General features: G+C 49.6%; 36 protein-coding genes, 1 tRNA gene, 2 pseudogenes, 1 CRISPR repeat array and 1 other annotated feature. Of the genes and pseudogenes, 29 read left to right on the plus strand and 10 right to left on the minus strand.

The window, feature by feature from the left end; all coding sequences use genetic code 11:
* Window positions 1–263: 263 nt before the first annotated feature.
* Together F3H12_RS05015 and F3H12_RS05020 are read left to right on the plus strand one after the other, a co-directional pair.
* Window positions 264–761 carry a DNA-deoxyinosine glycosylase gene (locus F3H12_RS05015; protein ID WP_149678269.1) on the plus strand — a complete coding sequence of 166 codons (498 nt, stop codon included), beginning with the start codon at window positions 264–266 and terminating at the stop codon, window positions 759–761.
* Between the two features lie 219 nt (window positions 762–980).
* Complete coding sequence (locus F3H12_RS05020; RefSeq protein WP_149678270.1) at window positions 981–2,384, plus strand: methyl-accepting chemotaxis protein; 1,404 nt, start codon at window positions 981–983, stop codon at window positions 2,382–2,384.
* 43 nt (window positions 2,385–2,427) lie between these two features.
* On the opposite strand, the gene amrS is transcribed toward F3H12_RS05020, so the two are convergent.
* Both amrS and amrA read right to left on the minus strand, forming a co-directional pair.
* Complete coding sequence (gene amrS, locus F3H12_RS05025) at window positions 2,428–3,339, minus strand: AmmeMemoRadiSam system radical SAM enzyme (protein ID WP_149678271.1); 912 nt, start codon at window positions 3,337–3,339, stop codon at window positions 2,428–2,430.
* Window positions 3,340–3,365: 26 nt separating this feature from the next.
* Window positions 3,366–4,754 carry an AmmeMemoRadiSam system protein A gene (amrA, locus tag F3H12_RS05030; RefSeq protein WP_149678272.1) on the minus strand — a complete coding sequence of 463 codons (1,389 nt, stop codon included), beginning with the start codon at window positions 4,752–4,754 and terminating at the stop codon, window positions 3,366–3,368.
* 211 nt (window positions 4,755–4,965) lie between these two features.
* Here amrA and F3H12_RS05035 point away from each other — a divergent pair, with 211 nt between their 5' ends.
* The 4 genes from F3H12_RS05035 to F3H12_RS05050 all read left to right on the plus strand — a co-directional run bounded on the left by F3H12_RS05035 (window position 4,966) and on the right by F3H12_RS05050 (window position 7,753).
* Complete coding sequence (locus F3H12_RS05035) at window positions 4,966–5,952, plus strand: N-acetylmuramoyl-L-alanine amidase family protein (protein WP_188118388.1); 987 nt, start codon at window positions 4,966–4,968, stop codon at window positions 5,950–5,952.
* Window positions 5,953–6,048: 96 nt separating this feature from the next.
* Window positions 6,049–6,540 (plus strand): hypothetical protein, encoded by a 492-nt coding sequence (locus tag F3H12_RS05040; protein WP_149678274.1) that lies wholly within the window; start codon window positions 6,049–6,051, stop codon window positions 6,538–6,540.
* Between the two features lie 78 nt (window positions 6,541–6,618).
* A complete protein-coding gene (locus tag F3H12_RS05045) occupies window positions 6,619–6,867 on the plus strand; it encodes an ACT domain-containing protein (protein WP_149678275.1) in 249 nt (82 codons plus the stop codon).
* A gap of 121 nt (window positions 6,868–6,988) precedes the next feature.
* Complete coding sequence (locus F3H12_RS05050) at window positions 6,989–7,753, plus strand: protein-glutamine gamma-glutamyltransferase (protein ID WP_149678276.1); 765 nt, start codon at window positions 6,989–6,991, stop codon at window positions 7,751–7,753.
* 146 nt (window positions 7,754–7,899) lie between these two features.
* Here F3H12_RS05050 and F3H12_RS05055 read toward each other — a convergent pair whose 3' ends face one another.
* The gene (locus tag F3H12_RS05055) at window positions 7,900–8,802 is read right to left on the minus strand and encodes a DUF2935 domain-containing protein (RefSeq protein ID WP_149678277.1); all 903 of its coding nucleotides are present in this window, start codon (window positions 8,800–8,802) and stop codon (window positions 7,900–7,902) included.
* Window positions 8,803–8,925: 123 nt separating this feature from the next.
* A complete protein-coding gene (locus F3H12_RS05060) occupies window positions 8,926–9,990 on the minus strand; it encodes a M23 family metallopeptidase (RefSeq protein WP_243133198.1) in 1,065 nt (354 codons plus the stop codon).
* 176 nt (window positions 9,991–10,166) lie between these two features.
* On the opposite strand from F3H12_RS05060, the gene F3H12_RS05065 reads away from it, so the two are divergent.
* Window positions 10,167–10,766 carry a sugar phosphate isomerase/epimerase gene (locus tag F3H12_RS05065; RefSeq protein WP_149678279.1) on the plus strand — a complete coding sequence of 200 codons (600 nt, stop codon included), beginning with the start codon at window positions 10,167–10,169 and terminating at the stop codon, window positions 10,764–10,766.
* Window positions 10,767–10,865: 99 nt separating this feature from the next.
* Here F3H12_RS05065 and F3H12_RS05070 read toward each other — a convergent pair whose 3' ends face one another.
* The 4 genes and pseudogenes from F3H12_RS05070 to F3H12_RS05080 form a co-directional block, all read right to left on the minus strand.
* Window positions 10,866–13,829, minus strand: a complete 2,964-nt coding sequence (locus F3H12_RS05070) for a GH36-type glycosyl hydrolase domain-containing protein (RefSeq protein ID WP_188118389.1) — start codon at window positions 13,827–13,829, stop codon at window positions 10,866–10,868.
* A 514-nt stretch (window positions 13,830–14,343) separates the two neighbouring features.
* Entirely contained in the window at window positions 14,344–14,889 is a 546-nt protein-coding gene (locus tag F3H12_RS13455; protein WP_243133199.1) for a prephenate dehydratase domain-containing protein, read from the minus strand.
* A gap of 15 nt (window positions 14,890–14,904) precedes the next feature.
* A pseudogene (gene aroF, locus F3H12_RS13460) lies at window positions 14,905–15,915 on the minus strand (3-deoxy-7-phosphoheptulonate synthase); the annotation flags it as partial.
* A gap of 97 nt (window positions 15,916–16,012) precedes the next feature.
* Window positions 16,013–16,284 (minus strand) — a binding site (T-box leader).
* A 44-nt stretch (window positions 16,285–16,328) separates the two neighbouring features.
* Complete coding sequence (locus F3H12_RS05080; protein WP_149678281.1) at window positions 16,329–17,384, minus strand: YkvI family membrane protein; 1,056 nt, start codon at window positions 17,382–17,384, stop codon at window positions 16,329–16,331.
* 338 nt (window positions 17,385–17,722) lie between these two features.
* On the opposite strand from F3H12_RS05080, the gene F3H12_RS05085 reads away from it, so the two are divergent.
* The 8 genes from F3H12_RS05085 (at window position 17,723) to F3H12_RS05120 (ending at window position 28,254) form a co-directional block, all read left to right on the plus strand.
* Window positions 17,723–19,003: an MFS transporter gene (locus F3H12_RS05085; RefSeq protein WP_149678282.1), complete on the plus strand. Its 1,281-nt coding sequence runs from the start codon at window positions 17,723–17,725 to the stop codon at window positions 19,001–19,003.
* A 127-nt stretch (window positions 19,004–19,130) separates the two neighbouring features.
* The gene (locus F3H12_RS05090; protein ID WP_149678283.1) at window positions 19,131–22,124 is read left to right on the plus strand and encodes a DEAD/DEAH box helicase family protein; all 2,994 of its coding nucleotides are present in this window, start codon (window positions 19,131–19,133) and stop codon (window positions 22,122–22,124) included.
* Between the two features lie 164 nt (window positions 22,125–22,288).
* A complete protein-coding gene (locus F3H12_RS05095; protein WP_149678284.1) occupies window positions 22,289–23,485 on the plus strand; it encodes a phosphoglycerate kinase in 1,197 nt (398 codons plus the stop codon).
* A 24-nt stretch (window positions 23,486–23,509) separates the two neighbouring features.
* A complete protein-coding gene (gene tpiA / locus F3H12_RS05100; protein WP_149678285.1) occupies window positions 23,510–24,265 on the plus strand; it encodes a triose-phosphate isomerase in 756 nt (251 codons plus the stop codon).
* Window positions 24,266–24,543: 278 nt separating this feature from the next.
* Window positions 24,544–26,178 carry a 2,3-bisphosphoglycerate-independent phosphoglycerate mutase gene (gene gpmI / locus F3H12_RS05105; protein ID WP_149678286.1) on the plus strand — a complete coding sequence of 545 codons (1,635 nt, stop codon included), beginning with the start codon at window positions 24,544–24,546 and terminating at the stop codon, window positions 26,176–26,178.
* A gap of 171 nt (window positions 26,179–26,349) precedes the next feature.
* Window positions 26,350–26,769 carry a Holliday junction resolvase RuvX gene (gene ruvX / locus F3H12_RS05110; protein ID WP_149678287.1) on the plus strand — a complete coding sequence of 140 codons (420 nt, stop codon included), beginning with the start codon at window positions 26,350–26,352 and terminating at the stop codon, window positions 26,767–26,769.
* A gap of 46 nt (window positions 26,770–26,815) precedes the next feature.
* Complete coding sequence (locus tag F3H12_RS05115) at window positions 26,816–27,133, plus strand: DUF1292 domain-containing protein (protein ID WP_149678288.1); 318 nt, start codon at window positions 26,816–26,818, stop codon at window positions 27,131–27,133.
* 53 nt (window positions 27,134–27,186) lie between these two features.
* Window positions 27,187–28,254, plus strand: coding sequence for a DUF3048 domain-containing protein (locus tag F3H12_RS05120; protein WP_149678289.1), 1,068 nt, complete (start codon window positions 27,187–27,189; stop codon window positions 28,252–28,254).
* A 126-nt stretch (window positions 28,255–28,380) separates the two neighbouring features.
* Here F3H12_RS05120 and F3H12_RS05125 read toward each other — a convergent pair whose 3' ends face one another.
* A complete protein-coding gene (locus F3H12_RS05125; protein ID WP_149678290.1) occupies window positions 28,381–28,674 on the minus strand; it encodes a hypothetical protein in 294 nt (97 codons plus the stop codon).
* A gap of 459 nt (window positions 28,675–29,133) precedes the next feature.
* Between F3H12_RS05125 and F3H12_RS05130 the strand changes: the two genes are divergently transcribed.
* The 14 genes from F3H12_RS05130 to F3H12_RS05195 all read left to right on the plus strand — a co-directional run bounded on the left by F3H12_RS05130 (window position 29,134) and on the right by F3H12_RS05195 (window position 53,032).
* Window positions 29,134–29,376: a tautomerase family protein gene (locus F3H12_RS05130; RefSeq protein WP_149678291.1), complete on the plus strand. Its 243-nt coding sequence runs from the start codon at window positions 29,134–29,136 to the stop codon at window positions 29,374–29,376.
* A 273-nt stretch (window positions 29,377–29,649) separates the two neighbouring features.
* On the plus strand, window positions 29,650–30,576 hold the full coding sequence (locus tag F3H12_RS05135) for an aspartate carbamoyltransferase catalytic subunit (protein WP_149678292.1): 927 nt from the start codon (window positions 29,650–29,652) through the stop codon (window positions 30,574–30,576).
* A complete protein-coding gene (locus F3H12_RS05140; protein ID WP_149678293.1) occupies window positions 30,573–31,847 on the plus strand; it encodes a dihydroorotase in 1,275 nt (424 codons plus the stop codon). The genes F3H12_RS05135 and F3H12_RS05140 overlap by 4 nt, the downstream gene beginning before the upstream one ends.
* Before the next feature lie 92 nt (window positions 31,848–31,939).
* The gene (gene pyrF / locus F3H12_RS05145; protein ID WP_149678294.1) at window positions 31,940–32,872 is read left to right on the plus strand and encodes an orotidine-5'-phosphate decarboxylase; all 933 of its coding nucleotides are present in this window, start codon (window positions 31,940–31,942) and stop codon (window positions 32,870–32,872) included.
* A 141-nt stretch (window positions 32,873–33,013) separates the two neighbouring features.
* Window positions 33,014–34,093 (plus strand): carbamoyl phosphate synthase small subunit, encoded by a 1,080-nt coding sequence (locus F3H12_RS05150; protein ID WP_149678295.1) that lies wholly within the window; start codon window positions 33,014–33,016, stop codon window positions 34,091–34,093.
* Window positions 34,094–37,321 carry a carbamoyl-phosphate synthase large subunit gene (carB, locus tag F3H12_RS05155; RefSeq protein WP_149678296.1) on the plus strand — a complete coding sequence of 1,076 codons (3,228 nt, stop codon included), beginning with the start codon at window positions 34,094–34,096 and terminating at the stop codon, window positions 37,319–37,321.
* 569 nt (window positions 37,322–37,890) lie between these two features.
* Window positions 37,891–40,299, plus strand: a complete 2,409-nt coding sequence (gene cas3, locus F3H12_RS05160) for a CRISPR-associated helicase Cas3' (protein ID WP_149678297.1) — start codon at window positions 37,891–37,893, stop codon at window positions 40,297–40,299.
* A 196-nt stretch (window positions 40,300–40,495) separates the two neighbouring features.
* Window positions 40,496–41,224 carry a type I-C CRISPR-associated protein Cas5c gene (gene cas5c, locus F3H12_RS05165; RefSeq protein ID WP_149678298.1) on the plus strand — a complete coding sequence of 243 codons (729 nt, stop codon included), beginning with the start codon at window positions 40,496–40,498 and terminating at the stop codon, window positions 41,222–41,224.
* Window positions 41,225–41,227: 3 nt separating this feature from the next.
* Entirely contained in the window at window positions 41,228–43,123 is a 1,896-nt protein-coding gene (cas8c, locus tag F3H12_RS05170) for a type I-C CRISPR-associated protein Cas8c/Csd1 (protein WP_149678299.1), read from the plus strand.
* Complete coding sequence (gene cas7c, locus F3H12_RS05175; RefSeq protein ID WP_149678300.1) at window positions 43,120–44,004, plus strand: type I-C CRISPR-associated protein Cas7/Csd2; 885 nt, start codon at window positions 43,120–43,122, stop codon at window positions 44,002–44,004. The genes cas8c and cas7c overlap by 4 nt, the downstream gene beginning before the upstream one ends.
* A complete protein-coding gene (gene cas4 / locus F3H12_RS05180; protein ID WP_149678301.1) occupies window positions 43,991–44,653 on the plus strand; it encodes a CRISPR-associated protein Cas4 in 663 nt (220 codons plus the stop codon). Before cas7c ends, cas4 begins: the two co-directional genes overlap by 14 nt.
* A 2-nt stretch (window positions 44,654–44,655) precedes the next feature.
* Window positions 44,656–45,687, plus strand: coding sequence for a type I-C CRISPR-associated endonuclease Cas1c (gene cas1c / locus F3H12_RS05185; RefSeq protein WP_149678302.1), 1,032 nt, complete (start codon window positions 44,656–44,658; stop codon window positions 45,685–45,687).
* A gap of 8 nt (window positions 45,688–45,695) precedes the next feature.
* Complete coding sequence (gene cas2, locus F3H12_RS05190) at window positions 45,696–45,986, plus strand: CRISPR-associated endonuclease Cas2 (RefSeq protein WP_149678303.1); 291 nt, start codon at window positions 45,696–45,698, stop codon at window positions 45,984–45,986.
* A 173-nt stretch (window positions 45,987–46,159) separates the two neighbouring features.
* Window positions 46,160–52,723: a CRISPR direct-repeat array (repeat unit 33 nt; unit sequence GTCGCTCCCCGTATGGGGAGCGTGGATTGAAAT).
* A 226-nt stretch (window positions 52,724–52,949) separates the two neighbouring features.
* Window positions 52,950–53,032, plus strand: a tRNA-Leu gene (locus F3H12_RS05195).
* Between the two features lie 214 nt (window positions 53,033–53,246).
* Here F3H12_RS05195 and F3H12_RS05200 read toward each other — a convergent pair.
* Window positions 53,247–53,399, minus strand: a pseudogene (locus F3H12_RS05200) (IS200/IS605 family transposase); the annotation flags it as partial.

Below are 53,399 nucleotides of genomic sequence, written 5' to 3' on the forward strand. Positions count from 1 at the left end.
ATGTCATCAATATTCGCGGAAACAGCTACCGCTTGAAAGATAAACTAAAAACCGGAATCTATTCGACACAAGGCACAAAGGTGGGTCAATTTTTTTCTGGCTCTGGTGGGTCAAATTAATTCCGGCGTTGACAAAAACGATGTCTTTCCTTTGAAGCGTGACCATGTGCTGATTGCTTTGGTATAATAGAGAACCGATAGTGTATAGGAATGCATGAAACGAAAGATCTTATACAACAGCATATGGCTTCATAAGGAGGACTCATGCCGAAGGAAGAATTACTGGTTCATCCCTTTCCGCCCATTTTCGATAAAAACTCAAGGATCCTCATACTGGGCACCATACCCTCTGTGGCATCACGGCAGAACCAATTCTATTACGGGCATCCGCAGAACCGGTTCTGGAAGGTACTTTCAGCTGTTCTCGAAACCCGTCTGCCGGAGACCATCCAGGAGAAAAAGGAACTCCTTTTGAGCCATGGCATCGCCCTGTGGGATGTCCTGGCAAGCTGCCGGATTGAACTCTCAAAAGACAGTTCCATCAGGGAACCTGTGGCCAATGATTTCAGCCCGATTCTGGAAAACGCCCGGATATGTGCCGTCTACGCAAACGGCAAGACGGCGGGCAACCTCTACCGGAAGCTGGCGTATCCCCGAACCGGCATTCCCTGTACCATCCTTCCTTCCACCAGCCCGGCCAATGCCAGTTATCATCTGGATAAACTGACAGAGGCTTGGATGGTTATCAGAGAAAACCTGTAACCGATTGAAAGAACCGGAGAAAAAATTGTTTAAGAGTGCGAGAATATGGTAAATGGTGATTATAGTTAATTGATTTGGGTGTTGCAGGGGGAGTTGAAATGAAGCAAAACGGGATGCTTGTCCGGAATGAAATCGAGGCCAACCGGTTCGCTGCAAAGGTCATGCTTGCCTCGGTCATTTTTGTTATTCTGTTTCTCTTGTTAAATAAAGCTGTTCGGCATGTTTGTTATTTCCCTGGAGACCATGGTTCTGGCCCTTGGCCTTTCAACACTTTTTCTGCTGATACCTTGGTTCATTGTTCTCATTCTCAAAAGGCAGGACGGTTGGGTCAAGTATGCCATTGTTACATCAGCCGTTATGGCGGTATTTATGGTTTTCAGCATACTGTCCCATAATGTAATCCTTTTATACAGCTATCCTGTGGCAATTGCCAGTCTGTATTTCTCAAAGCGCCTTTGTTCCTATACCGTTGCATTGACTCTTATCCTCCTGTCAATCGGTCAGATATTGAGCTTTTACATTGGTGTTCCGGACGGCAACTTTCCCACAATCAGCAGGCTGATCGTTTCGGGGATCATTCCGAGAACCATCGAATTTCTGATCATTTCTCTGATTTTTGTTTTCCTGGCCACACGGACCTTCAAAATGCTTGAAAATGTTATGGGTGCAGAAGAACAGGCTGAGCTTCTGAGGAAAACTCTCGACATGACCCAAAAAGCAAAGGACGTGTCCAACTCCCTGGTGGAGTCGGTCGAACAGTTGTCGGTTGTCATTGAGAATACCACACAGGCCAATGAGCAGATAGCCGGGAATACGCAGAGAATCTCCTCAGCCTCAAAAAGCACTGTCCAGTATATGAACGATGCTATCGAAATGGTTTCGCGGATATCCCGGAACATCAGCCGTATTGCCGACGAAGGGAATGAAATAGCCGCCATATCCCAGGAAGTCAGGACCTACAATGAAAAAAGCGGCGCTGTGCTGCGTCAGGTGATGCAGGAAATGGATTCAATCGCAAAGGCGACAAAGGAGAGCCAGGAAACGATTGCCCGGCTGGTGGAGAAATCAGAAGAGATCAGCCGGTTTGTCCAGACCATTACCGGCATTTCACAGCAAACCAATTTGCTTGCGCTGAACGCTTCCATTGAATCGGCCCGTGCCGGAGAGCAAGGTAAGGGATTTGCGGTGGTTGCCGCCGAGATTCGAACACTGGCGGAGCAGTCCCAGAAAGCGGCCAAGGATATCGCGGTTCTGATTGATCAGATCACGGGAGATACGGAAAAGGCTTCAGGCGTTATGGAAGTCTGCTCGGAACTGGTACAGAACGGATTATCCCTGATTCGTGATGCGGGGAGCACATTCGGTATGTTATCCGAGTCGGGCAAAAAAATGCATTTCAAGATTCAGGAAGTCGGACAGGCCACCAGGGATGCGGCCTCAGACAGCAGTAAGGTGGTAAGTATCGTGGAAGGCGTAAGGGATCTCAGCAATAAGAACCTTGACGAACTGCAGGAAATAGCGGCTGCTACCGAAGAGCAGCTGGCTTCCATGCAGCAGGTCGCTTCATCGGTGGGCTGCATCGAAAACATGTCCAGGGTTCTTATGGAGTCAGTGGCACAATAACCTGAGCTTTGCCAAAGAACCCGGTATGACCGGCTCATAAAGATTAGAGATTCCCCGTATAGACATATTTCAGATGTTCCCTGGCGATATCGACCAGGGAATATATTTTTTCAGGCGGTGTGGGCGGCCTGTCCAGCATTTTGAACCTTGGGAAAAAGCGTGACAGGTGGAGGGGGATATCGGGGCTCACCGAGGCCAGCCAGGAAGCAAGCTCTTCCATCTCATCCTCGCTGTCGTTGAGGCCCGGTATGATGAGCGTTGTCACCTCCACATGGCAGCATGAGGCCGCCATTTCAATCGTATGTTTTACATGCCCGGACAGACCTCCGCATAACTTTCTGTAAAACGCGTCGCGGAAGCTCTTCAGATCGATGTTGAAGGCATCGATGAAGGGAAGAAGTTCCTGCAGAGGCTCCCGGCAGATGTATCCGTTGGTCACCACGACGTTTTTCAGGCCTTTTTCATGGGCCAGCCTGCTGCAGTCATAAACATATTCATAGCCGATCAGGGGCTCGTTGTAGGTGTATGCAATACCGATATTGCCTTCAGGAACAAGCTCCAGGGCTTTGTCCACCAGAACTTCCGGCAAAACATGGATCGATTCTGGCCACCGGTCATGGAAAGCTTCCCGGTCATCGTCCACCGCGCTTCCCATGGAAATGGTATGATTCTGGCAAAAACGGCACCGGAAATTGCAGCCGTAGCTTCCCGCCGAAAGAATATATGAGCCGGGATGGAACCTGGCCAGAGGTTTTTTCTCGATGGGATCGAGCGCCAGGGCCGTGATTTGGCCGTAGCTTGACGCGATAAGGGTTCCACCATCGTTTTGCCTGACGCCGCAGATCCCGGTATGCCCGGGCCGGATCTCGCAGCCATGTGGGCACAGGCGGCAGCGAACCATGGCATTATCAAGCTTTTCATAATATAGTGCGGGATGGCTTGTTCCGACTGCCATAGGGCCTCCGTGAGGTTGAGGGAAGTTTATTTATGCCGGACCACTTCAAAGCGTTCGAGGGTATAGGGTTCCCCTTTCCGGATACCGGCCTTTTGCATGGCGATCTCAACCTGCTGCTCAACGGTATCCACGCCTTCCAGGTTGGGAAGGAGCAATCCGCGCCTGAAGCCGGAAGTGACGATAACGCCGTAACGGATCACATCCAATTCGCTTGTATCCTTGATGGGTTCAGGTTTTCCGAGGACATCCACGCTGTAAACCATATCGTCCAGTTCGCTTTCCCGGACCGGCATGAACCTGGGATCCTCGGTTCCGGCACTGATGGCGTTCTGGATGATTTCCTCTGCAACACAGGAACAGGTGGGCGCTATGGTTCCGATGCAGCCCCTGAGCTGCCCGTGTTTTTTCAGGGAAACGAAAACGCCTGCCCGTTCTTCCAGCATTTCGCGGGGCAGTCCGCCCGGCACAGAGATGCGTTTGCCTGTGCGGATGTAGGTTTCCAGGGTAAGCCTGGCCAGCGCCACATAGGGGTCTTCATTATCCCTGATTTCCTTCAGCTTCAGGGAACGGGCGTGCTCATAACTTCCGATAAGATCCCGTTCAGGGTTGGGCTGTCCGATGTTCACCTCGGCTACCATATATCCGACACCGAAGGGACCTTCATAGGAATGCACGGTTGTGGAAATGCCCAGGCCGTTGAGGGCTCCTGCCATCATGATGAAGGATCTGAGGCCGCATTCACCGGCCCGGCTGCAGAGCTTCTCATCCATGTTCAGGAGTTTCTCAAAGTCGGCTTGCCGGACGGTTTCCACCAGAAGCCTGTCGAATTCGGGGCCGTGGGGATCATAACCATACGGGCCGTCGTCCTTCAGTCTGTGGGACAGGTCACCGCTGGCGACGAAGACGACGCGCCGGTCCGACTCAGCAACAGCATCAGCAATGCATTGGCCGAATTTATACAGATCCAGGGCCGGTAAATCGGCAATGGAGATCCGGATGAGCTTAAACCGCTGATATTCGCTGGCAATGAAATAGAGGGGGACAAGGGCGCCATGATCCAGGAAGGATTCGGTCTGACCCAGGGTGCCCGCCTCGATCCCGGCTGCCTCTGCCTTCCGGATGATTTTCTCCAATAACTGGATATCATTTTGAAAGGATAGTTTAACGCCCGATGCGCCGAAGGCCCTGAAATCTCCCTTCAAGACCGAATCAGGCGAGATATGGATATAGTCCGCATAAACCGTGCCATGGGGAGTGGTCATGATAATGAGGTCGGGAGCCAGATCCCGGATCTGCCTGGCGATGTTCCTGTAAGCGTTTATGGTGGCACTTGCGGGCGTTTCCTGCCCTTTTCCCACCTCAGGGACAATGATAGGCGGATGCGGTACCATATAGGCTTTGATGATTTCGCCCATAACAACACCCCGGCTTTCCAAAACTATACCTATTTATATAGGATGAATCCATCCTTTATTATATCAGTTCGCTCCGGGATGATACAAATCATGCCGGTCTGCATCAAAAGCTTCTCATAAACCCCGGTTCCTTCGGAGAGAATACGTTTGGGCCGAATGAAGACTGTGCGGCCAATTCTCAACCTGTGTGACAGAAAAGGCAGGAATGGGTTTGAAAAAAGCAGGCGCCATCCTTTTTCTTGTGTTCATGATGATGCTGGGATCCGTGCTTCCCAACCCGTTGGCCGGAAGCGGAAAGGATCCGGAAGGAGAAACCGGCAGCCCGTATGGGCTTGCAACGCCGGAAGCTATTCCGACACCGCTCAGGGTTAAAGCTGCCAAGGACTCCCCCGTACCCAATGAACCAAGGGAGACAAGGACAACCCCCGTTGATGAGCATACAGTCGACAGGGGGGAGGCTTTAAAAGACGACGGGTCCACTGACACCGGCAAGATCCTTGCCGCAGAGAAAGCCGATGACAAGGGGAAGACTGACAAGCCTTTGTCCGGTAAGGTCATCTGCGTCGATCCCGGTCACCAGTCAGTCATGATTATCAAAAAGGTGCCTGTCGCGCCGGGAGAATCCAGAACCGTCTGGGATTATTCCATCGGTACAAGGGGCGTGGAAACCGGCGTTTATGAATACGCGGTGGCGCTCAGGGTTTCAAAAAAGCTGCGCACGGCCCTGGAGGAACTGGGAGCCCGTGTCATCCTGACCCGTGAAAGGGACGATGAGCCGGTAGGCAACATCGAGCGGGCTGAAATCGCCAATGCAGCCAAAGCGGATGCCTTTATCCGCATCCATTGCGATGGATCGGATATTCCGGAGGCCAGGGGGATATCGGTACTTTATCCCGGCAGCCGGTATATCGATGACAACGACATGCTTGAAAAAAGCCTGACTTTGTCTGAATTTCTGCTGGAAGAGGTGGTTAAGGCCACCGGGGCCAAAAACAGGGGACTATACGAGCGGAATGACCAGGCGTCCTTCAACTACTGCAAGGTTCCCTGTACCCTGATCGAAATGGGATTTATGACCAATCCGGAGGAGGACAGGCTTCTCAACTCCGAAAGCTACCAGGACAAACTGGTCCTGGGCATGGTTAACGGGATATTGAGATATTTCAATGCGACGGGAACAGGAAATAATAGCGGTTAACAATAATGCGTGGAGGACATGGGGCATACAATGATAGGGGTGACAGCCTTTGGGCAATGACCTGCTCCACTGAAGCGTTTTATTGAGGTGGTCGGAATGAATGATATGGCAGCAAAAACGGTTTCTGAACCGGGGACGCCTGAAGAAAAGGTGATATGCTGCGAGATGAGGATTCTTCCCAATGGTACATATGAAGTGTATAAGGCACCATCGGCTGTTTTGGCTAAAGAATTTCTCAGCAAAAAAAGTCTTTCCGGTTCAGATGCCCATATCATTGTTGAAACGCCTGAGGGCAACTGGTGCGTGGATTCCGAAGGGATTTACCTGGAAAGGCTTCTCCCTTTTCAACGCTCCCTTGAGCTGGCACAATGCCGGGGACAGATCAAGACGCCTCCTTCTCCGCTGGGATTGAAAATGGCTGCAATGGGGTTTTCGGATAATTTTACAGCCCATGTGAAATGCGGCAAATGCGGGCACATCTGGCTGGATGGCTTGCGATACAGGAACAGGACCCTGGTCAAGTGCCCGCAATGCCAGGCATTGAACGTGGTGGACAGCAGGCGTTTCAGTTACACAGCCCGCATTTAGAAGTCCTTAGGGCATCCCTCCGCCATCATAACGGGCTGCAGCGCTGCAAAGGGATTGAAACGGGCAGTTGGTTGCAGTATGATAGGAAAAGCATGGCCTTGCGAAAGCCATTTTCGTGCTATCGGTGTGGAAGGAACCCTGGATTTTTCCCTGATAGGGATTCTGGCAGAAATCAGCTCTTTGCTGGCCCAAAACGGCATCAGTCTCTTTGCCATATCCACCTATGATACAGACTATATCCTGGTCAGAAGCCGGGATCTTAAGCAGGCAGTTCTCGCGCTCAGACAGGCGGGACATACCGTCTCGTGGGATGAAGGTTCGGAATGATACAGCCGGAGCCTGCCTGTATCAAGGCGTATGGCCATAGCCAAATGAGACAACCATGAACCCGACGCCTGTCCGAATCATATCATGAACTAAGATTCGACACCGAAAGGGAGGGAGGTTCATGATACGGATAGGCGGCGTGCGGATTCCGGATACGTCCGATATCGGGCGGTACAGGCCTGGGGGTGTAAAACAACAGGTACTTGACACTTTGTTCAACAGCAGGCATACATACGATTACTCATCGGTTAAGGAACTGGAGTTCGAACTTGAGCTGAGGGAAAAGATTGTGCGGGCGGCAGAGCGGCTAAATGCCACCCGGTTTGGTTTCGAGGTATTCAAGGAATCAAGGTGCAACCCGGATTATTGGACAAGAACGAACGAAGGCGGCTTTTTGGTCCGATCGGATGTCAGTCCCTATGCGGCCATCAGGGACTTTTATACCAACAGCCATCTCTATGGTACCGAGTGCTCCACGGCCATCGTTATCGTATTCTACCTGGCATTAACCGAAGTACTGCCTGAAAGACTTTTCAACAGGCTCTTTTCTGATATCTATCTGATGAACTGGAAGTATCTTGACAAGGATCTGGGAATGCGTTCCTTCGAAAGCCTTCCCGACTATCTTCCCGGTGATTGCCGCTATGTCAAAAACCCTGATGTGAATCCCGAGACCATGGAATGGCAGGGGGAAAACACCATTCAACTTCTCAACGGCTATCATTGGGGACATGGCATAGGCATACGGACCATTCCGGCGATCATCAGCATATTGAACAGGCACAGAAAACCCGGAGCGACCCGATCGGCCTACCTGATGGATCTGGCCATCAGGCCGGGTTATAAATCCCTGTATCGGGCACTCCAGCAGTTCCAGGGAAGATAAGGCAGCCATCAGGCGGAAAAACGATCAAAAGGCTCCCGGCTATTTCAGAATAACCGGGAGTTTCATGTAAGGCCTGTAAAAAAAGACCTTCGCCGAAAGCGATGCTTCGGGAAGTCTTCCAACTGAACCCAGGGAAAGGGACGGCTTTAAGACTGCTTCAGACTGTCCAGCAACTGCAGGTAATAGTTTGACTCACGCCAGACATGATCGGCCAACAGGGGAGGGATGACGGACCGAATCCTGCATTGCAGCAATCCTTCTGTGGCAGCTTTTTTAAATGCGCTGATTCCTTCGGTGGCTGTGATGCTGTTCTGGAGGATTTGCCTTGCCGTTGCAGCAGTGCATCCCTTACTCAGCCGGTCGAATGTGTTTGCAGTTGCCCGGGCGGTTTCCTTCAGTTTTTCTTCCGTGGGGTCCAGCATACCGTCAATGAACTGGGCATGCTCTTCCATGATGTGGTTCCAAAGGTTGAGCTCATCGCACAGGTTTTTCCCGGGAAGCTTTCGTTGCATCAGGGATTCAAGTATCTTCATGTAGTATTCGGCTTCATGATCCACGTGATGCAGCAGTGCCGAATACACGAACATGAAGCTCCTGCATTCCAGCCTCAGTTCAAAAAGCTTTTTCTGGAAAGCGATGACCTCTTTCAGCAGGTTATAGGATCTTCGGTTGATCTCATCCATGATATTTTCCGGCCATTCCGGTTGATAGGATCTGGCTGTATTGCCCAGGCTATACTCGGCCTTGGTAATTTCGGTGCTGAGGCTTGCGCCGGTCAGCATCACGCTCATCTCTTCTGCCCGCAGGGTGTAGGGGGTGACCAAGATGTTGGACTTGACGGCCTGTTCCGACACAATACCGGTGGCATAGTAGACCGAATGTCCCAGAAGCTGTTCAAAACCCCTTTTCAGCGCGTTGGCCTCCTGGATGAGAAGGCTTTCAACCGGTGGCAGGCTGATCTCGAAAAAGAAGAGATGTTCTTTCATGATCCTCTGGAAGAACAGGTTGGTTTCCAGGGAAACTCTGACAAACTCTTGACCTGACAGCAAAGCAATTCCCTCTTGTTCCTCATAATGCCTGATAACATCATATTTCGGCAGAGGGAAAAGGTGACGGATGCGGAAAAGCCCGGAGGGGAATTTGATATGGACCTTCGGGCCCTCATGCTGCGCTCAGTCCGGAACCACGGGATCGATCATTTTGTATACCCTGAAGTAATCATTGAGCTCCGGATCCTTCCTCACCGCGGAGCGGTTAGAATGAAGAAGCTTCACGATATTGTAGACGTCAATCCAAATCTGGTTAACGCCGTCCTTCTGGCTTTCATCGAAGATAAGCTGCATGCCGAAATGGAGATGCGGCGTTTTGATATTGTTGACGTTTTCTTTCCTGCTGTATCCGGTCATACCCATGTAGCCGATCACATCGCCTGCGGTGACGATATCGCCCTCTGCCAGGCTGTTGTTGAAGGGGTGGTTTTTCCTCAGGTGAGCGTAATAATAATACCTTTTGCCGTCGAGGCTCCTGATCCCGATGCGCCAGCCGCCGTACTGATTCCAGCCCATCACCTCGATCCTGCCCGTTTCCACGGCGATAATGGGCGTGCCCACGGACCCCAGCAAATCGTTGCCAAGATGCTTTCTCTTGTAGCCGTAGGAGCGGCTGTCACCAAAATCATCATAATGACCGTAGCTATACCCCTTCGCAATTGGGGAAAAGGCTTTTAGGCCATACTTTTTAACGAATTTCTTCTGGCCGGGATTATCAGGATCATCCACCTCGATCTCGAACTCGCCGACAAAGCCGCCTAAGACGGCGGTATAGGCTTCCAGGTAGTAGTCGTAATATTTCATGTTCCCCGCTATCTGTTCCATGGTCTGGCCTTCGTTCAGTTTCTTGACCACATTCTCCAAATCGGACTTCTTGTACCGCTTGAAATTGCCGCCATATTTTGCGGCCAGGTAGGCCAGGAGTTCAATCCAGTTCAGTTTGACCTCTTTTCCATAGGACTTGATATCCAGGTTCAGGGTTTCCTTGAGCACAGAGTAGGGGACGGTGAAATCCACCCATTTGATATAGCGCTTCTCAGTCTCTTCGTTGAATGCATAGAGTGAAGCCGGGCCCGTTGTGAGGTTGATCACGATGACGGTGACCAGGACGAGCGCAAGTACAGCGGCGGTATATCGAAGAAGTGTTCTTTTCCTGACAACGACCAGCAAAATATCACCTTCGTACAAACCCTTCCTTTTCATATAAATGATATTTGCCCGAACGCCAATTATGTCACCGAATCGGACGATCAAGCCAAGGCTTATCCGACTGATGAAGGATGCCAGGATTAAAACGGTAGTTTATCTTTAAAAGTCTTTCAAGAATACCAAAAATATGGTACAAGAAAAGCAAGGGTGATTGCATGATTCGTTTTGGGTGCCTTGCAAGGTATTTCAATGACTATAAGCATGAAGTCCAGTTTGCCAAAGATAACGGCTTCAGCTTTATGCAGATATGGTACGACAACAGGGGGTTAAACCAAAAGCCGATAGAGGAACTGCTCCCGGTGATTGTGGATGAAGGGTTTCCGGCGATAATCCATGCTTTGTTGGATATCAATGAAATACCGAATCACATCATGATATTGAAGGAACTTTTAAATAAACTTGGACATGATCAGCTGATTATCCACCCAATATGCAGAAGTGAACCTATCACCGATAAGAGCATCTATAAACTGGCGGATATCATGCAGAAAGTTGTGAGGGAGCTTAAACCTTGCGGCATAACAGTGTTTGTTGAAAATAACAGCAGGCTCGATCCGATATTCACTTCACCAGAGGAATTGAGAATCATGTTTTCTTGTGTCCCTGAGCTCGAGCTTCTGCTTGATGTTGCTCATATGGACAACATAGAGCATCTGAAGGAACTTGCTTCGCGCGCAAAGGGATTGGCAGCAGGATTCTTGATGTCGTGGAAGATTTGGCCTCAAAGTTTAGCAAAACGATCACCCTTGCAGTAGGTCTGCATACAGGTTATGGTTCAAGAACGTTTGGAAAAAATAAATAAAATGGACAAAAAAAGGGGCAAGGAGTGGAGACTTCCTGCCCCTTAGTTGTTGTTACAGGATAATGGAAACGGTATGATCCTTTCCGTCTGTCATGAGCGGAACCATGTTGGACGGAAGCTTCTGACCGTCAAACTCTATGACGGAAGAACCGGAAATCCGCTTGAACCCCGTGCCCTTCCTGATGGCCACATGGTAGCGTGCCCTTCCCGTGTTCAGGGTATAGCGCAGCTCTTCCTCCTCAGGCCTCAGAATGGGTTCAAACAGGATGCCCTGGCTGGTGTATTCAATACCGAAGGCGCTCATCAGGGTCAGGATGAGCCAGGTTGAGGTACCGCTGAGCATGGGACCGATGTTCTCACCGGTCTCGCTGTTGTTGTACTGGGTGCAGAACCTGGGATTGCCGCAGATTTCAAAGGGACTCTTCATGGTCCTGAAGGGAACGGTGATGTCGATCATCCACCAGGCTTCCTCGGCAAGCCTTTGGGCCAGTGCGGGGTCCTTAACCCGCTTTGCGGCTTTGAACATGGCGCTGGTGGCCATCATGCAGGCATGCTTGAACACGCCGCCGTTCTCCCGGTCTCCGGGGAAGTAATGGTCGGTGGCGCTGATGTTGGTGATGGGACCCAGGTCGGAGGGGGAGACCAGCTTCAGACCATAGGGCGTTTTGAGGGTCTTGTCCACCACATCCAGCATGAGGCCTATCTGTTCATCGGTGGCCGTATCGCTGAGTATGGACCAGCTGAAAGAGTTCAGGAAGTACACGCCGTCAATGTTGGGATCGATGGAGAAGCCATCACCCTTGGCTCCCAGATACGTGTATTTCCCGTCGGGGTAACGGTTGATCAATACGCGGGCGAAATAGTTCTCCTTCCAGGCATGGGTCTGGATCTTGCCGGCGAGTTCCTGGCTGGAGTTCTCAAAATAGGACTTGGTCTCTGCATCGCCCTTAACCCCGGCAAGAATGGCTGCCTCGTCCAGGGCCAGCTTCAAAAGGAATGCGTTCATGACGCTTTCCGAGAAGTCGCTCTTGAAAGGTTCGTCGGGATTGCCGCTCTTTGCGATCTGCTCCTTATAGAGCTTTTCCTTGGTAATGCCGTCGATGGCGTCGGGATCCACCTGGAGTGTGTCGTTCCAGTCGGCCCGGTCAATGAGCGGAAGCCCGTGCTTACCGATGGATATACGCAGGGAATAATGGATGATGGCCTTGATGGTCTCGTAGATGGGCCGCACTTTACCATCGGTGCCCGCGATAGTGCAGGTCTCATCCAGGAAACCAATGTCACCCGTCAGATTGATATAGCGGTAGACCGCCTGGATGAACCAGAGGGCGTCATCGGACCATTTGCCCGGCTCCTTGCCCACCCAGAAGAAGTTATGGTAGGCATAGCCGAACTCGAAGACCATGCTGCACCATTCTTTCAGGAGCTGCTTCACAAAGTCCGAGAGGCCCATGGCTACAAAGTAGTACATGGAGGCGAAGATATCCTGGATCTCCCGGAACCCGATTTCCCTGTATCCCTTCTGGGTCTGGCAGAAGGAGCGGGAAACAAAGGTCTGGTACAGCACCTGGAAGGGAAGATTCTTGTTGAAATAGGTGTTCATCAACTCATTGGAGGATTGAAGCTGGATGAAGCTGCTGTATTCATCCAGGAACTTCATGTTCTTATCAAAGGCTTCTTCCAGGGCGCCGGGTGCTGAGAAGGTATCGCACAGCGCTTTGATCTCGCTGACATAGGTATCATGGTAATTGTATTCCGGATTGGTCTTGTCGGATACCATGCCGGTGAAGTTGTCGACCACCCGGGTTTCACCCTTGCCCAGGGATACGGTAGCTGCCACGGCAAAGAAACCGGGACCTTTGCGATGCAGCCTGTTGGAGAGGCGCATCAGGCCCTGGGGATCATTCAGGCTTCCGACGCCTACAAACTCGTTGTAGTCGGTGCAGAACTCCGTGGGATAGGATATGGAGTTGCCGTTACGGACCATCATCACATGGTAACGCTGATCCGAATGGGTATAGGGCGGGTAATAATCCGGGCCGATTGCTATGATGGAGCCGTCCTCGTTCCGGAGTACCCTTCCCTGCATGATGACATTGGTGTAGAGCACGTCCTCCCATTGTCCCATGGGGTTGAAGTTGCCGAACATGCCCGTATACACCAGGCGGAGATTTCTGTCCCTGCCCGAATGGTTGACGATTTCTATCCTCTGGACCTCGGTTGCCAGGGGAAGCCCATTGTACTGGGGAAGGATGAAGATGAGACGGCGGATCTCAAGGCCGCATTTGGTTTTATAAATAATCCTGGTATGGTTTCGGGAATGGATGCACTTTGCCTCAAGGATATTGGGATGGGCTGGTTCGGCCGAATAGAAGATCTTCTGGTTGTTCTCCGCCAGGTAGAATTGCCTGTTGGCGGGGAAACCGTTTTCTTCCTGGCGCATATCCCAACGGGTGGCAAGAACCTGGGAAGCGGCATGGGACCTGAAGCTGCCGCCGCCAAACCGGTCTACCACGCTCTTGGGGGTTGTCTGAAGGGCACTGGGAAAGCCGACACGGTTGCCCATCAGGAGATTCACATAGAAATGCGGGCCCGGTGCGGGAGAGCGCAGATCGATCACATGCTCGCCCTCTTCATTCAGGTAACCGGCCCATTTGTCCGCATCTTTCAGGGTTTCATACAGCGTCTGCTGCAGGTTCTGGGGCAAAACGGCTTCCGAGATCTCATTCCCCATGGCCTGATAAAGGCTTATGCCATCGGGTTTCAATTGAATCAGCACCGAATATCCCTTCTCAACCAGTTGATTGAGATACTCAGCAGCATCCTGTTTTTTAAGAATTTCAATGACAGCAGGGGCCTTGAATTTTAAACCTGAAACCGCAATTACCCCCTTATAGGAACTGTCACTGAATACGGCATCAATTACATCTTGCGACGAAACCTGATTTGGAAACAGGCTCTTCGTCAGATCCGCAGGAGTGATTGCTACCTTTCTGGACACAATCTCCTTCACCATGGGGAGCACCTCCGATTGTTATGTAAGTCTTAGATAGAGCGAGAGAAACCGCGTTTACAAAGCCATCATACCATAGACAATTACCAGATTCAAGAAACAGGATAACCTGTATCAAAAAGTTGTCCGGCTGCATAAAGATAAAGTAGGGGCATGTCCCCGGCATCAAGGTAATAAAATAAAAGCCTTGTCACTCCTGTTCATGATATGTTTGCATCTGACAAACGGCATTCGACAAGGAACATTGAGGAGAGACACAGGAATACCCGCCAGCGGAAAGTTATATGTGCGTGCCGCGGTCCTTCATAGCCTTCACATCAATACTCTCCCTGATGCTCCAGGCCCGGTCAGACCGATTGCCTCTGCGAAAGCAGAGGCCTTTTTCAATTGTCTATGTCGGACTGGCTCCACCATAAACATAAACCCCGGCGCATTTGTGACGCCGGGGTTACTCTATGGTTGCGTTATGATCGGGAAAGTCGTTCATGCCATGGGGGTCAGAACAATGATGCGGAGCTCATTTCCCGTTGTTCTTTGCCTTGACCACAACAAACTCAGTGTAGTTTTCGTCGCAGTCCTGGATATCGGCAACCAGGATCTCCAGCCTGTTGAGCCGTGCGGCGGTAGTGCTGGCAATGGCGGCCGAGCATTTGTCGTCCAGGGCCCGCACAGCCTGGGCGGCAGCCGACGTGGTGGAGCATTGGATGATGCGGCATTCCGGAAGGGTTTTCAGGAATTCCTTGCACTGCTCCAGCGCCTTGTCCTTGGAATAGATCTTCCTGATGCTCTTCAGTTCGGTGCCTTTTGGTGCCACCAGGTTCTGCCGGACTTTCAGCTTCAGACGATCGGTAACTTCCAGATTGAACTGTTCAATCAGTTCCAGAACCTCTGTGACCTTCCCGGCCAACGTGTTTTCAACAGGCAGGACGCCTGCGTCCGCTTTCCGGAGGGCTACGGCCTCACAGACATCCTCAAAGCGCTCGAGGCCCACCATGGCGGAGGTAGGGAAGAGCTTTTCGGCAGCTTCGAAGGAAAAGGAGCCAGGGGTACCGGCATAGGCCACCGTATGGCCCAGCGGGATGTCCCTGCCTTCAAGGCGGGCATACTCCCTGAGCTTGGGCATGATATAGGCGAATTCGTCGGGCGTGATGGACTGAGGACCGTCCGAAAGCGCCGCCATGGGATTGTTGTGCACTTCGATGACGAGTCCGTCGGCACCCACCGCCACGGCCGCCTTGGACAAGGGCTCAACCATCCAGGACAGGCCACAACCGTGGCTGGGATCCACCAGGACGGGCAGATGGCTCATCCGCTTGAGAGCGGGAACCGCGCTTAGGTCCAGCGTGTTCCTGGTATAGGTTTCAAAAGTCCGGATGCCACGTTCACAGAGGATTACGTTCTGGTTACCCTCGCTCATGATATACTCGCAGGCCATGAGCATCTCTTCAAGAGTGTTTGAGAACCCACGCTTGAGCAGGATGGGCTTTTTCAGACGCCCCAGTTCCTTGAGCAGTTCGAAGTTCTGCATGTTCCTTGCACCAACCTGGATCAGGTCCACATACTGCTCAAAAAGCTCGATGTAGTTGGGATTGGTGATCTCCGAAACGATGGGAAGACCTGCCGCTTCGCCTGCCCGTTTCAGCAGCACGAGCCCTTCAGCCCGAAGACCCTGGAAGGAATAGGGGGAGGTTCTGGGCTTGAAAGCGCCGCCCCTGAGCATGGATGCGCCGGCCTTCTTGACCTGCAGGGCAACCTGAATGATCTGGTCCTCGCTTTCCACCGAGCAGGGACCTGCGATGACCACCAGGTCCTTACCGCCGACCAGGACATTGCCTACCTTGATGACGGTGTTTTCGGGGTGGAACTTGCGGTTGGCCTTCTTGAAAGGTTCCTGGACCTTCAGGACTTTCTCCACAACCTCATGCATGGACAGCTCATCAGCCGATAGACCCGAGGTGTCTCCGACAAGACCCAGTACGGTCTTTTCGCTGCCGTAGATGGGAGAGACCACGAGACCCTGATTCTCGATCCATTTTTTCAGCGCATCAACTTTTGCTTCATCTGCACCTTGTTTCAATACGATGATCATAACAACCCTCCTGTTTTGGTCCTGCGCAAGTCCGGGCGGACAGGGCTTTTCCGTTTCCGGGCGGTTTTTGACGAAATCAAAAAGCCTTCGCCCCAACGTATGGGACGAAGGCTATAGCTTTCGCGGTACCACCCAAATTCACCACGCTAAAACGTGATGCACTCATTGCCGGATACGGGATTGATTCATCCGATATCCTGCCCTTGTAACGGTGAGCTTTCCGCACTTGCCTACTAATCCTGCCGGACATTCAGCGCGTGTGCTCAAGGGAGAACTTCAGCGGTTATGATACTTGAAACCACTCTCAGTCCATGATGGTTTCTCCCTGTAAGTCATAAGTCGCCTACTTTTCCCTCTCATCGCATCCCGATATGATGAGTTTAATGTATAGTATGCAGAAAAAAATGACTTTGTCAATACCCTTTTGGATTCTTTCTGTTGAGAACAAGACTTGTCAGGATGATGATTCCCGCGTATCCCACAGCGGGATAGAAGTATTTGACCAGGTTTGAGAAGCCCAGGAGGCTGAACAGGAAAGCGCACAGGGCGCTGGTGATGATGACAAACCGTGAATCCGAGCATCCGGATTGGGCCAGGCGTGCTGAAAAGCTATAGAGATTGCCCACGGCGGTGGTGTATATCTCGGCCAGGAGCACGATGCCATAGAGGATTTGGGCAAACGGGGACACCTTCCCGGCGATATGGAGCATGGGTACTTCCAGGAAGGCACTGGCGGCAAAATGGTGCCTGAGCGCCAAAAAAAGCGCGCAGGCGCCGAGCCCGAGACCCAGCCCACCCAGGACAGCGCCGGTGACAATGGCCTTCCGATCCTTTGCCCGTGCTCCGAGCGGTCCGAGTATGCCATAGGAAGTGACGGTGTTATAGGATGTATAGAGGATGGCCGACCATAGCCAGTTTCTGAGAAAGCCAATATTGGGCGCCGCATTTTTTACTGGTGTTTTGTCCGGTGCCATGGACAGGGAGACAATGCTGATGCCCAAAGCTGCCAGGAGGAGAAAGGGTACCACCAGGCTGATGGCGTTGACAATGCCGTTGAATCCCGAAAGGACCGTCAGAATGGTCAATCCTGCCATCAGGAAACCTCCCAGAAGGGGATGGAGGCCGAACTGCTGTGACATGAGGGCACTGGAGCCGGCAAACATGGCCGATAGCGTGCCAAACAGGAAAAAGGAGATGAGCAGGTCTGAAAAGGTTCCAAGCAGCTTTCCCGATGAAGCCCGGACGATATCCAGATGGGATTGTGCCTGGATGTGCCTTCCCAGATCCATGATCATATAGCCAATAAGGATGAAGAGGGCGGTCACCACGACGAGCCCGGACAAACCGGCATTCCCAAAAAAGACAAAGAATTGGAGAACCTCCTGGCCCGAGGCAAATCCTGCTCCCACAATCGTGCCGATATAGGTTCCTGCAATCCTCAGTGCGGAGACTTTGTGCTTCTGTGCCATTGCTTCTCCTGCCACAGGCATCCAATAAAGCATATCCACGGTCGGTGCGGATTAGCACAAAAGAAAAATCCATTTTCAGACATTTTCTACACGGATGTGTATGTTACAGATAGAAAAGTTTAAGCATTACCGGCATGCAATAAATCGCCGGAAAACATGTTATATTATATCAATGGCTGTCATAAGAAGCCTCCCGGACCACAGGTTGAAATATGCGACCCGTTGTAATAGAATATCAGTCATGTTTGCCATAAACTGACCCAAGCGCATGAAAAGGCGGAAGATGCTGCAGAATGTGACATCGGAGCAAATATTTTATTGGAACGCGAGGTTAAGAAATGACACAAAAGCCAAATGCAAGAAAACTCTGGAACCGGGATTTTACGCTGTTGTGGCAGGGACAGCTGGTTTCCGATCTTGGACAGGCCGCATTCACCGTGATTCTCGGATTCTGGGTGCTGGATATAACCAATTCAACGGCCATCATGGGCATTATCCTGGCATGCTTTACGCTGCCCAGGGTATTGTTCGGACCCTTCGCAGGCGCTTTTGCCGACAGATCGAACAAGCGGCTGCTGATTGTTTTTTCGGATCTTCTGAGAGGAATCCTTTTTGTGGGTATGGGAGCCTTGATCCTGACGAAGAAATTCCCGTTCTGGCTCATCTATCCCTTTGCCCTGCTTATCAGCTTTTTCGGGGCCTTTTTCACCCCGGCCATCAATGCATCCGTACCCGAGATCGTCCACAAGGACAATCTGTCGCGGGCCAATTCTGCAAGGGGTATATCCCAGACCGCCTCATCCCTGGTGGGAAATGCGTTCGGCGGCGTCCTCTACGCCATCGTTTCAGGTCCGGTATTCTTTGTCATTAACGGCATATGCTTTATCTATTCGGCCATATCGGAGGTTTTTATCCGAATACCTCATGTGAAGCGTGAGACGACAATCAGGAACATCCTGCACGATATGACTGACGGTTTTAAGTACGCATGGAGCATCCAGGGAATCAAGATTCTCCTGGGAACCGGCATGTTCATCAACTTTTTTGTGACCATGGGGGTCACGCTGCTCCAGCCCCTGTTCAAGTATACCGAAGGTTTTGGCGTGGAACGGTATGGTTACACCATGGCATCGCTGATGCTGGGCGCCATATTGGGGATGTTGATCCTGTCCTTTTACAGGATAAAGCCTGCAAAGCGCTTTTCATTCTATAAGCTTGCCACTTACGGGCTGATTGTGTGCATGCTCATCGCCGGCTTCACGAAAAGTTTTGGGGTTATCATGGTCCTGGGCTTCTTTGCCGGGATATGCAACAGTTTCATCAGCGTTATCACCCAGACCGTCATGCAAATCACTGTTTCCAAGGAAAACCGCGGTAAGGTATTCGGTATCCAGGCCACCATTTATGAAGGACTTTCTCCGCTGGCCATGGCACTCAGCGGAATCGTGGCCCATTTCGCCGGTGTCCGGCCTACCATTATCGGCTCCTTCATGCTGGCAGCCCTTGTGGTCCTGCCCACCCTGTTCAACAAAACCTTCGGCCGATTCATGAACAGCGACGGAAGCGCAAACCAGCCCAAACAGGTCATGGCGGGTTCGGCTCCTGTCAATGATGGCTGAGCACCTTAAAGCCATATTCTTCTTGCCCCAAAATCCCGTAAGCCGTATAATGTTGTTGTTCCATATTGTGACATTAAGCCCTCTGGCTTACATCCATGCGACTATAAAGGATTAGGGGATGGGGAAGATGGCAGGTACAGCGGCATACGAGCCTTTTCTGAAATTCAGATATCCCTTCAGGACTCATCAGAAGATGATTCTGGACAGGTTCGAACAGGAAATCCGGAAGAAGGAACCGGGGCAGCCCTTAAGGCTCCATGTGGTCGCTCCGCCCGGCTCAGGAAAGACCATCATCGGGATTGAGCTGGCCGTACGGCTTAAGAAACCTTCTCTGATCGTCTGTCCCAACACGGCCATACAGGGTCAGTGGGTAAAAAAGGTGGAGCTTTTCATCCCTGAGAACAGCGGAGTTCATCCGGGAGAGATCGTGACTTCCCAGTCGGACCAGCCCAGGTTTATCAATGTATTGACCTACCAGATCCTGAGTATTTCTGAAGATGCGGCCGAGACCATCATCGATCTGGCGGAAGGATTCTGGGCCAACGATATCAGCCAGGCCCAGCACATAGAGCAGGAAGAGGCCAGGGCCAGGATTGCCGCCATGAAAACCTCCAACCCTGCCCAATATAAAAAAGAACTGTCCAAATATACCAAGGGAATCCGTAACGGTAAGCTCCTGGACAGCCAGGCTGCGCGTTCCGGTGACAAGGACAGCCTCATCAGCGTGCTACATCCCAGAACCAGGGAGCTTCTGACAAAGCTTCGGAATTACGGGGTCAAGACCGTTATCTTTGACGAGTGCCACCATCTTCAGACCTATTGGGCGGTGGTCATGAAAAACATCCTTGAATGGATGGGGATTGAAAACATCATCGGCCTTACGGCGACCCCGCCCGTGGACGAAAGGACTGAAATCCTCCAGAATTATACCAATCTGCTTGGTCCCATAGATTTTGAAATACCCACCCCGGCTGTTGTCAAGGACGGGATGCTGGCGCCTTACCAGGACATGACCTATTTCTGCATCCCCGGACAGCAGGAAATGGCGTACTTGAGCAACTGTCACCAGAAATTCCACAGCCTCGTCGAGCAGTTCAAATCTCCGGACAGCGATTTTTGCCAATGGATGAAGTCCCGGATTATCGAACGCAGACTGGCGGACGGAACGCAAAGGGAATGGCGCAAGCTGTTTGCAGCCCGTCCGGATTTTTCAACGGCCGGCGTCAAGTACCTGATAAAAGCCGGTGTCAGGATCCCTGCCGACATCACCCTGACCAGTGAGATGGCAGGGGATCTGACCATTGAGGAGTGGGCCATGCTCATCGAGGACTATGCCCTCAACCGCCTGAAGATCAGCGGAGAGGAAGCACACCAGGCCCTGTACGATACCATCCGCGATGCCCTGTATACCCTGGGTTTCATTCTCACCGAAAAAGGTATTCGTACATATATTTCGCCCATCGACCGTGTCTTGTCCTACAGCAGGAGCAAGCTTCAGGCCGTGAAGGACATCCTCCGGCACGAAATGCGGTTAATGGGGGACAGGCTCAGGGTAGCCGTGGTCACCGATTTCGAATACTCCAACGCCCTTTCCCTTGCAAAGCTGGATAACGTGCTGGATGAGGAATGCGGCGGTGCCATCAGCGTCATCAAGGAACTGGTAACCGACGAGGAACTGGATACGCTGAATCCTGTGATGGTGACCGGCAAGAGCCTTCTGTGCGATGATGACATCGCTGAAACCTATCTGGCGCATTTTAAGGAATGGGCCAATGAACACGGCTATGACATCAACCTGACCATGAAACCGGTATACGGCGGAAGGCTCTATGAGATTGAGGGCAGCGGCAGGGACTGGAACACCAAGTCGGCCATACTGTTCACCACAAGCCTTCTGGAGAAGGGCATCACCAGGTGCATCGTGGGGACCAGAGGGCTTCTGGGAGAAGGCTGGGATGCGATCAGCCTCAACACCCTGATCGACCTGTGCTGCGCGTCAACCTATGCCTCGGTCAACCAGCTCCGCGGAAGAAGTATCCGCAAGGATGAGAACTATCCCAGAAAGCTTGCCAACAACTGGGATGTGGTGGCCTATGCACCCGGGCTGGAGAAGGGTATCAACGATTTGAAAAGGCTCCATAAAAAGCATCGGCAGTTTTACAGCATCTGCGAGGACGGACGCATCCAGAAGGGGGTGGCCCATATCGATCCGTCCCTGGCCTTCATGACGGACATGAACCTTGATGCCATCAACCGGTTCAATGAAAAGATGATGGCCCGGGCCGCGGAGCGGGAAAGCCAGTATGACAAGTGGCGGATCGGTGAAAAGTTTGCCAATATCGAACAGGACAGCGTGGAGTTTTCCATGGAGCGATCCGCTGTGCCCTGTGATACCGGGGTGTTCACCCTCCATACGGCGAACCTCAGGGGAAAAGCCGCGGCCAACAAGTTCAAGGGAGGAGCCGGTGCGCTGGCCTTGCTGGCTGCCATAGCCGCGGCCGGAGTGAGCATACCGGTTGCCATTGGCCTGGGAGCGGCTTCCGCCCTGTTCATACGCTCGTCGATCAAGGGTATGAACAAAGCTGCGGAATACAGCCGAAAGCATGTCCTGTGCATGGACAGCCTGGAACTAGCCAGACGGTTCGGTCTCTGCCTGTTCCATGCCTTGAAGGATGCGGGTTTGATTAACAGGATGCTCCTGGAAAAGCACCTGAACATCTCCGGACGGGAAGACGGTTCCGTACGCGTTTTCCTGGATGCGTCTTCCGAGGAATCGGCCCTGTTTGCCAAATCCTTCGATGAACTGTTAAGCCCCATCATGAACCAGCGCTATGCGGTTCCCAGGTATGAAACGGCGGTACCCGACAGCCGCGGAGATCTGGCGGCCATCAACGCCGGCCTTAAGCCCGGGCAGGCCCTGGTTGCCGCATGGCATCCTGTGCCCGATGTTTTGGGCGTGAACAAGGAAAAGGCAGAAATCTTCAAAAAGCACTGGAACCGCTGGGTCAGCAGGGGCGAGCTGGTGTACCTCAAGAGTGCGGAAGGGGAAAGGATCATCGAGCAGTACGGCATGAACAATGTTCTGGGAATCAAAAAGCAGGTAGCCAGCTTCTGGAGATGATTTTCATGGCCCAAAACGGCCTTGATCAGCCAAGAGAAATATTGTGTTTTTTTTAACAATAATTTATGGATTTATATTGAAAAATATTCACAGAATAAGGTAGAATAATTAAGGCCGTATGCCAAAGTGTACACAGTATTCTAACTTCAAAAGGAGTTGTTTGTATGAGTATGATGAATAAGATGACAGTAGCCGATATTGACCTGAAAGGCAAAAAAGTAATCGCTCGCGTAGACTTCAACGTTCCCCTGGATGCGGAAGGAAATATCACCGACGATAAGCGCATCAGGGCTGCGCTTCCCACCATCCGCCACATCATCGATCAGGGTGCGAGCCTGATCCTGGTATCCCACCTGGGAAGACCCAAGGAAGGTCCCGAACCCAAGTACAGCATGAAGCCGGCTGCCAAGCGTTTGGGCGAGCTTCTGGGCAAGGAAGTTATTCTTGCAGCCGATGTCATCGGTGAAGATGCCAAGGCCAAGGCAGCTGCCCTGAAGCCGGGCGAAATCCTCATGCTGGAAAATGTCCGCTTCCACAAGGAAGAAACCAAGAACGATCCGGCCTTTGCGAAGGAACTGGCTTCCATGGCCGATATCTATGTGAACGACGCGTTCGGTACCGCCCACAGGGCTCATGCGTCCACGGCTGGCCTGGCTGATTACCTGCCTGCCGTAAGCGGTTTCCTGATCAAGAAGGAACTTGAGATCATGGGCAAGGCCCTTGAGAATCCGGACAGGCCCTTTGTCGCCATCCTGGGCGGTGCGAAGGTTTCCGACAAGATCGGTGTTATCGAGAGCCTCCTGGAAAAAGTGGATACCCTCATCATCGGCGGAAGCATGGCCTACACCTTCTTCAAGGCCAAGGGCTACTCTGTCGGCAACTCCAAGTATGAAGAGGATAAGGTGGAACTGGCTGCCAACCTTCTGGACAAGGCAGAAAAGAAGGGTGTCAAGCTGCTGCTGCCCATAGACAATGTTGTCGGTAAGGAATTCGATCCCAACACCGAAACCCAGATTGTCGAATCCGACAAGATACCCGATGGCTGGATGGGTCTGGATATCGGTCCCAAGTCCGTCGAACTGTTCTCCGAGGCCATCAAGAGCGCCAAGACCGTTGTATGGAACGGCCCCGTTGGCGTTTTCGAAATGGAGAAGTTTGCCGTTGGTACCAGGAAGATCGCCGAAGCCCTGGCTGCATCCAGCGCTGTGACCATCGTTGGCGGCGGTGACTCTGCTGCAGCCGTTGAGCAGATGGGCTTTGCCGACAAGATCACCCACATCTCCACCGGTGGCGGCGCTTCCCTCGAATTCCTTGAAGGCAAGGAGCTTCCCGGCATTGCCGTACTGAACGAGAAAAAGTAAAACGCATGAAAGGATGAAATACAGATGGCAGAACGTAGAATTATGGCAGCAGGCAACTGGAAAATGAACAAGACCCCCTCCGAGGCCAAGGCTTTTGTTGAGGGTCTGAAGGGTCTGGTTGCCGATGCCAAGTCCGAGGTTGTTGTAGGTGTCCCCTTTGTTTGCATTCCCGCTGTGGTCGAGGCCGCAAAGGGCTCAAACATCAAGGTGGCCGCACAGAATGTGCACTGGGAGGCAAACGGCGCCTATACCGGCGAAGTTTCCTGCGCCATGCTGAAGGAACTCAATGTGGACTATGTCATCATCGGCCATTCCGAGCGGCGCGAATATTTCGGTGAAACCGACGAGATGGTCAACAAGAAGGCAAGGGCCATCCTGGACGCTGGTATGATCCCCATCATATGCTGCGGCGAGTCCCTTACCCAGAGAGAGCAGGGCGTAACCGCCGAGCATGTCAGGTATCAGATCAAGATTGCCCTCCTTGGCCTGTCCGCCGAGGAAGTTTCCAGGCTGGTTATCGCCTATGAACCCATCTGGGCCATCGGAACCGGTAAGACAGCCACCAATGAGCAGGCCGAAGAGGTATGCGCCATCATCCGCCAGCTCATCGCAGAGCTTTACGGCAATGATGTGGCCGAGAAGACCCGCATCCTTTACGGCGGAAGCGTGAAGGCTTCCAATGCGGCTGAACTGTTTGCCATGCCCAATATCGACGGCGGCCTGGTTGGCGGCGCAAGCCTGAAGCTGGACGAGTTTGAGAAAATCGTTAAGGCAGGCTGATGGCTGAAAACAGAGCAGACAACGGGGACGGTTCCCGCAAGGAACCGTCCTCGTTATTACACCTGCAATCCATACGTCGTTGTTTAAAAAACAGCATTATGCCGGGCACAAAATTCCTGTTCGGGATTGTGCCGGACATCATGATATGATATAAAAAGACCGATACTAGAGATATCCGGGGATGAACGGCCGGAATGAATCAGCCGGCATGTTCATCCGGGATCATCGATAGATGGAAAATAATTACCCAAACTAGAGGAAGGACAGGTAATGAAGATATGCTCAAAAAGAACGGTTATGAGAAAAGCAAGGGACCTTTGCTGATCGTTGTGATGGATGGAATCGGCATCACCAATGTGACCGAAGGCAACGCGGTTGCAGCCGGTTATACGCCCAACCTGGACAAACTGCTCAGGACATGCCCGCATACATTGCTCAAAGCTCACGGTACCGCAGTGGGACTTCCCAGCGATGCGGACATGGGTAATTCCGAGGTCGGCCATAACGCGATCGGTGCAGGCCAGGTCTTTTCCCAGGGCGCAAAACTGGTTACCGAGGCCATTGAAAGCGGGAACATGTTCCAGGGCAAGGGTTGGATCGAGATCCGCGACAACTGCCTGAAGAACAACTCCACGCTCCATTTCATCGGCCTGTTCAGCGACGGTAACGTCCATTCCCACATTGACCACCTGAAGGCCATGATCAAGCGGGCGGCCCAGGAAGGCGTCAGGAGGGTGCGCGTGCACATCCTTCTGGATGGCCGCGACGTGGGCGAAACCTCCGCGCTGGAATACGTGATTCCCTTCGAGGAATTCTTAAGCAGCCTGAGAAGCGATTCCTTCGATGTGCGCATCGCCAGCGGCGGCGGTCGCATGTTCATCACCATGGATCGTTACGAAGCCAACTGGGACATGGTGGAGCGCGGTTGGAAGACCCATGTGCTGGGCGAAGGCAGGTACTTCTCCAGCGCCCAGGAAGCCATTGAAACCCTCCGCAAGGAGACGGGCGCTATCGACCAGGATCTGCCGGCCTTTGTCATTGCCGAGGACGGAAAACCGGTTGGCACCATTGAAGACGGGGACAGCGTGATCTTCTTCAACTTCCGCGGCGACAGGGCCATTGAGATCAGCCGCGCCTTTGAGGAAGAAAACTTCGACAAGTTTGACCGTGTGCGCTATCCCAGGGTGACCTATGCCGGCATGTTGGAATATGACGGAGACCTCCACATTCCCAGACGATTCCTGGTCAATCCGCCTGCCATCAAGAACACCATGGGCGAATACCTGGCAAAAACGGGCGTGACCCAGCTGGCCATCTCCGAAACCCAGAAGTTCGGCCATGTGACCTATTTCTGGAACGGAAACAACAGCGGCAAGTTCAGCGAGGAACTGGAAACCTATATCGAGATTCCTTCCGATATCGTGCCCTTCGAGCAGAGGCCCTGGATGAAGGCGGCCGAGATTACCGACAGGCTGATCGAAGAGTTGGAAACAGGCAAATACACCTTTGCCAGATGCAATTTCGCCAATGGCGATATGGTTGGCCATACCGGAAGTTTCCATGCCGCAAAGATTGCCGTGGAAACGGTGGATCTCTGCCTGGGCAGGATCCTGCCGGTTATTGAGAAGCTTGAAGGCGTGGCCATCATCACGGCCGACCACGGCAATGCGGACGAGATGTATGAGCTGGATAAGTCCGGAAAGCCCAAGGTGGACAAGGACGGCAGGGTTAAGGCCAAGACCAGCCATACCCTGAACAAGGTACCCTTTATCATCTTCGATCCGAAGAACCAGGGGAAATACAGGCTGAAGGAAGGCGAGTTCGGACTGGCCAATATCGCCGCCACAGCCGTTAACCTCCTCGGTTATGAAGCGCCTGAGATGTGGGAAGACAGCATGATAGAATTTCTGTGATGCGAAAGTCATTGCATTTTGACAGGCTATGGTTTATGATCGAGGAAAGTATCCCTTCCATTCTTTTCCGGGCTGATTTCCGAAAGGAGATCATGCCTGGAAAAGCGATGCGTTGAGTACCTGTTTCGGTTCGGCCCATGTTGCACATTAAAAACATAAATGGAGTCAATTATGCGCATATTATGTATCGACTATGGTGATGCCAGAATCGGCGTCGCTGTGAGTGACCCAATGGGGTGGACCGCTCAGATGCTTGAAACCATTCAATGGCGGGGTGATGTACAAAAGCCGCTTGACAGGATCTGCGAACTGGCCGGGCAATATCAGTGCCCCCTGATTGTGGTTGGTTTGCCGAAAAACATGGATGGTTCTTCGGGATTTCGTGAGGAGAGAACAAGAGAATTTATGGAACGCCTCAGGGAACGGTTACCCGAAGTGGAGATCAAGCCATGGGATGAGCGGCTCACAACCGTGATGGCCCAGCGTGCCATGCGCGACATGGGTATCAATACAAAAAAGCAGAAGGGGCGGATTGATCAGATGGCAGCTGCCTTCATTCTGCAAAGTTATCTGGATTCAATACAAAAATAACGGAATACGCTGTATTCCAGACATTAAACCGAAGGGAGAATTTACTATGGATTACGAAAACGAAATCATCGAACTGACAGGTGAAGACGGGGATACCATAAAGGCCGAATACCTGGATACAGTCCTGGTAGACGACAATGAATATGTGGTTCTGCTTCCCGTTGACGAACACGAATGCGAGGAATGCGATGACTGCGAAGCCGAGGTCATCATCATGAAAATCGAAAAGGACGGCGACGAGGAATACCTGGTTCCGGTAGAGGATGACGATGAGCTGGAACGGGCCTTCGAAGCCTTCCAGGAGCAGATTGAGGAATACGAAGACGACGATTACGAGGATGAAGAGGACGAGGATAACGAGTAATCCTCAGTGATTCCTGGATTTCTACAAAAGAAGAAAATGAGGTGTACCAGGTTATGCTGGGAAAACGTGCGCTGCTGGCCGTAATGATGCTGGCGCTTCTTTTCCTGTATTCATGCGGAGACCGTCAGGCTCAAGTCGGCGCTGAAGAAACGCCGGCAGCCGAAACACCGGATATCGTTGTGGTGGAGCCGTCTCCAACGCCTGAGCCGACGGAGACGCCTCCGCCGGACGATAATTCTGGCTTTGTGGTTCCGGATCCCAACGTGCGGCCGGTGGCGGTCATGATAGACAACCAGGGTGACAAGGTGCTTCCCCAGGGAGGTATTTCCCAGGCTCAGATTGTCTATGAAATCCTAACCGAAGGCGGGATCACCCGCTTTATGGCCATCTTCTGGGATACCATGCCCGACATGATCGGGCCGGTGAGGAGTTCGCGACACTACTTCCTGGATTTTGCCATGGAGTATGATGCCATCTATACCCATTTTGGCGGAAGCGACTACGCCAAGGCCGATATCAAAAAGCTGGGCATCAACAACATCGATGGACTGGTCCATGGAAACGCCTTCTGGGACATCACCAACGACCCGAAGAACTGGCAGGACTCCTACACGTCCAGGGAACGGGTGCTGAAGGAAGCAGAACGGCTCAAGTATGCCACAACGCCCAAGAAGATATTCCCTTTCAAATACCATGATCAAATGACCATTCCGGAGGGCGGGCAGACTGCCGAAGAGATCAGCATCAAATTCGCATCTTCCGGCAGCAACTGCGGCTATAGCTATGATCCGGTGACAAAGCTGTACAAGCGGATTCGTATGGGCAAACCCCATATGGAGCGCAATACTGGTGAGCAGGTGAGCGTGCGCAACATCATCATTCTCAAGATGGCATCGCCGCCCATCCCCAATGACAAGTACGGCCGGATCAACCTGAATGATATCGGAACGGGGGAAGGATGGTACATAACAGGCGGAAAAGCCGTGAAGCTCACCTGGTCCAAGAAAGCGCGGGATGCCCAGACGGTGCTGACCCTTGAATCCGGGGAGCCGCTGGTTCTTAACAAGGGACAGACCTGGATCGAGATCGTTCCCAATTTAAACAACGTTGAGATCAAATAAAAAAAGGACGGTGCGGACCATCCTGGAGAGAGGTCGTACCGTCCTTTGCATTATGTTGTTAAGCCGCCGGTGGGTGTCGGCCGATCGTGGGGTCCATTGAGACAGAACCGGGAGCAGAAGCGCAGTTTATGAATCCTGGCCACCTTTCAGATAGTCCAGGATCAAGGCGCCGCAGACTAACAGACCCCATACCCTGAAAATATAAATGATGACCCATTCCACCATCTGCAGCTGGTTCTCAAAAAGCTTTAACCCGGCCTGAGTAGAGACCAGAAGAAATGCGGCAAACAGGATTCCCGCCAGCAGCGCGATGGAAGCAATCCTCAGGAGGGTTTTGCTTCCCTTGTTCATGGAAGTGAGCCTATTATTGATGCTATTGATGTATGACTGAAACTTCTTTGATTTTCTTTGTTCGTTCATTTTGGACCCCACATTCTAAACCCATGATATTATATTTATGGATATATTCATTGTACAGGGAAACTTCAGCCCTATCAATCGCAATACTTGCCAATCCCCGTAGGCCTTACGCCTTAAGCCTTTGCGGATACCCTATTTTGTCATTGCGGGCGCAGCGTTGAGGGTGCAGTTCGCAGTATCATCATACCCTCACCGCCACACCCCTGTCATTGCGAGCGGAACGGAGTGAAGCGCGGCAATCCCGACAACCCACAACGCCACAGCATAACTGTCATTGCGCGCACCTCGAAAGCGATGCGCGGCAATCAGCTTATGGTTCGCAAGCCGCCATGAAAGTGATTGGGATTGCTTCGTCGCTGTGCTCCTCGCAATGACACGATGGGCTGCCAACAAACTACGCTTGATCCAGGCCCGGTTATTGGTATATGCTTATGAAAAATAAAAAGGAGGTTATGTGCCATGCCCCATGTGGTGATCAAGATGTTCCCGGGAAGAACCCCGGAGCAGAAGGATAAGCTTTCCAGAATGATTACACAGGCTGTCATGGAATCCATCGGTGTTGCGGAAACGTCCATCTCCATCGCAGTGGAAGAGGTACCGCGGGAAGAATGGGTCGAGCGCGTCTTCAAACCAGAGATCGAGGGAAAGGCCGATACCCTGCTGAAAAAGCCAGCATATGGCATAGAGGTGTTTGAGAAATAAAAAATTGGATTTTTTTGTAGACAATCCGTAATATCTGTGTTATCATATTTGAGACATTTGGAGCGAAGGAGAAAAGGTATGGTGTATATTGGGTGCAGTAAACTGATTGGACCATATATGCCCGCGCAGGAAAGCGGGGGAGGTATCTTTTCTCTTTCGGGATTGTTATTTAAAAAAATAAGGCTTTGTTAACAATAGTAAGACCACGGTCTTACTATTTTTTTACACATACGGCTATTAGCGTACAAACAGGAAGGAAAGGCGGAAAGAACTATGAAGCTTCGCTCAAAGGATCTTCTGGGTCTTGAGCACCTGGAGCCGGATGAGATTAACCTCATCCTGGATATGGCCAAAGACATGAAGAAAATCGTTCAAAGCAATATGAAACGCGTCAACTACCTTCAGGGTCGGAGCGTGATAACACTTTTCTACGAAAACAGCACGCGGACCCGTGTTTCCTTTGAGTTGGCAGCCAAATACATGGGCGCCCATGCGGTAAATGTTTCGGTATCCACCAGCAGCGTAGCCAAGGGTGAAACCCTCATCGACACCGGTAAAACCCTGGACGTGATGGGGAGCGATATCGTGGTGATTCGCCATTCCCAGCCGGGAGCTCCGCATCTTCTGGCAAAGCATATAAACGCTTCGGTGATCAACGCCGGAGACGGGATGCACGAGCATCCCACGCAGGCCTTGCTGGACATGTTTACCATGCAGGAGGCAAAAGGCGGGCTCGAAGGGCTGACGGTGGCCATTATCGGGGACATCATGCACAGCCGGGTAGCCAGGAGCAATATCATCGGACTGGGCAAGATGGGAGCAAAGGTGCGCGTTTTCGCACCGGCAACGCTTCTGCCCATAGGAATAGAGAACATGGGATGCCAGATCTGCTCAAGCCTGGAGGAGGCCATTTCTGATGCGGATGTGATCATGGGACTTCGCATACAGAAGGAGAGGCTGAAGAAAGCTCTGATACCTTCCACTGAAGAATATGCCCGTTTCTTTGGGCTGGATGTGCATCACCTCGCTGCCGCGAAAAAGGATGTCCTGGTGATGCACCCGGGGCCCGTCAACCGGGGTGTGGAGATGACCTCCCTCCTCATCGATTCGGACCAGTCCAAAATCAATGAACAGGTCACCAACGGCGTGGCCGTGCGCATGGCGCTGCTGTATCTTTTGGCGGGGAGGGAAGAGCATTGAAAATCTTGATAAAGCATGGAACCATCATCACCAGGGATAAAACCGAAACCAACAGGGACATCCTGATAGAGAACGGAAGGATCAGCCGGATTGGGGAAGGCATTAACGAAGCGGCCGATCTGGTGATTGATGCAACCGGTCTTGCTGTGCTTCCAGGACTGGTGGATGCCCACTGCCATTTACGGGATCCGGGCTATGAATACAAGGAAGATATCCGGACCGGCTCCATGAGTGCCGCCAAGGGAGGTTTCACCTCCATTGCCTGCATGCCCAACACCAATCCGGTTATCGATAACGAAAGCATCGTAAGGACCATTATGGATAAAGCCAGCCGCGAGGGTGTGGTCAATATCTATCCCATCGGGGCCATCACCAAGGGCCTTGAAGGGAATGAGCTTTCCGAGATGGGCAGCATGAAGGAGGCCGGTATCGTTGCCGTGTCCGATGACGGAAGGCCCGTCATGCAGGCCTCGGTCATGAAAAAGGCCCTGATTTATGCCAACGGGTTTGGCCTTACCGTCATCTCCCACTGCGAGGATCTCAACCTTGCCGAAGGCGGGAGCATGAACGAGGGGGAAACCTGTACTAGGCTTGGTCTTCACGGAATACCATCGGCTGCCGAGGATGTGATGGTTTCCAGGGAGATCATCCTGTCCGAGTACACGGGAATGCCCGTGCACATCGCCCATGTCTCCACCAGGGGATCCGTGGAGATGATCCGCCAGGCCAAAAAGAGGGGCGTCCGCGTGACCGCCGAAACATGTCCCCATTACTTCACGCTCACCGAAAAGGCCTGCGAGGGCTATAACACAAACGCCAAGATGAATCCGCCCTTAAGAACCCAGGAGGACGTTGACGCGGTGATCGAGGGGTTGAGGGATGGCACCATCGACATCATCGCCACCGATCATGCGCCCCACCATTTTGACGAGAAAAACGTGGAGTTTGAGCTTGCGCCAAATGGTATCGTCGGTTTTGAAACGGCGCTGCCCCTTGCGCTGACCTACCTGGTGAAACCGGGTATCCTGACAATGAATCAACTGGTTGACAAGATGTCTGCAAAACCTGCAGAGATCCTGAAGATAAACAAGGGAGATATCCGGACAGGTGCCGATGCGGATTTGGTCTTGGTAAATCTTAACGAGGAATATATAATAGATCCTGATGAATTTTTATGCAAGAGCAAAAATACGCCATTCGGCGGCTTCAGGGTTTGTGGAAGAGTAAAATATACTTTCGTTGGCGGAAAGATAGTGTATAATGATAAATAGAAGTGTATAAAGATGAATAACTTTGAACATATCCGTTTGACTAAACGCAGGAAGGTCTGAAGAACAAACGCAGAAGGAGAGAGACGGGAGGCATGAACTTTTCAGACAGGCTGGGAAAGGCCATTAAGGAGAAGAACAACCCATCAGTGCTGGGGCTTGACCCCAAGCTGGAATACATTCCGGAATCCATTAAGGAAAAATGCAGGCAGCAGGTGGATAACGCCTTCCAGGCTGCCGCAAGGAGCATTCTGGAGTTCAATAAAAGGCTCATCGACGCTACCTGCGATATCATTCCGGCTATCAAACCCCAGGTGGCCTATTATGAGATGTATGGCATAGAAGGCTTGTGGGCCCTTGAGGAGACCATTGCCTACGGCCGCCAGAAGGGGCTCATCGTGATCGCCGACGGCAAGCGCAACGATATCGGGCCTACGGCTGAGGCCTATTCCATGGCCTTCCTGGGCAAGACCGATATCTTCGGAAAAGCCTGCCGGGCGTTCAATGCCGATGCCCTCACGGTTAACGCTTACCTGGGTATAGACGGCATCAAACCCTTCATCGGGGATTGCATGAATGAAAACAAGGGCATCTTCGTCCTGGTAAAGACCTCCAATCCGTCCTCGGGCCAGCTCCAGGACATGAAGCTGGAGGATGGGCGAAGGGTTTACGAAATGATGGCCGACCTGGTGCGGGAATGGGGTGAACCCCTCATCGGCGAGAATGGCTATTCGTCGATTGGCGCCGTGGTGGGAGCCACCTATCCCGAGCAACTGAAGGAACTGAGGAAGAGGATGCCGAACGCATGGATACTGGTTCCCGGTTACGGGGCCCAGGGCGGTACGGCGCAGGATGTGGCGCACGCCTTCGACAAGAACGGCCTTGGCGCCATCGTGAATGCTTCACGGAGCCTCATGTGCGCATACAAGCTGGAACGCTGGAAAGGCCAGTTTACCCATGAGGAATTTGCGGAAGCGGCACGCGCGGAGGCCATACGCATGCGGGATGACATCCTCTCGGCGCTGTAAGCATCCCCATATGCTCAAAAATAGTGACGGTCGATTGACGAATAAGGATAAGGTTTATCCCGGCGCGGTGGAAGCGGGAAGGAATCCCTGTGTGCGTCGGATGACGATAAATCAATAAAATTTAAGGGAAAGAAGGTCAGTATGAAAGCGTTTTTGCTGCTTGATGACGGAACACTGTTCGAGGGAAAGGCCATCGGAGCGACGGGCTCCAGCGTGGGCGAGATTGTATTCAATACCGGTATGACCGGTTATCAGGAAATTCTGACCGATCCGTCCTATGCGGGGCAAATCGTGACCATGACCTACCCTCTCATCGGAAATTACGGAATCAATGACGATGATAATGAGTCCAGGAAGCCCTGGGTCAAGGGCTTTATCGTCCGGGAGCTTTGTGACGAGCCCAGCAACTGGCGCTCAAAACGGACTCTCAATGATTTCCTGGTGGAGCATAACATCGTCGGGCTGCAGGGCATTGACACACGGGCCCTCACCAGGATCCTGCGTGAGAAAGGAACCATGAACAGTGTCATATCCACCGATCCGAACTTTAACCCGGATGACTGGAAGGCCGCCATCCATGAGTATACCATCGTAAAACCCGTTGATGAGGTGACCATCAAGGAACCCATACATATTGAGGGTACCGGGTTGAAGGTGGCCCTGATGGATTATGGCACCAAGGCCAACATCGTTCACTCCCTGATTGAACGGAACTGTGATGTGACCATCTTCCCGGCAACGGCCACGGCCGAAGAGGTTCTGTCCGTCAATCCCGACGGCATCGTGCTGTCCAACGGACCGGGAGATCCCAAGGACTGCGAGTTCCAGATCCAGGTGATCAAACAACTTCTGGGGAAGAAGCCCATATTCGGCGTTTGCCTGGGGCACCAGCTGACGGCGCTGGCCCATGGCGGCGAGACCACCAAGCTGAAGTACGGGCACAGGGGATGCAACCATCCGGTAAAAGATCTGAAGCAGGGCAGAACCTATATCACATCCCAGAACCATGGCTATGTGGTTGTGGCTGAGAGCCTGGATCCATCAATAGCCGAGATCAGCCATATCAACATGAACGACGGAACGGTTGAGGGCATCCGTTACCTGGACACGCCCACCTTCACGGTCCAGTTCCATCCGGAGGCATCGCCGGGTCCCGAAGATAACCGCTATCTGTTCGACAATTTCATAAAAACCATGGAAGCACACAAGGGAGGTTCATAAATGCCTAGAAGACAAGATGTAAAACGCGTACTTGTTATCGGGTCGGGGCCCATTATCATCGGCCAGGCGGCGGAGTTCGACTATGCGGGAACCCAGGCCTGCCGGGCCCTTAAGGAGGAAGGGATAGAGACCATCCTGGTCAACAGCAACCCGGCCACCATCATGACCGATACGGAAATCGCCAGCAAGGTATATATAGAACCTCTCACGGTGGATGTTGTTAAGAACATAATCCGCAAGGAGAGACCTGACAGCATCCTGCCCACGCTGGGCGGTCAGACGGGCCTGAACCTGGCCATGGAGCTGGCGGAGTCCGGATTCCTGGACGAAATGGGCGTCAAGCTCCTTGGCACAGCCGTTGAAGCCATCAAGATGGCCGAGGACAGGGAAGAGTTCAAGAACACCATGCTGCGCATCGGCGAGCCCTGCATACCGAGTAAGATCGTCTACAACCTCGAGGATGCCCTGGCGTTTGCTGAAAGCATCGGCTATCCCGTTGTGGTACGCCCGGCCTATACCCTGGGCGGAACCGGCGGCGGCATAGCCCACGATCCGGAAGAACTGAAGGAGATCGGCGCCAACGGTCTGCGCCTTTCCAGGGTGCACCAGGTGCTCATCGAGAAGTGCGTTGCGGGCTGGAAGGAAATCGAGTATGAAGTGATCCGTGACGGCAAGGGCAATGTCATCACGGTTTGTAACATGGAGAACATCGATCCGGTTGGCGTACATACGGGCGACAGCATCGTGGTGGCGCCTTCCCAGACCCTGTCCCAGAGGGAGTATCAGATGCTCCGCTCGGCATCCCTGAAGATCATATCTGCGCTGGGTATTGAGGGTGGCTGCAACATCCAGTTTGCGCTCCATCCGGACAGTTACGAGTATGCCGTCATCGAGGTCAACCCACGCGTCAGCCGCTCGTCTGCTTTGGCTTCCAAGGCAACAGGCTATCCGATAGCCAAGGTAGCTACCAAGATTGCCATCGGATACAGCCTGGACGAGATCAAGAATGCGGTGACGGGCAAGACCTACGCCTGCTTTGAGCCCACGCTGGACTATGTGGTGGTGAAGATTCCCAAGTGGCCCTTCGACAAGTTCGTGAAGGCCAAGAGGACCCTGGGTACCCAGATGAAGGCCACCGGCGAGGTCATGGCCATCAGCAACTCCTTCGAGGCGGCGCTGATGAAGGCCATCCGCTCCCTGGAGCTGGGCATCCGCACGCTGGAGACACCCCTGTGCAAGGATATGGATGACGACGCTTTGCGCGAAAAGCTTAAGAATGTGGATGACAACCGCCTGCTGGTGGTTGCCGAATGCCTCAGGAGAGGGTTCAGCCTGGACGAGATCTTTGAAGTTACCAAGATCGACAGATGGTTCCTGAGCAAGTTCAGGAATATCGTGGCCATGGAAGAGAAGCTGAAGACGCTTACCATGGATACCCTGACCGACGAGGTGCTCCTGGATGCCAAGAAGATGGGCTTCCCCGATGACGTCATCGCCAAATACGTGAAGGCCACTAGCAAGGACATCCGGAAGAGAAGGCATAAGGCCGGCATCAGGCCTGCCTTCAAGATGGTGGATACCTGCGCGGCCGAGTTTGAAGCCCAGACGCCTTACTACTATTCCACCTACGACAAGATCACCGAATCGATTCCTACCAGGAACAAGAAGGTCGTAGTGCTGGGCTCTGGTCCCATAAGAATCGGGCAGGGTATCGAATTTGACTACTGTTCGGTTCATTCGGTATGGGGCCTGAAGGAACTGGGCTATGAAACCATCATCATCAACAACAACCCGGAAACCGTCAGCACCGACTTCGATACATCGGATAGGCTCTATTTCGAGCCTCTGACACCTGAAGACGTTATGGAGATCATCGACCATGAGCAGCCCGACGGCGTTATCGCCCAGTTTGGCGGGCAGACGGCCATCAAGCTCACCAATCCCCTTGCCAACGAAGGCGTCCATATCTTCGGCACCAAGGCGGAGGATGTGGATGCGGCCGAGGACAGGGAGCGCTTTGATGAACTCCTTGAAAGACTTGGTATTCCAAGGCCGAAGGGCTTCACGGTCTTCACACTTGAAGAAGCGCTGGAGGCTGCCAACAAGCTGGGCTATCCCGTGCTGGTCCGTCCTTCCTACGTCCTTGGCGGAAAGGGCATGGAGATTGCCTACAACGACAATGACGTGACCGAGTTCATGGAGATCATCTGCCGCGAGGAGCAGGAACATCCCATCCTGATCGACAAGTACATGATGGGCAAGGAAATCGAGGTGGATGCCATCTGCGACGGCAAGGATATCCTGATTCCGGGTATCATGGAACACCTGGAGCGGGCAGGCGTCCATTCCGGCGACTCCATATCCATGTATCCGCCCCAGAGCCTGTCCTTCAAGACCAGGAACACCATCATCGAATACACCGAAAAGCTGGCCAGGGCGCTCAATGTGGTGGGCATGGTCAATATCCAGTTCGTGTTGTTCAACGACCAGGTCTATGTCATAGAGGTTAACCCCAGGTCCAGCCGTACCGTGCCTTACATCAGCAAGGTGACGGGTATCCCCATGGTCAGGATGGCCACACAGATCATGATGGGCAAGAAGCTGTCCGACTTCCCCTATGGCACCGGGCTCTACAAGGCATCGGAATATGTGGCCGTAAAGGTGCCGGTCTTCTCCTTCGAGAAGCTGCATGACGTGGACACCAGCCTTGGCCCTGAGATGAAATCCACCGGCGAGGTTTTGGGGATTGCCAAGAACGTCCACGAGGCCACCCTGAAGGGCCTGGTGGCGGCAGGCATGAAGTTCCCGGAACCCGGAAGCGGTATCCTGTTTACGGTGCGCGATACCGACAAGCCGGAACTGGTGGACCTGGCCGACGGCTTTGAGCGGCTGGGCTACAAGCTGTATGCCACGGGCAAAACCGCCAACTACCTGAACAGGCACGCCATTGCCACCAACGCGGTGAGGAAGATCAACGAGGGTTCGCCCAACCTGATTGACCTGATGGAGTCCGGCGAAATCAAGATGGTGATCAACACGCCCACCAGGGGCAGAAACTCCGAAAGAGACGGCTTCCAGATCAGAAGAAAGGCCGTTGAGCGCTCCATCCCGTGCCTCACCAGTATTGATACGGCCTACGCCGTCCTGCGCTGCCTCCAGATGGGCAAAAAGCCCGCAGAGCTGGATGTGATAAGCCTGGATGTGTTTGAGAATAATTCGCATGATTGAGAACGGCTTTATTAATTGCTCAGCGTAAATATAGAAATAGTTTTTTGGATTAGTGGCAGTTATATGGTTATTTATGGCGGGGAAGCTTTCCCCGCCGTTTGCTTTATCATTCAATATTACTTTCTTTACATGCCGACATCTGAAGCGGAGTAATACTCTTACTTACATAATCATAAAGCGCGGGCTATATGTCCGTGTCATTGCGAGTGGGGTGAAACGGAGCGTGGCAATCTCATCAAATAGTGTGCGCAATGCAATGCCATACCTCCCGATTTAATGCCAATCGGTTCAAGGTATGTGTCTCAGTTTGAAAAATAGTTTTCCTATGTATAGTTTAGTTGGTTTCACTCTCGATAATTGAACGGACAGTGCAATACCTGTTGCCGCTCAGCCTACCGAGAGCGTCCAATTTGGACCAAAATTAATGGTTGACACCCAGGCAATCGGCCTCGGTATAACGATATTGATCCGGTAATAAATAGAAAATCAAGTTATTTACTCCGCAAGAGTGGTAAATAGTATAAAAAGATAGTTCTACTGTATCAGTGAAGGATAGTTGGTGTTATTGTATGCAATATATAGCACACTTCAGAGAAACTGATAAGGCTATTCATGAATTGAGCGTTCATCTCTTAGATGTTGCTGCAAAATGTGATGAGTATGGTTCTAGAATAGGCATTGGCAAAATTGCCAGGCTAGCAGGTGTCCTGCATGATATGGGGAAGTTTAGCGATGAATTTCAAGACTATATTCGATCAAAAATGAATACCCCCATGCAAGATAATCAGGAAGAACCTCTAAGTAAAATAGATCACGGTAAAATAGGAGCCCTTTATATCTTTAATAAATTTCATGATTCATGCAGTGTTTCAGAGAAAATCTTATCTGAAATATTAGCTATGGTTATTAGCTATCATCATGGTGGGCTTAATGATTTTATAACTATGGATTGTCAAGTTCCTCTGCTTAATCGTCTCAAACCAGAAAATCTTGATACACAATATTATACATGTATTAATCGTTTTTTTGATATTGTCTGCAGTGAAAAAGATATAGATAGCCTTTTCTCAGAAGCATGTAATGAGTTGAACAATATTATGAGAAAAGTAAAAACAGAGAGATTATCTGTTTCGTTTACGCTTCATTTATTGATAAAACATCTATATAGCATTGTAATAGATTGTGACAGATTGGATACTTATTTATTCATGGAGGGAATAGAGGAATTACCGTGCTTGGATACAAGTGATCTCTGGAAAAATTATCTAATGCGACTTGAGGATAAAATTAATGAGTTAAAGGCAAAACCGACGAACACTATTTTAGAAGAAAGAATTAAAAAGTTAAGACTTAAAGTTTCTGACGAATGTGCGGATTTTGCACAAAGAGAAAGAGGTATTTATTTGCTCACTGTACCAACTGGAGGTGGTAAAACTTTTTCTAGCTTAAGGTTTGCTTTAAAACATGCAATAAAGCACGGCATGAAAAAGATAATTTATGTTCTTCCATTTACTACTATTATTGAGCAAAATGCAAGTGAGGTCAGGAATGTACTTAATTGTGCTGATAATCTCTTAGAGCATCATTGCAATGTAATACAAACAGAACATGAAAAATATAAGCTATTGGTTCAGCGTTGGGATTGTCCTATTATTTTCACAACCATGGTTCAGTTTTTAAATACTTTTTTTGAATCTGGAACTGTCTCAATACGAAGATTCCATCAATTAGATAATTCAATATTGATATTCGATGAGATTCAAGCATTACCAATTAAATGTATTTCATTATTTAACGATACAATCAATTATCTTAATAAAATATGTCATTGCACTATTGTTTTGTCTTCTGCTACACAACCTAATTTATCGGAGGTTGTCAGACCAATTATGATTTCTGATAGTCCCAATATTATTTCGACCCCTTCAAAACTTTTTACTGAATTTAAAAGGATGAACGTTATCCCTCGACTTATTGAGGGGGGATACACAGTAGATACGGTAGTAGACTTTGTTTATAATCTGAAAGCTCGCTATAACAGTGTATTAGTAATATTAAATACTAAAAAAGCAGCAGAGAAAATATATAAAGTTGCAGAAGAACGTAATGAAGGTAATATCAATATCTATTATTTAAGTACAAATCTATGTCCTGCTCATAGAAAAAAGGTGATTAGTGAAATCAAGGATAAGCTGAAATCTAATGAACATATTATTTGTATTAGTACACAGCTAATAGAAGCTGGTGTAGATATTAGTTTTGAAACCGTAATTAGAAGTTTGGCCGGACTTGATTCTGTAGCGCAGGCATCAGGTAGAGGAAATAGGCATGGAGAGGGGGAAATAAAAGAGACCTACATAATAAATGTCAGGGATGAAGTGCTTAAGAATTTGAAAGAAATAGAACTTGGACAAAAGCATACCCGTACAATACTACACGAATATAGTAACAATCCCGAAAAGTTTGATAATGATTTATTATCCCCGGCTGCAATCCTTCAATATTACAAATACTATTATTCAGATTCAGAAATAAGCACTCAAATGGATTATTATTGTAAAGAAATAAACGAAAAACTGTACAGCATATTATCAGGTCAAAAGCAAAAGGAAATGGCATACGAGGACTTGACGGGAAAGCAATATCCTTTTCAGCTTCTTCATATGTTCAGAACTGCTGCTGATAATTTTAGGGTAATTGATGATAACACAAGAACTGTTTTAGTACCATATGGTGAGGGAAGACGAATAATAACTGATTTATTGGGAAGTAAATCACTTTCTGAAAAGTTAGAATGTCTGAAAGAGTTGCAGCAGTACGCCGTAAACATTTTCGAAAGTCAATTCAGGCTATTGGAAGAAAAAAGAGCTTTTGTCAATTCTCCAATTGATGGAGTATTAATCCTGAAAGATGGATTTTATCATAGCAAATTAGGTGTTATAGAAGAAAGCAATATGGAACTACTCTTATATGAATAGCCGCCTGTATGTATCATAAGAAATATACAAGCGGCAATTCATAATCTCCATTTTAAAATTTCAATCCACATCCTAGGATGACGAAATAATTATACCATACAATAATCTCGTTTTCTAGTTGACATAATAAACCAGTTGTTCTATTATTGTAAATAAAATGATGCATATAATTTCTATTTTAAAGAAAGGGATATATATGAGAAATCAGATAACATATAAGGTTTATGGTAAATATGCATTATTTACTGATCCGGTTACGAAAATCGGAGCTGAAAAGATGAGTCTTACTTTACCAACATATCAGGCTCTTAAGGGCATAACGGAAAGTATATATTTCAAACCTACAATTATCTGGTACATAGATAGTGTACGCATTATGAAACCAATAAAAACTGAGTCGAAAGCGGTACGTACACTTAAACCTGGTGGAGGGAATGATCTATCCTATTATACTTATTTAAGTGATGTTGAATATCATGTCAAGGCACATTTTGAGTTCAACATGAACAGACCTGATCTCGCTGAAGATCGAAATGAAAACAAGCATTATTGTATAGCCAAAAGATGCATTGAACGAGGTGGAAGGCGCGATATTTTCTTAGGAGCACGTGAATGTCAAGCGTATGTCGAACCATGTGAATTTGATGAGGGAGAAGGATATTATGATAACATGGGTGAAATGGATTTTGGTCTTCAATATCACTCCATTGTATATCCCGATGAACAGTCCAGCCATGAAATGACCGTAAAGTTCTGGTACCCCAAAATGGTTAATGGTGTCATCAACTTTTGTAGACCGGAAGAGTGTCCAAAAGAAAGAGTTATTTCTAAGATGACACCTAAAAAATTCATTAATGGTAGGAACTTTACGATAATCGATGTCTCTGAGTTTCTAGATGATGCTTGTGGGCAAAGGGGGGATTAATAAATGAGTTGGCTTGTCATGTTGAATGAGACGTATAACAATGTGTTTGAAAAAGGAACGAATGGACCATTGCCAATTGCGCATACAACACAGAATGCTGATATTGAAATTATTGTTGATTCAGATGGCAATTATGTAAGTAGTAGGGTGTTGTTTAATGACAAGGAGACACTTATTCCATGCTCTGAGGCATCTGCTAGTCGCTCAGGGAAGAATCCTGTTTCTCATCCACTACATGATAAGCTTCAATATGTAGCCGGTGATTATTCGCATTTTGGGGGGAATAAAGGTTCCGAGTTTCATAAAAAGTATATGGAGCAATTAGAGGAATGGTGTAGTTCGGCTTATTCCAATAAAAAGGTATGTGCAGTTTATAATTATTTGAAAAAAGGATGTCTAGTTCATGACCTGATTAGAGAAGGTATTCTGGTATGTGATAATAACAATAAGCTGATAGATAAATGGACTGGAAATAAAGACGAAAAACCTCCAATCTTCAAAACACTGGCTAGTAAGCAAAATCAAAGTGATGCATTTGTTAGATTTGGAGTTGCCGGGTTCGATAATATTGTCAACCTTTGGGATGATCCAAAGGTATGTCAGGACTATATAGATTATTATCTCAGTAAGCAAAAAGAACGGCAATTGTGCTATATAACAGGAGAAATGGTGCCATGCTCAAATAATCATCCTAAAAAAATAAGGCATCCTGCTGATCAGGCAAAAATTATATCTGCAAACGATGAATCCGGATTTACATACAGGGGTCGTTTCAGATCGGCTGAAGAAGCTGTGCAAGTGGGCTATGAGGTATCACAAAAGGCGCACAATGCCCTTAAGTGGTTAATAGCGAAACAAGGCAAAAGCTTTGGCGATAAGGTGTTTTTACTATGGGGAACAAAAGCTCAAAAAGTGCCATCCCTTACAGGAGACACATTTGATGAGGCTTTTCTATATGAAGATGAATTAAACTCTAATGAACCGATGATATATACGAAGGAAGAAATAGCTCGAAGATTTAACAGAGCAATCTCTGGTTACAAGGCTAGCATTGATAGTCATACAGATTTGGCGTTAATCGGATTGGATTCTGCTACTCAAGGCAGATTATCCATAACATTTTATCGCGAGTTTCATGGTACGCAGGGAAATGAACTATTTGACAATATCAAAGCCTGGCATGAGGAGTGCTCTTGGATTCACACATACAAGAAACACAATAATAAGTTAATAGAATTTATCGGTGCACCTGCTCTTGACGACATTGCAAAGGTTGCATTTGGAACTGAACAGAATAGAGTGATAAGGGCTGAGAGCAAATTGATTGGTGCTACTGTGGAAAGATTATTACCCTGTATTGTAGATCATGCCCATATTCCGGTTGATATTGTCCATGCTTTGGTCAGAAAAGCAATCTGTCCCCAAAACTATAAAGAGAATTATAACTGGCGCAAAGTTGTGACCATAACATGTTCTGTCTATAAAAGACACAGATTTGAAAAAACCAATTCTAAGGAGGTATGGAACGTGAATGTAGATAATGATAGCATGGATATTGTTTACAACTGTGGACGACTATTGGCTGTTGCAGATGAAATTGAGAGGCATGCGTTATGGCTTCAGAACGAGGATAGAGAAACGAACGCCATAAGGTATTTCACGAAATTTGCTGTTGAACCCTGCAAAACCTGGAGAATTATTAATGACAAGCTTGTTCCTTATATCAGACGTTTAGGAAGCAAAGCGGCAATGTACTGCAGGATAAAAGAAGAGATATCAGCAAAAATACCACCGGATAAGTTTGCTGAGTTAAAAAATCTGGATGGAAGAATGATCTTAGGGTTTGATGCACAAAAAAATGAGTTTAGGAGAATAAAATCAGGAGGGGATAAAAAATGAGTGTACTTCAAAACAAAATTGATTTTGTTGCTATTATTTCAGTTAAGAACGCTAACCCAAATGGGGATCCATTGAACGGTAATTTACCCAGAACAACTTATACCGGTTTGGGTGAGATTTCGGATGTATGTATTAAGAGGAAGATAAGGAATCGGCTTTTGGATATGGGGGAGAAAATATTCGTTCAATCAGATGACAAGAACGTGGACGGATATCAGTCATTACGTGAACGTGCTTTGGCTAATGAATTACTCGTAAAAGCAGAAAAAGCAAAAAATAGGGATGAGTTTAAGCGAATTGCTTGTGAAAGCTGGTTGGATGTGCGTAGCTTTGGGCAAGTGTTTGCTTTTAAGAGTAAAAAAGAAGAAAAAGATGAAAGTGGAGATGGGGTATCTGTTGGTATCAGAGGGCCTGTCTCTATACATCCCGCCTTTAGTGTTGATCCCATTGATATTACCAGCATTCAGATTACAAAAAGCGTGAATAATGAATCGAACGACAATTCAAAAAAATCGTCTGATACAATGGGTATGAAACACCGTGTTGATTTTGGAGTATATGTTCTAAGAGGCAGCATTAATGTTCAACTTGCAGAGTTGACCGGGTTTACAGAGGATGATGCAGAAAAAATAAAAGAGGCTATTCGTACACTGTTTGTCAATGATTCCAGTTCTGCGCGTCCAGAAGGAAGTATGGAGGTAGTAAAACTATTCTGGTTTAGGCATAATAATAAACTTGGTCAATATTCTTCAGCCAAAGTTCATAATTCTGTTGTAATAACAAGAAAGCAAGGTGTAGAAACACCATCGTCAATTAATGATTATGAAATAAAATTAAATCCTTTGGCTAACCTAAGTGTTGAAGAATATGAAGGTGTATAGTGAAGAAGAATATCTAAATTTAGCAGGAATACAGCATTATGCCTTTTGTCCAAGGCAGTGGGCATTAATACATATTGAAAAGCAATGGCAAGATAATCTGAGAACTGTAGAAGGCGAATTGCTCCATAAGAATGCTCACGAGGGACAAGCATTTGAAAAAAGAGGAGACATATTGATTACCAGGGGTATGCCTGTATTTTCTGCATCTCTGGGAATAAATGGTGTCTGTGATGTTGTCGAATTCCACAAAGACATCGCAGGCGTTGAGTTGTTTGGAAGAGAGGGAAAATACATGCCATACCCCATAGAGTATAAGCGCGGAAAACCAAAGGAATCTGATATTGATATCCTACAATTAACAGCGCAAGCAATGTGCATTGAAGAAATGTTATGTTGTAAGGTTGAAATAGGATATCTCTTCTATGGCGAAATCAGGCATAGGCAGAAAATAGTAATAACTTCAGAGTATAGAAGCAAGGTAAGAGAAATAACTGAGCAGATGCATATGTGTTACAATCGGCAATACACACCAAAAGTAAAGCAAACGAAAAAATGCAATCTATGTTCCTTGAAAGATCTATGTGTTCCAGCACTCGGACGGTTCAGCACAGTTGAAAAGTATATAACTAAGATGATAGATGAGGATTGAAAGTGAAGAAATTATTAAATACTCTCTATGTTACATCCCCAAATAAATACCTTGCCCTGGATGGAGAAAATGTTGTTGTTCTGGAAAGCAACGAAGAAGTGGGGAGAATACCTTTACACAATATTCAGGGGATTGTTACATTTGGGTACATAGGAGCAAGCCCTGCACTTATGGGAGCCTGTGCTAGCAGGGATATTTCTTTATGTTTTTTGTCTTCTAGCGGTCGTTTTTTAGCTCGTATTGTCGGGTCAGAAACAGGAAATGTCGTGTTGCGTAAAACACAATATAGAATCTCAGATGACGAAAAAATGTGTACAGTAATTGCAAAAAACATGATTATCGGCAAGATTTTTAATTCTCGATGGGTTATAGAAAGGGCTCTTCGTGATCATGCTTTACGGCTGGATGTAGAAAAACTCAAAAGAAAATCGGCCTTTCTTAAGGATGCTATCTTAAAAGTAAAATTGTGTACAGATACACAACAACTCAGAGGAATAGAGGGAGAAGCATCTAGTATATATTTTTCTGTTTTTGATGATTTAGTTCTTCAGCAGAAAGAAGATTTTTATTTTAAGAATCGTAATAAGCGACCTCCATTGGATAATTTGAATGCTCTACTCTCATTCTCATACACACTGCTTGCCAATGAATGTGCGTCTGCATTGCAAACTGTTGGGCTAGATCCATATGTAGGTTTTTTGCATAAAGATAGACCAGGTAGAATGTCTCTAGCCTTGGATCTTATGGAGGAATTACGCTCTGTCTTTGCAGATAGATTTGTTCTATCACTTGTTAATAAAAAAATAGTTTCGCCAAATGGATTTTCAGTTAAAGAGAATGGAGCTGTAATCATGAATGATGAAACCAGGAAAATAGTTTTATCCAATTGGCAAGCAAAAAAGAAAGAGGTTATAACACATCCTTTTTTACAGGAAAAAGTTGAGTGGGGAATTGTACCACATGTACAGGCCTTGCTACTCGCCAGATATATCCGAGGAGATATTGACCAATATCCTCCATTCTTATGGAAATAGGTGATAGTATGTTGGTATTAATAACTTATGATGTTAATACAGAAACAGAGAGTGGAAAAAAGCGTTTAAGAAAAGTAGCAAAGCAATGTGTAAATTATGGGCAGAGAGTCCAAAATTCTGTATTTGAATGCGTTATGGATGAGGCAAAATGCAGGCAAGTAAAAGAAATACTCCTAAAGATAATTGATGAGGAAAAGGATAGCTTGAGGTTCTATTATCTCGGAAATAATTATAAAGGTAGAGTGGAACATTTCGGCGTTAAGAAAAGTTTTGACATTGAAGGTGATCTTATTCTTTAAAGTGCGAATGGTATGCTTACATAAAAATCCTGGATGATTCGCACCAGGGTTATAACAATTAAATGTTATAATATTACCATTAGTACCTTGAAAAAGGAATATTTTGGTGCCAGATTTAAAGAAATTTTGTGCCGCCTATACAAATACATATTTATTTTTTGTCTATTTTTGCTGTCGCTCCCCGTATGGGGAGCGTGGATTGAAATTATTTTGGGGCTGCTCTGCAAATTTTTTTTTAATGTCGCTCCCCGTATGGGGAGCGTGGATTGAAATATTTGTGCTGACAACCAACCTGCCACCGCCAAATATGTCGCTCCCCGTATGGGGAGCGTGGATTGAAATTCGGATTTGGGGCTACGTTTGAACACACCGGCCGTCGCTCCCCGTATGGGGAGCGTGGATTGAAATATAGGTCAAATATGTATCCTTATGCGTCATACTCGTCGCTCCCCGTATGGGGAGCGTGGATTGAAATATCAAGCGGACGCTCAGGGGGGCATAGCCCATGAACGTCGCTCCCCGTATGGGGAGCGTGGATTGAAATTGTTTGGTTACTGGTAAGGTGATTAATGTACGTGTCGCTCCCCGTATGGGGAGCGTGGATTGAAATCGATGTTGATGGACGCAGTAACTCCTGCAAATCCGTCGCTCCCCGTATGGGGAGCGTGGATTGAAATATTTTTGAGCTGATTTGATAAAGCATCCAGCCCGGGTCGCTCCCCGTATGGGGAGCGTGGATTGAAATAACGAAATCCCAAACCTTTTTGCTTCCTCTCGCAGTCGCTCCCCGTATGGGGAGCGTGGATTGAAATATCAATAGCAAATGCAAAACCAGCAAGCGGATTAACGTCGCTCCCCGTATGGGGAGCGTGGATTGAAATTTCTCTCCAGGTATGAAATATAAATGGTGCTGCAGAGTCGCTCCCCGTATGGGGAGCGTGGATTGAAATGCTATATATGTCCGGCATGATAAGTATGGCTAAAGTCGCTCCCCGTATGGGGAGCGTGGATTGAAATCATCAGGCAACCAAGCGGTGACTTTGTGTTGTCTGTCGCTCCCCGTATGGGGAGCGTGGATTGAAATGCTCTCGCAAGTGGAAAAGAACGGGACGAACACTGTCGCTCCCCGTATGGGGAGCGTGGATTGAAATCATCTCGCCGAAGGAATATGCAATCTCAGGGGGAGTCGCTCCCCGTATGGGGAGCGTGGATTGAAATACCTACAAACTTAGCAACCAATGATACGTTGCCCTGTCGCTCCCCGTATGGGGAGCGTGGATTGAAATGGCACTTTACCTTTGAGCCTGTACCCCTTAGCCCGGTCGCTCCCCGTATGGGGAGCGTGGATTGAAATAGCTCTCGACTTAAAGTATTTTGCGTCCTGTTTAGTCGCTCCCCGTATGGGGAGCGTGGATTGAAATATTTGGATATAGGATAACATATCTATGGCACTTGTCGCTCCCCGTATGGGGAGCGTGGATTGAAATATCAAACGCACGCTTAGGGGTGCGTAAAGTTTGGTCGCTCCCCGTATGGGGAGCGTGGATTGAAATCACTCACCATTGTAGTACCAAACTTTTATAAGCGTGTCGCTCCCCGTATGGGGAGCGTGGATTGAAATATAAAACCACAAAACAATATGTAAATTGGTGTATTGTCGCTCCCCGTATGGGGAGCGTGGATTGAAATAATAAAGTTATCCGCTCTTACAGTAAACAAATATGTCGCTCCCCGTATGGGGAGCGTGGATTGAAATTTCTTTTGTCAAAAACACAGTTTTGCCGATGTCGTCGTCGCTCCCCGTATGGGGAGCGTGGATTGAAATTTAACTATCACCCATAAACTACCTAAAAATATGGTCGCTCCCCGTATGGGGAGCGTGGATTGAAATCGGGTTAAGGGTTACAAGTTAAAAGGCAAAGTGCCGTCGCTCCCCGTATGGGGAGCGTGGATTGAAATATCAAGTACAGCTGTAAGATCTACACCGGTCAAATGTCGCTCCCCGTATGGGGAGCGTGGATTGAAATAGGAGGGCCGCGACCTATTGAAAAATAGTATGCTGTCGCTCCCCGTATGGGGAGCGTGGATTGAAATTTTTGTTGAAGGTTCAATTCTGACATAGATTCTTTCGTCGCTCCCCGTATGGGGAGCGTGGATTGAAATACGAAACTATCAGACCCATCAACATTACCAACGGTCGCTCCCCGTATGGGGAGCGTGGATTGAAATGTAATTGTACGCACAATGACGCACAATATAACCGTCGCTCCCCGTATGGGGAGCGTGGATTGAAATTATGGAATCATACAAATACTCCTTAAGGACGCAGGCGTCGCTCCCCGTATGGGGAGCGTGGATTGAAATGCCACCCTTGCCTACGAGAGCCGAAATGACAGCGTCGCTCCCCGTATGGGGAGCGTGGATTGAAATATTTGTCAACGAATATAGGCATTATATGGTAGCAGTCGCTCCCCGTATGGGGAGCGTGGATTGAAATAATGAATGCGCTGATAAATCTTATATTGTATGAGTCGCTCCCCGTATGGGGAGCGTGGATTGAAATTAGCATAGGTCAATGGTTTTCCAATCTTATTTCGTCGCTCCCCGTATGGGGAGCGTGGATTGAAATCTCAAGGTATTCCTCGAACTCTGCCTTTAACGCAGGGTCGCTCCCCGTATGGGGAGCGTGGATTGAAATAATTGATGACATTGCTCTTTGTTGTTGCATATACGGTCGCTCCCCGTATGGGGAGCGTGGATTGAAATCAACGCTGTATCATCTCAACAAGCGCTATTGTCTTTGTCGCTCCCCGTATGGGGAGCGTGGATTGAAATCATATTACATGGAAATTTGTCACAGCGAACCATAGTCGCTCCCCGTATGGGGAGCGTGGATTGAAATCCACTATGGCTTTTCTCTGCTTACGTTGCTGAGAGTCGCTCCCCGTATGGGGAGCGTGGATTGAAATAAGAGCATGGACTGCACCTTTTTTGCGGTGAGCGTCGCTCCCCGTATGGGGAGCGTGGATTGAAATTTGTAGAAGGAAACCTCAGGAACAACGTTTATGAGTCGCTCCCCGTATGGGGAGCGTGGATTGAAATCCGGTTGATACCGGTACGCTCGGAGAGCTTGTCAGTCGCTCCCCGTATGGGGAGCGTGGATTGAAATATGATGTCCTTGATTGCCTTGCAATGGTCCTGGTGCTGTCGCTCCCCGTATGGGGAGCGTGGATTGAAATTTCTATGCTCCATCCACGAGAAAGACGAAGTTGCGTCGCTCCCCGTATGGGGAGCGTGGATTGAAATACCTACATACTTTACCACCAATGAAATATTGCCCGTCGCTCCCCGTATGGGGAGCGTGGATTGAAATCTGGGGTCGGCGGCCTTGGCCTGAATATCCCGGGTCGCTCCCCGTATGGGGAGCGTGGATTGAAATCACTTGTCTGTCATTAGCCTTATATCTAAACCTTGCGGTCGCTCCCCGTATGGGGAGCGTGGATTGAAATCACCCTGCCCCGTATTCGGGACGTTGGATTGTTGGTCGCTCCCCGTATGGGGAGCGTGGATTGAAATACTTTTTGGGCTGCGCTTGAATACGCCGGCGACAAGTCGCTCCCCGTATGGGGAGCGTGGATTGAAATTGCTCGTGAGCTGAACCCGCTTATAGAGGCAGGCGTCGCTCCCCGTATGGGGAGCGTGGATTGAAATCTACCGCATGACGATACAGAACGGCGTCTACGGTGTCGCTCCCCGTATGGGGAGCGTGGATTGAAATTTGCCGGTATGGCAAAGATAAACGAATTCATGGTCGCTCCCCGTATGGGGAGCGTGGATTGAAATGACCAAGGTACAGTTTGCAGAGCCTAACGAAAGCGTCGCTCCCCGTATGGGGAGCGTGGATTGAAATATTCCAGGGAGAATACAAATCCACCATACATTGAGTCGCTCCCCGTATGGGGAGCGTGGATTGAAATGCTCTCGCAAACGGCGCAGTGGTGCAAAGCGATCCGGTCGCTCCCCGTATGGGGAGCGTGGATTGAAATAAGCAGACGGCACAATGACGCACTCGTGCAGGAAGTCGCTCCCCGTATGGGGAGCGTGGATTGAAATACGGTCAGCACCGCTAAACCACAGAAACCGAGTTTCGTCGCTCCCCGTATGGGGAGCGTGGATTGAAATTCTCCGTCATAATCACCACCCTATCAGGTTTTTGTCGCTCCCCGTATGGGGAGCGTGGATTGAAATACTCCAACTATTATAGGGCTTACCACTGCAGGGGTCGCTCCCCGTATGGGGAGCGTGGATTGAAATTTAAATAACCGCTTAAGTTTTAACATCTCTTTTTGTCGCTCCCCGTATGGGGAGCGTGGATTGAAATTGTGGTAAAATGTATAATGAGTAAACATGACCGCAGTCGCTCCCCGTATGGGGAGCGTGGATTGAAATCACCTGATTGAAGCCCCGCTGTGCGGAGCGGGGCGGGTCGCTCCCCGTATGGGGAGCGTGGATTGAAATTTCTTCTATCTGCTCCCATGTCAGCCCATTCACAGTCGCTCCCCGTATGGGGAGCGTGGATTGAAATTAAGAGAGGCAGCAAATCCGGACAAGCCGTTTTAGTCGCTCCCCGTATGGGGAGCGTGGATTGAAATCTATCAGCGAGCGGAATAACGCCTGCTTTTCCGCGTCGCTCCCCGTATGGGGAGCGTGGATTGAAATTACAATGCAAAAATGCTGGCGTGCCCATATTTGTTGTCGCTCCCCGTATGGGGAGCGTGGATTGAAATTACCATTGGGGGCCGCATGACTAAGATTGAAGAGGAGTCGCTCCCCGTATGGGGAGCGTGGATTGAAATATCGACCTGGCCGCAGAAGTAACCGTCAGGGCCCGTCGCTCCCCGTATGGGGAGCGTGGATTGAAATGCATTCGGAGCCGTAGGTCGGGGGTTCAAGTCCCGTCGCTCCCCGTATGGGGAGCGTGGATTGAAATCATTCCTGACCGCGTCCGAGAGGCAGCGCGGCATTATGTCGCTCCCCGTATGGGGAGCGTGGATTGAAATCGCAACGCTCGCACAAACCATGTTTTGATATAAAGTCGCTCCCCGTATGGGGAGCGTGGATTGAAATCAGAATATAGTTTGGATGGCTCATTTTCTCGACGTCGCTCCCCGTATGGGGAGCGTGGATTGAAATTTACAAAAACGGCGTAGGTTACGGAGCGTGGACGTCGCTCCCCGTATGGGGAGCGTGGATTGAAATTTACAAAAACGGCGTAGGTTACGGAGCGTGGACGCGTCGCTCCCCGTATGGGGAGCGTGGATTGAAATGCTGGCTGCCGCTTTTATACAGGATTGATGACGGTCGCTCCCCGTATGGGGAGCGTGGATTGAAATACCTTTGGACAAAGAACTATATAAAGAACTGCTTCGTCGCTCCCCGTATGGGGAGCGTGGATTGAAATCCCGGCAGTACAACATCAATTAAAATATACTGGAAGTCGCTCCCCGTATGGGGAGCGTGGATTGAAATTGCGGTCCTCGGCGGTCTTGATCGCATGGTGTTTGTCGCTCCCCGTATGGGGAGCGTGGATTGAAATATCCTCGTCCAACCTGCTGACCGCCATTCTGGGATGTCGCTCCCCGTATGGGGAGCGTGGATTGAAATAATCCTCGGTCTCCGTTTGTCCACCCTGAACCTGGTCGCTCCCCGTATGGGGAGCGTGGATTGAAATTTCGGAGGAGTTTAAAAATTAAAATTTGAGAAGGGTCGCTCCCCGTATGGGGAGCGTGGATTGAAATTTAAGGTTGAAGGGCTAGAAGGATGCCCTATCACGTCGCTCCCCGTATGGGGAGCGTGGATTGAAATCTCCGAGCCAACGACATGCGCCGGGTCCAGGAGATGTCGCTCCCCGTATGGGGAGCGTGGATTGAAATAATTATTATACGCAACTGGTGAAACCAAGCAGGGTCGCTCCCCGTATGGGGAGCGTGGATTGAAATCTTTTTTCGCGGGAAATAAAAAGCATATGCTTACAAGTCGCTCCCCGTATGGGGAGCGTGGATTGAAATTATGTAAAGCCTAACATAATGCAGATGAACACCGTCGCTCCCCGTATGGGGAGCGTGGATTGAAATCATTTCATTACACGATTTTTTACGCGCCAAAACGTCGCTCCCCGTATGGGGAGCGTGGATTGAAATCGCCAGAGATGATAACTGAGATTTCGCAACAACGGTCGCTCCCCGTATGGGGAGCGTGGAGTGAAATCCCCCGGTAAATTAACTGTAAATGATGGTGGCTCGTCGCTCCCCGTATGGGGAGCGTGGATTGAAATATCCTCGTCCAACCTGCTGACCGCCATTCTGGGATGTCGCTCCCCGTATGGGGAGCGTGGATTGAAATCCTTTCCCCAGCAAGCTCTACGCGTGCACCTATGGTCGCTCCCCGTATGGGGAGCGTGGATTGAAATATCAAGGGCCTCATTGTATACCTCAAGCTCCTGCGTCGCTCCCCGTATGGGGAGCGTGGATTGAAATTTGCTGGATATTGTCCATTGAAGCCTTGAATTCCGTCGCTCCCCGTATGGGGAGCGTGGATTGAAATGTGCCCTTGTTGAAGCTGAGATTGCCCGTGAGCGTCGCTCCCCGTATGGGGAGCGTGGATTGAAATAAAACGCAGGTCAAACAGGCAGACATGACGTGGGAGTCGCTCCCCGTATGGGGAGCGTGGATTGAAATATCCTGGATGGGCTGGTCCAGGTCGGGGTAATCCCGCCGCTCCCTTGCGGGGAGCACGGATTGAAATAGGTTCATCATAGGTGTAAAAGAAAAAGGTGAGTGTCGCTCCCCATATGCTTATCTGTGAGGTGATAAATTCAATCGATTCCAGGAAGGAGGAAATGGTTGATGCATTAAGTTGACAAAACCTCATATTGACCTTATCATATTATTTGCATCAAATCATGCGGACATGGCGGAATTGGCAGACGCACCAGATTTAGGATCTGGCGGGAAACCGTGGGGGTTCAAGTCCCTTTGTCCGCACCAAGTGAAGGGAAAACCCTTCACTTTTTTGTATGGACAAAGGGGCTTGAACTTTCGGCGTCGCAGGAGACCGGAGCGTAAGCGAGGGTCGAATCAGAACCGCCGGCTCAGCCGGCGGTTTGTTCTGCCCCTATAAGGGGCTGTTACCAGCAACATCTCAAGATGTACTGAATGAGTTTGCCAATCGCACGTTTTTTACTCACTAACACTAAAGGGTTTATCTTTTGTGTTTGTTTACTGGCTCACCCGTAAACGGGTCTATATATTCCTTAAGTGATATTTGGTCGGCTGCTATATCCTCTTGCAACTGATTCCTGATGTATTCTTGTATTTTCTTTGCATTTTTCCCCGCTGTATCTACATAATATCC

It is taken from the genome of Thermoclostridium caenicola (assembly GCF_900142095.1).
GTDB lineage: Bacteria > Bacillota > Clostridia > DSM-8532 > DSM-8532 > Thermoclostridium_A > Thermoclostridium_A caenicola.

Excerpts from the sequence above, each read along its gene's own strand:
- F3H12_RS05015 (WP_149678269.1), top strand. The coding sequence starts at position 264 with ATGCCGAAGGAAGAATTACTGGTTCATCCCTTTCCGCCCATTTTCGAT.
- F3H12_RS05020 (WP_149678270.1), top strand. The coding sequence starts at position 981 with ATGTTTGTTATTTCCCTGGAGACCATGGTTCTGGCCCTTGGCCTTTCA.
- amrS (WP_149678271.1), bottom strand. The coding sequence starts at position 3,339 with ATGGCAGTCGGAACAAGCCATCCCGCACTATATTATGAAAAGCTTGAT.
- amrA (WP_149678272.1), bottom strand. The coding sequence starts at position 4,754 with ATGGGCGAAATCATCAAAGCCTATATGGTACCGCATCCGCCTATCATT.
- F3H12_RS05040 (WP_149678274.1), top strand. The coding sequence starts at position 6,049 with ATGAATGATATGGCAGCAAAAACGGTTTCTGAACCGGGGACGCCTGAA.
- F3H12_RS05045 (WP_149678275.1), top strand. The coding sequence starts at position 6,619 with ATGATAGGAAAAGCATGGCCTTGCGAAAGCCATTTTCGTGCTATCGGT.
- F3H12_RS05050 (WP_149678276.1), top strand. The coding sequence starts at position 6,989 with ATGATACGGATAGGCGGCGTGCGGATTCCGGATACGTCCGATATCGGG.
- F3H12_RS05065 (WP_149678279.1), top strand. The coding sequence starts at position 10,167 with ATGATTCGTTTTGGGTGCCTTGCAAGGTATTTCAATGACTATAAGCAT.
- F3H12_RS05070 (WP_188118389.1), bottom strand. The coding sequence starts at position 13,829 with ATGGTGAAGGAGATTGTGTCCAGAAAGGTAGCAATCACTCCTGCGGAT.
- F3H12_RS05080 (WP_149678281.1), bottom strand. The coding sequence starts at position 17,384 with ATGGCACAGAAGCACAAAGTCTCCGCACTGAGGATTGCAGGAACCTAT.
- F3H12_RS05085 (WP_149678282.1), top strand. The coding sequence starts at position 17,723 with ATGACACAAAAGCCAAATGCAAGAAAACTCTGGAACCGGGATTTTACG.
- F3H12_RS05090 (WP_149678283.1), top strand. The coding sequence starts at position 19,131 with ATGGCAGGTACAGCGGCATACGAGCCTTTTCTGAAATTCAGATATCCC.
- F3H12_RS05095 (WP_149678284.1), top strand. The coding sequence starts at position 22,289 with ATGAGTATGATGAATAAGATGACAGTAGCCGATATTGACCTGAAAGGC.
- tpiA (WP_149678285.1), top strand. The coding sequence starts at position 23,510 with ATGGCAGAACGTAGAATTATGGCAGCAGGCAACTGGAAAATGAACAAG.
- gpmI (WP_149678286.1), top strand. The coding sequence starts at position 24,544 with ATGCTCAAAAAGAACGGTTATGAGAAAAGCAAGGGACCTTTGCTGATC.
- ruvX (WP_149678287.1), top strand. The coding sequence starts at position 26,350 with ATGCGCATATTATGTATCGACTATGGTGATGCCAGAATCGGCGTCGCT.
- F3H12_RS05115 (WP_149678288.1), top strand. The coding sequence starts at position 26,816 with ATGGATTACGAAAACGAAATCATCGAACTGACAGGTGAAGACGGGGAT.
- F3H12_RS05120 (WP_149678289.1), top strand. The coding sequence starts at position 27,187 with ATGCTGGGAAAACGTGCGCTGCTGGCCGTAATGATGCTGGCGCTTCTT.
- F3H12_RS05125 (WP_149678290.1), bottom strand. The coding sequence starts at position 28,674 with ATGAACGAACAAAGAAAATCAAAGAAGTTTCAGTCATACATCAATAGC.
- F3H12_RS05130 (WP_149678291.1), top strand. The coding sequence starts at position 29,134 with ATGCCCCATGTGGTGATCAAGATGTTCCCGGGAAGAACCCCGGAGCAG.
- F3H12_RS05135 (WP_149678292.1), top strand. The coding sequence starts at position 29,650 with ATGAAGCTTCGCTCAAAGGATCTTCTGGGTCTTGAGCACCTGGAGCCG.
- pyrF (WP_149678294.1), top strand. The coding sequence starts at position 31,940 with ATGAACTTTTCAGACAGGCTGGGAAAGGCCATTAAGGAGAAGAACAAC.
- F3H12_RS05150 (WP_149678295.1), top strand. The coding sequence starts at position 33,014 with ATGAAAGCGTTTTTGCTGCTTGATGACGGAACACTGTTCGAGGGAAAG.
- carB (WP_149678296.1), top strand. The coding sequence starts at position 34,094 with ATGCCTAGAAGACAAGATGTAAAACGCGTACTTGTTATCGGGTCGGGG.
- cas3 (WP_149678297.1), top strand. The coding sequence starts at position 37,891 with ATGCAATATATAGCACACTTCAGAGAAACTGATAAGGCTATTCATGAA.
- cas5c (WP_149678298.1), top strand. The coding sequence starts at position 40,496 with ATGAGAAATCAGATAACATATAAGGTTTATGGTAAATATGCATTATTT.
- cas8c (WP_149678299.1), top strand. The coding sequence starts at position 41,228 with ATGAGTTGGCTTGTCATGTTGAATGAGACGTATAACAATGTGTTTGAA.
- cas7c (WP_149678300.1), top strand. The coding sequence starts at position 43,120 with ATGAGTGTACTTCAAAACAAAATTGATTTTGTTGCTATTATTTCAGTT.
- cas4 (WP_149678301.1), top strand. The coding sequence starts at position 43,991 with ATGAAGGTGTATAGTGAAGAAGAATATCTAAATTTAGCAGGAATACAG.
- cas2 (WP_149678303.1), top strand. The coding sequence starts at position 45,696 with ATGTTGGTATTAATAACTTATGATGTTAATACAGAAACAGAGAGTGGA.